A 57,671-nucleotide genomic window follows, 5' to 3' on the forward strand; every position below is an offset into this window, starting at 1 on the left:
ATATAATTTCATCAGCGAAGTAAAAAGTGCCAGTCCTTTGTATTTTATATATTTCATGTCGGGAAATATTCTTATATTACTGGCAGCTATTATTGGATACTTGCTACTTTGCTTTAAATTTCGTCCATTCTTACTTACGTTGCCAATGCTTGGACTTGGACTCCTCTCTTTCTTTAGCGGAGTTAGATTTGTTATGTACGTAACACCACTTGTTGCGCTTGGTTTTGGTTATTTTTTGCATTTTTTTTTAAATTTATTTGATCTTAGAAATTTCATTAAAAATTTATCATTTTTAGTTTTTGCCGTAGCCGCTCTTGCTATAAATTTAGATTTTGCTTATTCATATAGGCCAAACACTGTGATTAACCGTGATGAGGCAATTGCGCTTGATGAACTTAAAAAGCTCACTAAGCGCGATGATTATGTATTTTCGTGGTGGGATTATGGATATGCTATAAAGTATTTTGCTGATGTCATGACTTTAAACGATCCTGGTAGACAAGGTGGCAAAAATAATTATTTTGTTAGCCTTGCTTTGAGAAAAGATGAGGCATTTTCGGCTAGACTTGCAAGAGTGGCAGTTACGTATAATGACACCTCGCTTGAGCAAAATATAAGGCCAATAGATAAAATTTTAAAAGACTACAACACAAGTGATATAAATACTTTTTTAAGTCAGCTTGAAAGCGAAAATTTCACTCTGCCAGCTGCAAAAAAAGATGTTTTTTACTATCTTGTGCCAAATATGATTGACATCGCACCAAATATCTTTAGATATAGCTATATCGACATTACAACTGGCAAAAGGCAAAAAGAGGATTTTTATCATGTTAGTGCATTAAATGGCGTTAGCGAAGCTGGTATTGACCTTGGAGACGGCTATACTTTGCCTACAAATGAGCAAAAATTTATCATACATAACGGCGAGAAAAAAGCTATAAAATCATTTTATAAGGTAAAAGGTGCTGGAAAAGATTTGCGAATAGATGAAAAAATCATAGATAAAAATGCCAAAATTTATGTGGTTTTTTTGGAAGATTATGCGCGGATATTGTTGCTTGATGAAAATGCTTTTAACTCATCTTTTGTGCAGCTTTTTATATTTGAAAAGGCCGATGAGAGATACTTTGAGCCATTTGTCATCTCAAGTGGCGTAAAAATTTATAGGTTAAAAATCTAATGCTAATCAATCTAATAAGCTCAATCGTCGTTTTTGTCGTATCAATGGGCATAAATTTCTTTCTTACGCCATTTATCTTAAAAAGCCTTGGCAATGAGGCGTTTGGCTTTGTGGGTCTTAGTAACGCCATCGTTAGCTACGCAGCGGTCGTGAGTGTAGCAATAAACTCTGTTAGTGGGCGCTTTGTCGCTCATGCTTGGCACAAAAAAGATCTAAACCTTGCAAACACCTACTACTCATCAGTGCTTGTCGTAAATATCTTCTTTTGCGCCGTTGTGGTGGTGCTTAGCTCTGTTTTCATACTAAATTTGCAAAGCTTTTTAAATGTCCCTGAAAAATTACTCTTTGACGTGAGAATGACCCTTGTTTTTTACTTTATAAATTTCTGTGTCGGCCTATTTAACGGCGTTTTAACGGTCTGTGCATTTGTGACAAACAAGCTCTATCTACTCTCCATCAGAAATGCCATCTCAAGTGCGATCCTAGCGATCCTCATCGTGGCGCTCTTTTTCTTTTTTAAGCCATTTATCTCATATATCGCTATTTCGGCGCTTGTGGCTAGCCTTTTTGTCTTTTTTAGCACCATTTTTATGTCAGCTCGCATCACGCCGGAGCTAAAATTTAGCCTTAGTAAATTTGACTTTTCTAAGATAAAAGAACTTTTAAACTCTGGCATTTGGAATAGCTTTAATGCGCTAAACCGCATACTTTTGACGGGCATGGACCTTTTTATCTGCAACATTTTTGTAAATGCAAACGCCACAGGACTTCTTTCAGTTGCCAAGGCCGCTCCTATCATACTTGAGAGCTTTGTAGCGCAGCTTAGCGGTATCTTTGCGCCAAAATTTGTCGAGCTTTACTCAAAAAATTTGATCACGGACCTCATAAAAGAGGCTAAATTTTCTATGAAGGTGATAGCCTTTGTGATGAGCGCTCCGGCTGCATTTTTCGTAGTTTTTGGACTTGATTTTTACACGCTTTGGCTATCTTTTAAAAGTGCAGATGAGGTCAAATTTATCTACAACGTCTCGATGATCACGCTTGTGCCCATTATATTTATAAGCTTTGTTTTTTCGCTTTTTAACCTTGATAGCGCGACAAACAAGCTTCGCCGACCAGCCGTTGCCAACACCATCCTTGGCTTTAACACGATCATAGCACAGATCGCCCTGCTTAAATTTAGTGACTGCGGCGTTTATGGCATCGTCATCGTCGCAGCCATTTTTTATAGCATAAGAATTCTTGGCTTTGATCTCATAAACGCTGCTTTAAATTTAGAGGTAAAGCTCACCACATTTTACGGGGTTTATTTTAAAAATTTAGCCGTTTTTGCGCTCTGCGTGCTTGCGATGTTTGCCTGCAAGGACTTTGTGAGCCTAGATAACTGGCTAAAATTTGCTATCTTTGCTGCGATATACGCCGGCGCAGCTTATGTTTTGGGATATTTTTTGTTTTTTAATGCTTTTGAGCGAGGCATAGTCTGGCGTAAAATTTTAAAAAAATTTAAAAGGTCTTAAATGGATGAAATTTACCTGATCTCTTTGGCAAAAGATACCAAAAGGCGCGAGCTTTTACAGCAGAAATTTAGCTCTTATGATAGCTTTAAGCTAATAGACGCAGTCGATGGCAGGGAGCTAAACGCGAGGGAGTATTATAAGATCATTTCGCCGTCATTTAAAGCTTATGGCAAGGTTTTAAGCCCAGCAGAGGTTGGCTGCTCGCTCTCGCATGTGAAAGCCTATGAGGCGTTTTTGGCAAGCGAGGCTAAATTTGCTCTCATCTTTGAAGATGATGTGATAGGAGATGATCAAGACATAAAAGAGGCCTTTTTGGCAGCTAGCAAGATGCCTGAAAACAGCGTGCTGATATGTGGCATGCAAGATGGGCTAGAGGGCAGGTTTAGCGCCTTTGGCAAAAAGGTGGATACTAGCCTAAGTAAGCCGCTTTGGCAGGTTTCTAAGCACTCATTTTCGAGCATTTATAGGGCAGGGGCTTATGTGCTAACTAAAAAAGGCGCTAAAAATTTGCTTGAAATTCATAAGCGCGCGCTTTGCACGACAGATGTTTGGGACTATTTGCTTGGTGTTAATGATATGCAGATGTATTTTTGCGATCTTTTTGCGCACCCAACCGATCTTAGTGGCTCAAACATCGAGGGCGAGCGCCTTGAGAGAGGATATAGCGCAAATTTAAAGGCCTACATAAAGACAATTAAATTTATACTTTTCTCACGACTTGAGAAGCTTCAAGGCTATGAGAGAATTTTTAAAAGGGGCTAAATGAGCGAGCCATTAGTTAGCATCGTAACCGCGACTTATAAGCGTCCAGAGCTTTTACAAAAGGCCATAAAAAGCGCTCTAGCTCAAAGCTATAAAAATTTAGAAATAGTTGTAACTGACGACGGCGATGATGAGAGCGCGAGAGAAATTTGCAAGAGTTTTAACGACGCAAGGATCAAATTTGTAAAAAATACCGCTCACAAAAAGAGTCCAAATGGCAACAAAAATAACGGCTTTGATAACGCAACAGGCGAGTTTGTCTGCTTACTTGACGATGACGATGAGCTAATGAGCGAGGCGATTGCTGAGTGCTATGAAATTTTAAAAGGTGGCGAGTATTCGTGCATTTTTGCAGACGCGATCTGTGAAAAAGATGGCGTGATGACTGAGGTGATGGCTGGCAGAAGCCCTTATAATAAGAGCGGAGTGATGAGCAAGGTTGATTATCACTGCGGGCGGATAAATGGCGAGTATTTTAAGCTTTTTTCACGTGAATTTATAGACGGCTTTAGGTTTGATGAGAGTAGTTTTGGCGGCGAAAATGAGCTTTATATCCGCTTTTTTGAAAAAAAAGTCTTCTACCTTAAAAAGCCACTTTACATCTACCGCATCGCAAGAAGCGACAGTGCTACGCTAAATGCCAGCAAGCACGCGTTAAGCGTGGCAAATGCTTACATCAAAACAGCAAATTTACACTACGACATCGCTATCAAAAATGAGCCAAAATTTCTAGCTATGCAGTATAAAAACGCCGCTTACTACGCCAAGATCGCTGGCGAATATGGCCTGATGCTAAGGTGTATCTTTAAAAGTCTTAGTATTAAATTTAGTAAAGAAGCGTTTATTTTTTTACTGCTTAGCCCGCTTCCAAGTGGCATTTTACCAGCACTTTCAAAGCTTAGAGTGAAGATAAAACAAAGGTTTGGCGTATGAGGATATTGTTTGTCACATCAACGCTTAGAAGTGGCGGTGCGGAGCGAGTTTGCGCGGTGATCGCATCAAGATTTAGCATGGATCACGAGGTAAGCCTTGTTAAATTTGACAAAGATGAGCCATTTTACGAGCTAGCAAGCGGTGTAAAGCTCATAAATTTGGGCGTTGGGGCTGATGAGCTTGGCTTGGTTGGAAATTTAAAAAAGAGAGTTTTAAAGGTGCTTGCCTTAAGAGCGCTCATACGAGAGGGCAAATTTGATGCTGTGATATCATTTTTAGACGCCGTAAATACCTTGGTGCTCTTTAGCTCGGCTGGGCTAAAAACGCCTATAGTTATAAGCGAGCACACAAACTATCTTGCGCCAAAAAGAGCTATTTTTAAGGTGCTAAGACGTATAAGCTATCCATTTGCAAACGCACTTAGCGTCCTAAGCGACGAGGATCTAGGCTACTACTCTAAATTTTGCAAAAATGTGATGAAAATTTACAACCCGCTCTTTGAAAAGGTGCGTAGTGAGGGCTTTGCTAAAGAAAATTTAGTCATCTTTGTTGGTAGGCTAAATAAGATAAAAAACTGCGAAATGTTTGTAAGAGTGGCTGCAAACTTAAAGCAAAGCGGCTATAAATTTGCTGTCGCTGGGGATGGCGGAGAGAGAGCAAATTTAGAAAATTTAGCTAAAAGCTTGGGTGCTGATGTAGAGTTTTTAGGCAATGTAAGCGACATCGCTTCGCTTTATAAAAGGGCAAAGGCACTACTCTCTTGCTCAAATTTCGAGGGTCTTGGAAACACCTTGATAGAGGCGATAAACTATGACTGCGTAAGGGTTGCGACAAAAACTAGCGGGGCAAAAGAGCTTATAAAAGATGGCTTTGATGGCTTGCTTTGCGAGATAAATGACGCTGATCAGATGAGCAAAAAGCTTGCAAATTTGATCCAAGATGAGGCAAAAATGGGCGAATTTGCCAAAAATGCAAGGACTAGACTTGATGAGTTTAGCGTGGAGCAAATTTATAAAAAATGGCTGGAGCTTTTAAGGCTTGGAGGTGTGAAGTGAAAATTCTTTTTGTCATCGCCGCACTTAGAAACGGCGGAGCTGAGCGAGTGCTAAATGTGCTTGCAAATGAGCTTTGTAAAGACAATGAGATCACTATCGCCCTGCTTGAAGAGGATCTTGGACTTTATAAATTTAGTGAAAAGATAAATATCATAAATCTTAACGTCACTGGTTCAGGTGTTGCTTTAAAATTTAAAAAAATTCTCGCTCTTAGAGCACTTTTTAAAGAGCAAAAAGCTGATCTGATAATTAGCTTTATCGACTGGACAAGCGTCGCTTGCGTGCTGGCAAATGCTGGGCTAAAGAGCAAACTAATAGCAACCGAGCATCACGAGCACAGCTACCTAAAAAGCAAAATCGCAAGCGCTATGCGTGATATTAGCTACCGCTTTGTAGATGGCTTAAGCGTGCTAAGTAAAAGCGACTACGACTACTATAAATTTGCCAAAAATCGCGAGGTCATCCACAACCCACTTTTTATCGGTGTGCCTGAAATTTGCGAGAAGCAAAACGTCATCTTAAGCGTGGCAAGACTGGAGGCGGTAAAGGGCTATGATATCTATTTTGAGGCGCTTAGCAAGGTGGATAAGAGCTTGCTTGATGGCTGGGAGATAAAGATCGCAGGCAGTGGCAGGCAAGAAGTGCAGCTAAAGCAAATGGCGTCAAATTTAGGGCTTAATGTCAAATTTTTAGGTCACACGAGTGATGTCATAAAACTTTATAGTGAGGCTAAAATTTTTGTTCTAAGCTCAAGAAGTGAGGGACTTTCAAACGTGCTAATCGAATCGGGCGCCTTTGGTTGCGCTAGGCTAGGTAGCGACACTGTGGGTGCAAGAGAGCTTATAAATGACGGCACGGACGGCCTTATCTTTAAAAATGGCGACGCAAATGATCTAAAAGATAAGCTTGAAATGCTTTTAAAAGATAAAAATTTAAGGCAAAAACTAGCAAAAAACGCTAGAGAAAGTGCAAATTTATTTAGCAAAGAAAATATCATCAAGCAGTGGCGAGAATTTATCAAAAAGGTTGTTAGCAAGTGAAAAAATTAGCCGTTTTTTTATACTCGATGGGACCTGGTGGGGCTGAGCGAAATGTGGCAAATTTACTGCCATTTTTGGTTAAAAGTTATGAAGTTCATCTTATATTAATGAGCAAGGTCATCGCTTACGAGATTCCAAGCGAGGTGCAGATCCACTTTATAGAAAACAGCGATCCTTACGAGAGCGGGCTAAAGAAGCTTGCAAGGCTCTTTTTGGCAATGCCAATACTTGCCTTTAAGTATAAAAAGCTTTGTCAAAATTTAAACATCGACATGCAGTTTGTGCTGATGAACCGCCCATGCTATATCGCTGCAATAGCTAGAATTTTGGGCTTTAAAAAGAGGCTAGTTATCAGTGAGCGAAGCTGTCCGTCTATCTTATATAAAAACGATCTAAGCGGACGAGTTAATAAATTCTTACTCACTCATCTTTATAAAAAAGCTGATCTCATCCTAGCAAATGCAGCTGGCAATAAAGAGGATCTGGTGAGAAATTTTGGTATGAGCGAGGACAAAACAAAGGTGCTTTATAACGCCCTTGATCTAAAAACTATAAATTTGCTAAAAGATGAGCCGATCGAGGGTAATTTTAGGCCATTTTTTATAAACATCGGCCGCCTTGATAGCGGTAAAAATCAAGCTATGCTAATAAAAATAATAGCTTTGATTAACGATCCTCGTGCTACGCTTGGCATCCTTGGTAAAGGTCCTTTAAAGGATGAGCTGCAAAATTTGATAGATAAATTTGGCGTGGGTGATCGAGTAAAGCTTCTTGGCACTGATAAAAATCCATTTAGGCATATAAAAAACGCCTCTTGTTTGCTTTGTGCTTCGCGTTTTGAGGGCTTTTCAAATGTCTTGCTTGAAGCACTAGCGTGCGAAAAAACTATCATCTCAACCGAGCATAAAAGTGGCGCAAGGGAGCTTTTGGGCGAGAGTGAGTTTGGCATTTTGGTACCAGTTGATGACGAAAATGCGATGAAAGAGGCGATGATAAAGGTGCTTAATGCGCCTGAAATAAGGCAAAATTTTGAAAAGGTTGCGTATAATCGGGCTAAATTTTTTGATAGTGAAAACATAGCGAGCGAGCTTATAAATTTTTTGGAAAATCCTAATGAATAGAAATTTATTTTTTAAAAATTACTCTTTATACTTGATGATATTTGTCGCAGTCCTTTTTAGCGTGGTTTGTAGGCTTTACTGGATCTTTTGGGCGAGTGAATATCCGGTATTTTTCTGGAACAACGAGCTGATGATTAGCACAAACGACGGCTACGCATTTGCCGAGGGTGCAAGGGACATGCTGGCTGGCTTTCACCAAGAAAACGACCTTAGCTACTATGGCTATCCGCTCTCGACGCTTACTTACTGGATCGTGAAATTTCTAGGTGTCAAGCTTGAGACGGCGATGATTTATATGAGCGTATTTTTCTCATCGCTTGTGGCTGTGCCAGTTATCCTGATCGCAAATGAATACAAACTAAAAATGGCTGGCTTTATCGCCGCACTTCTTGCAGTGGTCGCAAATAGCTACTACAACCGCACTATGGCAGCCTACTACGATACTGATATGCTCATCATCCCACTTAGCGTCTTTGTCGTTTGGGGGCTTGTTAGAGTGCTTGAGAAAAAGGACGCAAATAGCCTAATAATCGCACCCTTAAGCGTGCTTATTTATATGTGGTGGTATGCGAGCGCGTTTTCGCTTATTAGCATTTTAACTGGGCTATTTTTACTTTACACGCTCATTTTTGATAGGAAAAATTCTCTTTTTTATCTTGAAATTTCGCTGCTTCTGCTTTCCATTTCAAACCTTGATCTATCGCTTAAATTTGCCCTAGTATTTGCAGTTTATGCACTTTGCCTCTTTAAAAAAGAGGCGATAAATTTAAAATTTGCTCTTGCTGCTTTGGTTATTGTTTTTGTTGTTTTTGCCATTCGCGGCGGACTAAATCCGATCATCTTTCAGCTTAAATTCTACGTCTTTAGAGGCACGCCTGAAGTTGGAGGCATGAGTTTTCATTTTTTTAATGTTAATCAAACTATCCAAGAGTCAAGTATCGTTGATTTTACGCTATTTTGCGAGAGGATCAGCGCAAATGTCATAACATTTTTGATCTCGCTTGCAGGCGTTGCTCTTTTTTGCATTAAAAACCGCTCATTTGCCGTCTCACTTGGCATGCTAGCACTTGGCTTTTTAGCCTTTAAAAGTGGTCTTAGATTTACTATTTACGCTGTGCCTATCATGGCTCTTGGTTTTGGCTATTTAGTGGAGTTTGTACTTTCAAATTTAAAGCTAAAAGGCTTAGTTTTAGGCCTATCAAGAGCTGTCATAACCGTGCTTGCCCTCACTCCAGCACTTATTCATATCTATGGTTACAAGGCTGAACCAGTTTTTGTGCACAAAGAGGTTGAAATTTTAAATAAGTTAAAAAGTATCGCAGATCGCGAGGACTACGTGCTTGCGTGGTGGGACTATGGATATCCGATTAGATATTACAGTGATGTTAAGACACTCATTGATGGTGGAAAGCACCTTGGGCGTGAAAATTTTGCCGTGAGTTTTGCACTTGGAAGCGATGAGATGAGCTCAGCAAATATGGCAAGGCTTGATGTTGAGTATACGGAGCGAAATTTCAAGGAGAGATTTAACGGCAACTTGGCTCAAATTTTAAAAGAGAGAAACACAAGCATCGATCAGCTTTTTAGCGAGATAAAAGAGGCAAATTTTAGCCTGCCAGCAAAGACAAGGGAGATTTATTATTATCTTCCAGATAGGATGCTTAGTATTTTCCCGACCATTTTGCAGTTTAGCAAGATCGATCTAAAAAGCGGTAAAAATTTAAACAACGGACTTTTTATCGTCACAAGAGCGATCTCGCAAAATGAAAATGGCATTAGGTTAAGCGGTGGATTTACACTATCAAGTGATGTCACAAATTTAATCTATGATGGCAATATCTTGCCTCTTAAATCTTTCATAGAGACTGATTACAACGAGGCTGGCAAGCTAAATGTCAAAGAGTATAAAAATAACGAAAGTTCAAATATTTCTGTCATTTTTATGAGAGATTATGGTAGGTTTATCATCCTTGATGAAAGCATCTTAAATAGCGCATATATCCAGCTTTTTGTACTTGAAAGGTACGATCCAAAAATTTTTGAGCCAGTTATACTTGACGGGGCGGCAAAAATTTATAAACTAAAGAGGTAAAAATGGCAAGGATAGGGTTTTTAAGCCACGCTGATATGAGCATACACTTTTTTAGACGCCCTATTATGCAGACTTTAAAAGATATGGGGCATGAGGTTTTTGCTATCGCCCCAAAAGGCGACTTCACTGGCGAGCTTGCTAAAAGCTTTCACGCTGTTACATACGAGCTTGATAAGGCGAGCCTAAATCCGCTAACCGTGATAAATAACTCAAAAAAATTATCTCAAATTTTGGGCGAGCTAAATTTGGACCTGCTGCAAACTGGCGCTCATAAGTCAAATGTATTTGGCACATTTGCCGCTAAAAACGCTGGTATAAAGCATGTGATAAATTTAGTTGAAGGCCTTGGTAGCTTTTATATCGATGATGATATTAAGACAAAGGCTGTGCGTTTTGTCATGGAGAGTCTTTATAAATTTTCCTTTGCAAAGGCCGATGCTTGCGTGTTTGTAAACGACTCGGATGCTGATTATATGATTTCAAAAAAATTAATAGATAAAAGCAAGGCGTACCGCATAAAAAGTGTCGGCGTGGATACTGCTAAATTTGACCCAGCTATCACGCAGGCGGCTGATCTTAGCGATAAAAAGGTGATTTTGATGATCGCAAGAGCTATGTGGCACAAGGGCGTTCGCGAATTTTATGAGGCAGCAGAAATTTTAAATGGCTACAAAAACTGCGAATTTGTCTTTGTGGGCGAGGGCTTTGCTGGTAATAAATCAACCGCAGACGAGAGCTTTTTAAAAGGTGGCAAAGTGCGATATCTTGGTGCTAGAAACGACATACCACAGCTTTTAAAAGCTTCTTACTTACTTGCTTTGCCAAGCTATAAAGAGGGCTTTCCAAGAACGGTTTTAGAGGCGATGAGTATGGCTAAAGCAGTTGTTGCAAGTGACGTGACAGGCTGCAATGAAGCTGTAAGAGAGGGCTACAACGGGCTTTTATGCAAGGTAAAAGACGCAAGTGATCTTGCTGGAAAGATAAAAATTTTGCTTGATGACGAAGCACTTTGTGCTAGACTTGGGCAAAACGGCAGAAACTGGGCGGTTAGCGAGTTTGACGAGAAGCAAATCGCAAAAAGATATATAGAAATTTATAGGAAATTTATAGATGTATAGAAATTTTTTAAAGAGGGTGATTGATATTTTGGGGGCTTTGTTTTTGCTTATTTTAACATCGCCTATCATCATAGTAACGGCGATTTTTATCTATTTAAAGGTAAGTCGTGATGTCATTTTTACGCAGGCAAGACCAGGTCTTAATGAGAAAATTTTTAAAATTTATAAATTTAAGACGATGAGTGACGAGCGTGACGCAAATGGCGAGCTCTTGCCAGATGAGCAGCGTCTTGGTAAATTTGGCAAGCTGATCCGCTCACTTAGCCTCGATGAGCTGCCACAGCTCTTTAACGTGCTAAAAGGCGATATGAGTTTTATTGGACCAAGGCCGCTTTTAGTCGAGTATCTACCCATCTATAACGAAACGCAAAAGCACCGCCACGACGTGCGCCCTGGTATCACGGGTCTAGCGCAGGTAAATGGCAGAAACGCCATAAGCTGGGAGAAAAAATTTGAGTACGACGTCTATTACGCTAAAAATTTAAGCTTTATACTTGATGTAAAGATCGCTTTTCAAACCATCGAAAAGGTGCTAAAACGAAGTGGCGTCAGTAAAGAGGGGCAGGCGACGACGGAGAAATTTAATGGCAAAAACTAAGAAAATTTACATCTACGGAGCAAGCGGGCATGGCCTTGTAGTAGCTGACATCGCTAGAAATAATGGCTATGATGAGATAGCTTTTTTAGACGATGCTAGTGAGTTTAAATTTAGCCCAGAGCTTGAAAAGGCTGACATCATAATAGCTATTGGTGACAATAAAACTAGGCAAAAAATCAGCCAAAAAGTAGAGGCTGCTGGCTTTGATATAGTAAATTTGATCCATAAAAGTGCGGTTGTGAGCGAAAGTGCTGTGATAGAAAAAGGCGTAGTTGTCATGCCAAATGCCGTTATAAACGCAAAAGCTCGTATAAAAGAGGGTGCTATCATAAACTCTGGCGCGGTGATAGAGCATGAGTGCGTGATAGATAAATTTGCTCACATCAGCCCAAATGCAGCCCTTGCTGGAAATGTTAGCGTGGGCGAATTTACGCACATAGGTATCGGCTCAAGCATAATTCAAGGTATAAGTATTGGCAAAAACTGCATCATCGGCGCTGGAAGTGTGGTCGTTAGAGATATAAAAGATGGCACAAAGGCTTACGGTGTACCTGCAAGTGAGCGTGCTAAGATATAAATTTAAAAATAAGTGCTAAAATCGCCAAAAAATCACGAAAGGGATGAAATGGATAGGGTTTTTTTATCTCCACCAAATATGAGCGGAAAAGAGCAAGAATATATAAAAAAAGTTTTTGAAAGCAACTATATAGCGCCACTTGGCGAGTATGTTAATAAATTTGAAGAAAGTATAAAAAACTACACCGGAGCAAAAGATGCACTAGCGCTAAGTGCTGGAACGGCGGCGCTTCACCTAGCACTTCGCGCCCTTGGCGTAAAAGAGGGTGATTTTGTGCTGGCTTCTAGTTTTACTTTCATGGCTTCAGTCTCGCCTATACTTTATGAAAAAGCAACTCCAGTATTCATAGACTGCGATGAGAGCTGGAATTTAAGCCCTGAACTACTTAAAAAAGCGATCTCAAATTTACCTAAAAAGCCAAAGGTATTAGTCGTTACTCATCTTTACGGACAAGCTTCAAAGATGAAAGAAATTTGTGAAATTTGCCAAAATGAGGGCATCGCTTTGGTTGAAGATGCAGCTGAGGCACTAGGCGGATTTTACGGCGGTAAGGCGCTTGGCACATTTGGCGTGATGGGCGCATATAGCTTTAACGGCAACAAGATCATCACCACTTCAGGCGGCGGTATGCTAGTTGGTGATAAGGAATTTGTAGAAAAAGCTAGGTTTTACAGCACTCAAGCAAGAGAGCCTTTGCTTCACTACGAGCACAAAGACTATGGCTACAACTACCGCTTAAGTAACGTGCTAGGTGCTATTGGCGTGGCTCAGATGGAAGTTTTGGAAAAAAGAGTCGAGCAAAAGAGAAGAGTCTTTGAAATTTATGAAAAAGAGCTTGGCGACGTTTTAGAATTTATGCCAGAGCTGCCAAATTCTCGTGGTAACAGATGGCTCACAACTGGCGTTTTTGCTAAAAAAGATACACATTTAAAAGTGATCAAGGCGCTAGCTGATGCAAACATCGAGAGCCGCCCACTTTGGAAGCCTATGCACTTGCAGCCTGTCTTTAAAGGCGCGTTAAGTTTTATCGATGGATATAGCGAAGATCTATTTTCAAGAGGAATTTGCTTGCCAAGTGGTAGCGATATGAGCGAGGAGACGCAAGCAAGAGTGATCAAAATAGTTAAGGAAAATGCTTAAATGTTTCATGCAACGAAGTTAAAAAGGCTCGTATTTTTCCTTCTTGGCGATGTTTTTATATTTATCTTTTCGATATATGCGGCTTATCTTTTAAGATTTAACGCCGACATCCCAGATATCTATGTGCAAGGGCTTTTTGTAACGGCTGGATTTTTGATCGTATTTAAACTATTTTTTATGTGGATGTTTAAAATTTACAAGGTACCGTGGAGATTTTTTGGATTAAACGAAGCAAGAAAAATTTTCCTAGCTCACGTTTGCTCAGCGGTTTTATTTACGATCATATTTTTTATCATTCAAGATTTTTTAAATCCATACCCAAGAAGCGTCATTTTCATTGATCTTCTTATTTCATGCTTGCTTGTTGGGCTTTTAAGAATTTCAAAACGCATGGTGCTTGACTTTTCAAACAAACCTCACAAAGGAGAGCCATGCGTGGTAATCGGCGCTACCTCAAAGGCACTTCACGTTTTGCGTGGCTTAAAGCAGGGCTATCTTGACTACTACGCGGTTGGAGTGGTAGATGGCAGGAGTGATCTTGTTGGCACTTATTGTGATGGATTTTTAGTGCAAGATAAAAAAGAGATACCAAGCCTTATAAAAGATTATGACGCAAAGACCGCTATCATTGCGCTTGCGCTAGATCAAGACGAGCTTCAAGCTCTAGTTGATGAGCTAAGTGGATATGGTATAAGAGATATGAAGCTCTTTTCTCTTATCGAAAATGAGCCGATCAAGGATATCTCGATCGAAGATTTGCTCGCTAGAAAGCCAAAAGACCTTAATCCAGAGGCTATTTCAAATTTCTTAAAAGATAAAAGAGTGCTTGTCACTGGAGCTGGTGGCAGTATAGGAAGCGAAATTTGCAAGCAGTGTTTGAAATATGGCGTAAGTGAGCTTGTAATGGTTGAACACAGCGAGTTTAACCTTTATAAAATAGGCGAAGATACAAAAGATAAAAGAACTATTAGCAAGCTTGTAAATATCACAAATTTAAAGGATTTTGAAGAAGTTTTTGCTGACTTTAAACCTGAGATCGTCATCCATGCAGCAGCCTACAAGCATGTGCCACTTTGCGAGCTAAATCCTCGCTCGGCAGTTGAAAACAACATCCTTGGTACAAAAAATGCTGTCGATCTTTCAAAAAAATATGGCGTTAAGAAATTTGTCATGATCTCTTCAGACAAGGCAGTGCGCCCAACAAACATAATGGGTACAACCAAGCGTGTTTGCGAGCTTTACGCACTAAATTCAAACGAAGCAGGTGTATGCGAGATAGTTTGCGTTCGCTTTGGTAACGTCCTTGGCTCAAGCGGCTCTGTCATACCTAAATTTAAAGCGCAGATCGTTGCAAATAGGCCACTAAGCGTCACCCACCCAGAGATCACAAGATATTTTATGCTTACATCAGAAGCTTGTCAGCTAGTCCTTCAAGCAGCCTCTATTGCAAAAGGTGGAGAGCTTTTCGTACTTGATATGGGCGAGCCTGTTAAGATTGTTGATCTTGCTAAAAAGATGCTTCTACTTTCAAACAAAGAGCATCTGGGCATAGAATTTGTAGGTCTTAGACCAGGTGAGAAGCTTTATGAAGAGCTGCTTATCAACAAAGATGACGTTCAAACTAAGTATGAATCGATCTTTGTGACACATTCAGAGCCTTACGATTTGGCACTTTTAAACTCGCAGATAAATGAGCTTTTGCAGCTTGAGGATAACGAGATCGCACCTGCGCTTAAAAAGATCGTTCCTGAGTTCAATCACGCATTAAATTTAAAAGGCTAGTTTTGGTTATAAAAGATATTAAGAGATTTAGTGACACGAGGTACAAGGTAAGGGCGTATATCTGCTATTTATTTAGTAGAAATTTGCCAAATAGACTGCCCGGAGTTTGTTTAGAGAACATAAAAGCTGGCTTTGATAAGATCAGCCACGAGATAGAAAATTTTGACGCATTGTATATCTTAGACGAAAATGGCGTGCAGATCGAAGACTCTATCAGCCTAAATGAAAAGTATAAAATTCTAAAAGGCGAAAACCGCGCAAACAAGGCATACTATTACACTGCAGTGCGTGAGAAAAGGTGCGTTTTAAGCGATCCATATCCATCAAGTCTAAATGGAGGTTTATGCGTCACAGCAAGTGTGCCTATCTATAACGAAAAAAATGAGCTTAAATTTATCGCTTGCATCGACATAAGCCTAGAAAATATCCTAAATATGGTCGATAGCGGCTTTGTCGAGGAGTATTTTGGTAGATTTTTAAAGACAGTCTATGCGCTCTTTTGTGCATCACTTTTTATGATTTGTGCATTTTTATTTTGGCACGGGGTAAAGAGCTTTATCTCAAAAAGTATCGAGCATATAAATGTCGAAGAAATTTTTGAATCAACCATCATTTTAACGCTGGCCCTTGCCATTTTTGATCTTGTTAAGACGATATTTGAAGAAGAGGTTTTAGGTAAAAATCACGAAGCAAATAGCGTTATTTATAAGACGATGGTGAGATTTATCGGCTCAATTATCATCGCACTTGCGATCGAAGCTCTTATGCTAGTCTTTAAATTTGCTATTACTGCACCTGAAAATATCATAAACGCTATCTATCTAATAGGCGGCGTGGCGATGCTAATGGCGGCACTTAGCTTTTATCTTTTTAGCGTAAAAAGGCAAGAGAACAGATGATTGCTATTATTGATTATGGTGCGGGCAATATCAAAAGTGTGATAAATGCTTTTGATTTTCTTGACAAAAAATGTGCCTTAGTAAGTAAGCCTGAAAATTTAAAGGAGTATTCGCACATTGTTTTACCAGGCGTTGGAGCTTTTGGTGAAGCGATGACAAAGCTAAAAAATAACGGCATGGACGAAGCTGTAAGAGAAGCCGTAAAAAGCGGCAAAGCATTTATTGGTATTTGTCTTGGCATGCAGCTTTTATTTGAGCGAAGCTTCGAGTTTGGTGAGCATGAGGGACTCTCTCTTTTGCCCGGTGATGTCGTAAAATTTAATGAAGCTAATTTCGATAAACCATTAAAGATACCCCACATTGGTTGGAACGCTTTGGAATTTAAGCAAAATAGTCCATTAAATTTAGGACTAAAAAAGCTTGAGTATTTATATTTTGTACACAGCTATCATGTGGTTTGTGATGATAAATTTGCACTGGCAAAGACGACTTATGGATGTGAATTTACAAGTGCAGTTTGGCATGAAAATATCTTTGGCTTTCAGCCTCATCCAGAAAAAAGTCATGAAGCTGGACTTAAAATTTTAGAGAATTTTGCGAGGTTATGATGGAAATTTTTCCAGCTATTGATTTGAAAGAGGGACAAGCAGTTAGACTTAGCAAAGGTCTTATGCAAAGTGCAAAAATTTATAGCAACGAGCCAAGTGAACTTGCTAAAAAATTTGAAGATTATGGCGCAAAATGGCTTCATGTGGTTGATTTGGATGGTGCATTTGCTGGAGAGACGATAAATTTTAAAACAATTGAAAAGATTACAAAGGCTACAAATTTAAGCGTCCAAGTGGGTGGTGGTATAAGAGATGAAGAGCGAATAAAACGCTATTTAGACCTTGGAGTTAGCAGAGTGATCCTTGGCTCAGTTGCTCTTAGAGATCCAGAATTTACAGCAAAAATGGCTGAAATTTATAGAGTTGTAGTTGGCATTGACGCAAAAGATGGCTACGTGGCCGTACAAGGTTGGGGTGAGATTTCAAATATAAAAGCAGTCGATCTTGCAAGAAAATTTGCAGATGTTGGTGTGGAAGCTGTGATTTGTACCGATATTAACAAGGATGGAATGCTCGGCGGAGTAAATGTTGAGTTTAGCTTGCAAATAGCTAGAAATAGCAAGCTTGAGACGATAGCAAGTGGTGGCGTGAGTGATATAAATGATATTTTAATGCTAAAAGCCACAAATGAGATTGGTGGCGTAATAGTTGGAAAAGCCTACTATGAAGGGTTGCTTGACCTAAAAGAGGCCTTTAAACTACTTAGGTAGCGTTAAAGCTTTTATAAATTTAAATTAGCTAGAATAGGGCAATTTTTACTAAAAGGATATTATGTGAAGATTTTGGTTGTAGATGACAGTTCAACAATGAGAAGAATCATAAAAAATACTTTACAAAGGTTAGGACATCAAGAAATTCTTGAGGCTGAGCATGGTCTTGAGGCCTGGAATATCTTAACTCAAAACGAAGGTATCGAAGTTCTTATCACTGACTGGAATATGCCTGAGATGAATGGTCTTGAGCTTGTTAAAAAGGTAAGAGCAGAGCAGAAGTATGTTGATATGCCTATCATAATGGTAACAACAGAGGGCGGAAAAGCCGAAGTTATAACAGCTTTAAAAGCAGGTGTTAATAACTACATCGTTAAACCTTTTACGCCACAAGTTTTAAAAGAGAAGCTTGAAGACGTTCTTGGTTAATGAAAGATAAATTCTACGAATTAAGCATAAAAACATCAAATTTTTATGATGAAATTTTAGAGCTAGTTTTCTCTTTTGGAGTTACCTGTGTTGAAGAGCTAGATCACGAGATCATCATCAGGGAAGAGTATGATCTAAAAGATATAGCTTGGGGTATTGAAGAGTATGCAAAAGGGCTCTCTAGTGCTCGTAAAATTTCAAATGATTTAAAAATTTCTCTTAATTTAAAAGAAAATAAAGACTGGCTAGGTGAATATAAAAAGGCAGTTAAGCCCATTTTGGTTGATAAAATTTATGTTAGACCTAGCTGGGAAGAGCCACTTAATGGCGTAACAAATATCATAATCGACCCAGCTCTAGCCTTTGGCTCAGGGCACCATGAAAGCACAAATTCTTGCTTGCAGCTTTTACAAAAATATGCAAAAAGTGGCAATACTACTTTAGACGTGGGCTGTGGAAGTGGAATTTTAAGTATTGCCTTGGCAAAGCTTGGCTGCAAGATTGATGCTTGTGATACAGACGATCAAGCCACACAAAGCTCACTTAGCAACGCCGAGTTGAATGAGGTTAAATTTAATAAAATTTGGACAGGCTCTATAGCAAATTTAGAGCAAAAATATGACATTGTTGTAGCAAATATTATCGCTGATGTCATTTTTATGCTCTCAAATGACTTAAAAAAATCGCTTAAAAAAGGCGGCTACTTGGTATTGTCAGGAATTTTAAACAAATACGAAGATAGGATTAAAGATACATTTAAGGATTTGGAGCTAATTGAGATAAAACAAAGTAACGATTGGAGTAGCTTTGTTTATAAGGAAATAGATGAATAACCAAAATAATAACCAAAATAGTGGCAATAATAATGGTTTTTTTAATAAAAATCCTATTTTCATTTTTGCCATTTTTGCAATAGTTATAGTTTTAGCTTTTAGAAGCTTTAGTGGAGACGGACTAGGTGGCTCTTTTGGGCTAAATAGCAATGCTCAGAGTAAAATGGTAGCTTATTCTGAGTTTAAAGATATGTTAAAAAATAAGCAGCTAAATGAGGTTGCTATCTCAGAAACTACCATAAAAGGCATAGGTAGTGACAAAACTATCTATCTTGCAAAACGTATAAATGATCCAACGCTCATTGGTATACTTGAGCAAAATGGCATAACTTATAGCGTTTATAGCGAAAATAACTGGTTTGGAGATCTTATATTTTCATGGATAATCCCAGTATTTATATTTTTTGCCATTTGGATGTTTATTGCTAGTCGTATGCAAAAGAACATTGGCGGTGGCATACTTGGTATAGGAAGTGCAAAAAAGCTTATAAATTCTGAAAAGCCAAAAGTAAAATTTGATGATGTTGCAGGTGTCGAAGAGGCAAAAGAAGAGGTTCAAGAGATAGTTGATTATCTAAAAAGTCCTGATAAATATCTAAGACTTGGGGCAAAAATTCCAAAAGGAATTTTACTAGTTGGCCCTCCGGGCACAGGCAAAACGCTTCTTGCAAGAGCAGTTGCAGGCGAGGCTAGTGTGCCATTTTTCTCTATGTCAGCATCAAGCTTTATTGAGATGTTTGTCGGCGTTGGTGCAAGTAGAGTTAGAGATCTTTTTGAGAATGCTAAAAAAGAGGCTCCTGCGATCGTTTTTATAGATGAGATCGATGCGATCGGTAAAAGTAGAAATTCTGGTCCGATGGGTGGCAACGACGAGAGAGAGCAGACGCTAAATCAGCTTCTTTCTGAGATGGATGGTTTTGATGCGGATAAGTCGCCAGTCATCGTTATAGCAGCTACGAATAGACCTGAAGTTTTGGACGCTGCGCTTTTAAGGCCAGGTAGATTTGATAGGCAAGTGCTTGTTGATAAGCCTGATTTTAAGGGACGCTGCGACATTTTAAAAGTTCACATGAAAGATGTAAAGATCGGTAAGGATGTAAATATCGAAGATATTGCAAGGCTTACAACTGGTTTAGCTGGTGCTGATCTTGAAAATATCATAAATGAGGCAGCACTTCTTGCAGGACGTAAGTCAAAGACTTTTGTCGAGCAGGCCGATCTTGTGGAGGCCGTTGAGAGATCGATTGCTGGTCTTGAGAAAAAGTCTCGCCGCGTAAATCCAAAAGAAAAAAGGATCGTCACTTATCATGAGTGTGGTCATGCCTTGATAGCTGAGCTAACAAAAGGTGCAAAAAGGGTAACAAAAGTCTCAGTCGTACCACGTGGTCTTGCGGCACTTGGCTATACTCTAAACACACCTGAAGAGAATAAATTTATGATGCAAAAGCATGAACTGATGGCAGAAGTAGATGTGCTTTTGGCTGGTAGAGCTGCTGAAGAGGTATTTATTAAAGAAATTTCAACTGGAGCTAGCAACGACCTAGAGCGCGCGACCGATATCATAAAAGCTATGGTTAGTATGTATGGTATGAGCGATGTTGCTGGTCTTATGGTGCTTGAAAAGCAACGTGCTACGTTTTTAAATGGCGGTCAAAGCATCAAAGATTACAGTGATAAGATGGCTGAAAAGGTTGATGAGTTTGTAAAAACACTTCTTCATGAAAGATACACGGCTGTGCTTGGTTTGCTTGAAATTTATAAAGGCGCTATTGAAAATATGGTATCAGCACTTTATGAAGAAGAAACAATCGAAGGAAAAAGAGTTAGAGAGATCATTAAAAACTATGAGATCGAAAATGATCTAGAGAGTAGGCTTGTAGAGACCGAAGAAGACGAAAAGAGTAAAAAAGAGGAATAAAAATGAGTGGCTATATCGCGAAAGCAGGATATAAATTTATATTATTTTTTCTAATTTTATTTGTTTTATCTTTGCTATTTGGGATCTTGCCACTACTTTTTGCTATTTTACTTTTTTTGGGACTTTATTTTTTTAGAGATCCTGAGAGAGAGCCATTTTCTGATGATAAATTGGCTTTACTATCACCAATTGATGGCAAGATAAAAGAGATTAGTGCTTCAAATTTTGATAATAATGAAGTAGCTAAGATCGTCATAGAAAAATCTTTTTTTGATGTTGGTACATTAAGGGCTGTAAGTGATGTAAAAGTAGCTGAAATACGAAAAAGACATGGCTTATTCTTATGCCAGGCTATGAAAATTTCAGAATTTTTAAATGAAAGAGCTATTATTCGCTTTGAAAAAGAAAATATAAAATTTGTTATGAAAATTATAGCTGGAGCCTTCAGTAGAAGCTTAGAAATTTCAAATGTTACTAGCCTAAAAGCATCTAGGAAATTTGGCTTTTTAGGAAGTGGTGAGGTGATTTTATACCTACCAAGAGATACTAAGATATGTGTAAGTGTCGGAGAAAGCGTAAAGGCTGCTTCACTTTTGGGATATTTTGAAGAGGGAAAAAGAGATGAATAACATACAAAAGATGCAACTAATGTATATCTTGCCAAATTTATTTACAGCAGCTAGTGCTTTTTTGGGTGTTATTAGCATTATTTCATCTATTCAAGGTAACTATTTTAAAGCCATTATTTATATAATCTTATCGCTTATTTTAGATGGACTTGATGGACGTGTGGCTAGACTTACAAAGACAACTAGTAAATTTGGGGTAGAGTTTGATAGTCTTGCAGATCTTGTTGCTTTTGGTGTAGCGCCAGCGGTTTTATTTTATTTGACTATTGGTAAAAATTTTGGCAGATTTGGAGCACTTATAGCTGCTATGTTTGTGGTTTTTGGAGCTATCAGGCTTGCTCGTTTTAATGTCACTACTGGTACATATGAGCCAAATGTTTTTATCGGACTTCCTATACCATCAGCAGCTATTGTGAGCGTACTTTGGGTTGGAATTTATATCGACTATACTTTTTTGGAAGGATTTGAGTGGTGCTTGATGCTACTTGAAGCTACTTTGGCAGCTTTAATGGTTAGCAACATCCGCTATCCAAGTTTTAAAAAAATAAATTTAAAACAAACCCATGTGATAAGAATTTTAGTAGCTCTTGTAGTTGCATTTTCAATGCTTTATCTATATCCATTTGAAAGTGCGACTTTGGTTATGAGCGTCTATATGCTTTATGGTATAGTAAGAGCCACTATAATGTTTAGTAAAAATTCCAAAAAAAAGGAGAGCGAATGAGCGAAAATGGCGTCATAAAATCACGTAAATTTTTACCAAAAATCGAAATCAAAAACTCTCTACTGCTGCTACTTAGGTAGCAAATTTCTCTTTACTTAACTCATCAAATTTAAAATTTAAATATAAAAAACAAAAAAGGACAAAAATGGATAAGAATAAAATTATAATCTTTGATACGACTTTAAGAGATGGTGAGCAAAGCCCTGGTGCATCAATGAATACAGCCGAAAAACTACAGATTGCACTTCAGCTTGAAAGGCTTGGCGTGGATGTTATGGAGGCTGGATTTGCAGCGGCAAGCCCAGGGGATTTTGATGCGGTAAATCAAATAGCAAAGCAAGCCTCAAATATCACGGTTTGCTCTCTTGCACGCGCAGTTGAGCGTGATATTAAGGCAGCTGGCGAGGCATTAGCTCCAGCTAAAAATAAGAGAATTCATACATTTATAGCGACAAGCCCAATTCATATGGAGTACAAGCTAAAAATGAGCCCAGATGAAGTAATAAAACGTGCAATCGAGTCTATAAAATACGCAAAAACCTTTTGCGATGATGTGGAGTTTAGCTGCGAGGACGCTTGTAGAAGTGAAATGAGCTTTTTAAAAGAAATTTGTGATGCTGCCATAAATGCGGGTGCAAAAACTTTAAATATCCCTGATACAGTTGGTTATTTATATCCTGAAGAGATAACTGCTCGCATTAGTGAAATAGTAAAATTTGTAGGCGATAGAGCGATAATATCTGTGCATAATCACAATGACTTAGGTATGGCTACAGCAAACTCGTTAGCGGCTATAAAAGCTGGTGCAAGGCAGGTTGAAGGTACGATAAATGGTATAGGTGAGCGTGCTGGAAATGCTGCGCTTGAAGAGATAGTGATGGCTATCAAAACCCGCCAAGACGTCTTTGCTCCATTTTATACAGACATTATTTCAAAAGAAATTTATCCAACTTCAAGACTGATTGCTAGTATTATAGGCATTGAGCCTCAACCAAACAAAGCTATCGTTGGTAAAAACGCATTTGCTCATGAGAGTGGCATACATCAAGACGGCGTGCTAAAACATAAAGAGACCTATGAGATAATTAGCGCTGAGAGTATAGGCCTTGAGAAAAATTCTCTTGTTTTAGGTAAGCATAGTGGTCGCCACGCGTTTAAAGATAAGCTTGCTAGCCTTGGATTTGACCTTGATAGCGATGCTCTTAATAAGGCATTTGAAAAATTTAAAGAGCTAGCTGATAAGAAAAAAGAGATATTTGATGACGATATCAGAGCTCTTGTGGCTGAAGAGATTACAAAAATTCCACAAGCTTATGAGATCACGGCTCTTCTTCAAAGTAGCGGTGGAAGCCTTGCAAGCGCTTCAATTAGCATAAAACACAATGATGAGATCATCAGTGACTCAGCTCTAGGAAATGGTACTGCTGATGCGATATTTAAGGTGGTTGATCGCATTAGCGGCATTAGTGGCACGCTAAAAGACTATAAAGTAGCATCCGTTTCTCAAGGTAAAGACGCACTTGCAAAGGTTGATGTAAAAGTTGAGTTTGAGGGTAAAACGGCTGTAATAGGCCATGGACTTGACATAGATACTATGATGGCAAGTGCAAAAGCCTATGTTGGAGCACTAAATAGCTACCTTCGCATACATAAAAACTAAAATTTTAGCCAGCTGCTAAATTTGCAGCTGGCTATTTTAAATTTAATCCAAAAAACTATATAAATTTTTAAAATTTAAAGTCCTTATTTAAAAAATAGAATTTTACTATCTTTGCAAATTTTAAAATCTTACTCACTCGCCTTAGCAACTTACTAATTTTAGGGCTCATAAATATTCGCCACTAAATTTAGAAGCGTGATATGCCCGCTCGTAAATTTTTAAAATTTGATAAGGTTTAGACCGCATGCAGTGTAAAGCACTAGTGTATGCCTCTTGAATGTGCGAAGGGTTTGGGATTAAAAGGGCGATAAGGGGATGTGGACTTAGTGTATGCCACGCAGTTGCTAGCCTGAGAAGTAAAAATTAAGTCCACTTGCCTCCCTTTTGAATAAAAAATTTACAAATTTAATCAAGCCATTTTGTAAATTTTAAACTTTCATTCACTCGTAAGAATTGATTACTAAAATTTGGCTTCGCTTACCGCTTATCTCAAATTTTAGAGCCGAAATTATTCGCTCATAAATTTTAAAATTTACTAGATTCTCATCTTGAATTGTTAAATTCGTGTTTTGTAGAGCTGGCTACTAAATTTATAGCCACAAAATGCCAGTTCTAATTTGAAATTTTACTTGGAGAGTAAATTTTTGACTTACTGCCCAACTATCTTTTTAACAGCTAGTGAAGCTAAATTTAGTCCAAAGCAAGCAGTAACACCCATGAAGCTTCCAAGTGGCTTGCAAAGTGGCTCTTCTGTTGAAAAGACCACGTCAAATTTGCCGCTAAAACCTGATTTTTTGAGCTCATATCTATATTTTCTAGCTAGTGGGTCGACCGAAGTTTTCCAAACGCAGGCCACCTTTATCTTGGTTGGATCAACTCTTTTTGCCCCACCCATCGAGGCTATAAATTTGCTAGGATCTACCGCATTTGCAAGGGCGATCTTGGCGGTGATATCATCGATCGCATCGATCACCACGTCAAATTTACTAAAGTCAAATCCAGCGACAAACTCAGGCGTGATCAACGTCTGCATAGGCGTGATGCAAGGATAAATTTTGGCAAACTCCTCCACCTTTACGCCGCCTACATTTTCGCTGTAAATTTGGCGATTTTGATTTGTCACGTCAAAGATGTCTTTATCGATAAGCGTGATGCTTCCGACCCCGCTTCTAGCAAGCGCATCCACGCACATCCCACCAACACCTCCGGCTCCGCAAACTAGCACTTTTGCGCTTTGAAGCTTGCTAAAACCATCCTCGCCAAAGAGCCATCTTATCCTTGTAAATCTATCATTTTGCATCAAATTTCCCTTTTAAGCCCTCCAAGCTCTCGTATGAAGTCATGTTTAGTTTTATGGGCGTTATCGTGGCAAAGCCCTCATTTACCTTGCTGATGTCGCTTGGCTCGCCTTTTTCGTATTCAAGTGCGGCGTTTCCAAGCCAGTAGTACTCGATGCCTCTTGGGTTGCGATTAAGCGTGGCATGCGTGGCGTAGGTACGTCTGCCAGCTGGCACGACGGCATAACCTTTGAAATTTTTGCTAGTTGTGGCTGGGATATTTATATTTAGAAATTCTCTTGGATTTAGCGAAATTTCATCATTTAGCACCTTCGGTACGATAAATTTAACGATCTCTTTTGCTAGTTCAAAGCCAAGTTCGTTTAGTGAGTTGTTTTCATAAAACTGCGAAAAAGCAATGCTTCTAATGCCCTGTAAAACGCCCTCCATCGCCGCTCCACACGTGCCAGAGTAGGTGATGTCCTCGCCTAAATTTGCCCCGTGATTTATGCCGCTTATCACTAGATCTGGCTTTTTATTATAAAGTGCGTGAAGTGCGAGATAGACGCAGTCGCTGGGCGTTGCGTCGTCAAGTTTAAAAAAGCCATCATCAAGTTTTATAAACCTAAGAGGCCTTGTGAGCGTCAAAGAGTGAGCGCAGGCTGATTTTTCAGAGCTTGGAGCTACGATCGTGACATTTACGCCATCTAGCTCGCTTAAAGCTTCTTTTAAGGCAAGCAGGCCAGTTGCTTCAAATCCATCGTCATTTGTTATCAAAATTTCTTTCAAATTTTATCCTTTAAAGGGTTGGATTTTATCACAGCTTTCTTAAAATTTTAAAGAATTTTTGCGTATAATGCCCCCAAAAAAAGACCTGATGAAAGTGTGTAAATGAAAATTTTAGTCTCCGCTCTTGAGCCATCGGCAAATTTGCATTTAAAAGAAATTTTGAAAAATTTCGAGGGCGAATTTGAGCTAATGGGAATTTTTAGCGAAGAGCTTGGTGCGCCATATATGAAAAGCAGCGAATTTTCAGCGATGGGCTTTGTCGAGGTTTTGCCGCTCATCTTTAAAGCAAAAAAGGCGATGAAAGTGATGAGCCAGATGGCAAAAGAGGCTGATGCAGTGCTGCTAATAGATAGTCCAGCCTTTAATCTGCCGCTTGCAAAGGCGATAAAAGAGGCCGGCGCAAAAGCAGCCGTGACATACTACATCTTGCCTCAAGTTTGGGCGTGGAAGCCAAAAAGAGTGAGTGCGGTGGAGAGGTATTGTGACAACCTTGCTTCGATCTTGCCATTTGATGCGAAATTTTATAGCCGTTCGACCTACGTGGGACATCCTTTGATGGATGAGATAAAGCTTAAAAAAACTAGTCTAAGTAGCAGCGGCAAAGTGGCGTTTTTGCCAGGCTCAAGAAGGTCAGAGATTTCAAGGCTGATGCCAGTTTATAGAGAGCTTGCTAAAAAAATAGATGCCAAGAGGTTGCTTGTCGTGCCGCCATTTTTGCTTGATAAAGTGGGTGAAATTTATGGCGATGTGAGCGATTTTGATATCGTCTCAAACACGCCTGAAGCGTTGTATGAGAGCGACTTTGCCTTTGTATGCTCTGGTACTGCTACGCTTGAAGCAGCGCTCATTGGCACACCATTTGTGCTAGCCTATAAAGCAAAAGCGATAGACATTTTCATCGCTAGAAAATTTGTAAAGATCAAGCACGCTGGACTTGCAAATATAATGTTTGATTTCATGGGCAAAGAGTCGCTTCATGAGGAGTTTATCCAAGAATTTGCAACGGCTGAAAATTTATTTAGAGCTTATGAGGATTGCGACAGGCAGAAATTCTTAAAAGGCTGTGATGAACTAAGGGCTTATTTAGGGCATGGCAGTAGTAAAAATGTAGTAAAAATTTTAAAGAATATGGAGTAAAAAATGAGTGAACCAATGACAATGCACGGATATGAAAAGATAGAAGCTGAGCTAAAAGATTTAAGGCTGGTGCAACGCCCTCAAATCGTAACTGAGATCGACATCGCAAGAAGCCACGGCGATCTAAAAGAAAACGCTGAGTATCACGCTGCAAAAGAAAAGCAAGCTTTCATAGATGCCAGGATAGCAGAGCTAAGCGCGCTTCTTGCAAATGCTGAAGTGATCGATCCAAGTAGCTATGAGCACGATAGAGTTAGGTTTGGCTCAAGCGTTACGATAATGGACGAGGAAACCGAAATAGAGCATACATATACGATAGTTGGCATTAGCGAAAGCGACATCGATAAAGGCTATATCTCGATAAACTCACCTCTTGCAAAGCAACTTTTGGGCAAGGCTGAGGGCGATGAAGTTGTGCTAAATTTACCAAAAGGCAGAAGCGACGTTGAGATCGTAAAAATTTGCTATAAGCCTATAAAATTTGACTAAAAAGATGGGACAAAGAGCTAGAAACTGCTTTTTGGCTCTACTAATTTTTAATTAAGGCAAAATTTGAGCGAATATCTATATGCCCCCGTTATAAAAGAAGGTGCGATCTTTTTAGCAGATGCCCATGAAAACGTAAACCGAAATGGCTTTTTAAAATTTTTAAGAGCTGTTGATAGCGGGGAGATCAAAGAGCCACCACAAATTTTTTTGTTAGGCGATATGTTTGACTTTCTAACGGGCGAGGGCGAATACACAATAGAATTTTACTCTGAGCACTTAAACCTTATAAATAAAATTTCACAAAAGGTAGAAATTTTTTACTTCGAGGGCAACCACGATTTTAGACTTTCAAATTTATTTAATAAAACAAGAGAAATTTGGGATGGGCGTGAGATGCTGCGCTATAAAAGCGTTAGGGTTTATGATATTTACGATCAGCCAGCAAATTTTAAAACGATCAATGAAGAGCGCGTCCAGATCGCGCATGGCGATATATTTTTACCTTTTGTAGATAAATATGCACTTAGATTTTTGCGTTTAAAATGGTTTTTAAAATTTATGAATGCTTTGGATAAATTTTTACGTTTTAAAATATCAAAAGCGATATTAGCAAAACTTACTAAGAAAAATTTAGACTATAAAATTCCTAATTTTAAGGAGTTAATGAGCAAGCATTTGCAAGGATATGAGGCCGGCATTGTGATAGAAGGACACTATCATCAAGGTAGGCAATTTAATATTTATGATAGATTTTATATAAATTTACCTTGTTTTGCATGTGAGCAAAGTTATTTTGTTGTAGAATACGCCCAGCAAAAATTAAATTTGCTCAAAATGAGTTTGAAAGGACATTGATGTTTGGAGATAACGTACTAAAAACGGACTCAAACGAGATGGAACTTGTTGATTTTCGTATCTTTAAAAAGACCGAAAACAAAGTATATGAAGGAATATACGGAGTCAATGTCGCAAAGGTGCGGGAGATCATTAAGATGCCAAATCTTACAGAGCTTCCTGGCGTTCCTGAGTATATCGAGGGAATTTTTGATTTAAGAGGCGTGGTGATCCCTGTCATAAATTTGGCAAGATGGATGAATATTATCGAGCCAACCGAAGGCGTAGTTATAAAGCCACGTGTTATTATCGCTGAGTTTAGTGGTATTTTGATCGGTTTTATCGTCCATGAGGCAAAAAGGATCAGGCGTATAAGCTGGAAAGATATCGAGCCTGCAAATTTTGCTTCAGGTTCTGGCGCTTTAGATAAAGGCAAAATAACAGGCGTAACAAGAATAGAAAATGATGAAGTTTTACTTATTCTTGATCTTGAAAGCATAGTAGAAGAGCTTGGAATTTACTCACCAAAGATCGAATTTGATGTAACAGACGATCAAAAATTAAAAGGTGTTTCTTTAGTTTTAGATGATAGCTCGACTGCTAGAAAACTGGTAAAAGACGCACTTGAGAAGATGGGACTTAGCGTAGTCGAGGCTAAAAACGGCGTTGAGGGCTTGGAAAGAATGGAAGAGCTTTATCAAAGATATGGAGATAACTTATCAAGAGAGCTTAGAGTTATCTTAAGCGATATCGAAATGCCACAGATGGATGGATACCGTTTTGCTTCAACTCTTAAAAACGATGAAAGATTTAAAGAGGTTCCAATAGTATTTAACTCCTCATTGAGTAATGATTTTAGCGAAATCAAGAGCAAAGAAGCTGGTGGTGCGGCGTATCTTACAAAATTTGATGCAAGCATATTTTATCAAGAAGTGCTAAAAGTCATTGAAGCACATTCTAAATCTGCAAAATGAGGTGAAACATGGATGATATGAAAGAAATAATGGAAGACTTTTTAATAGAAGCTTTCGAACTTATTGAGCAGATAGATCATGACCTTGTTGAGCTTGAGTCAAACCCTGAAGATTTGGAATTATTAAATAGAATTTTCCGCGTTGCTCACACAGTAAAAGGTAGTTCAAGCTTTTTAAATTTTGATGTTTTAACAGAGCTTACTCACCATATGGAGGATGTTTTAAATAAAGCTAGAAAAGGCGAGCTAAAGATCACTCCAGACATTATGGACGTAGTTCTTGAGTCAGTTGATATGATGAAAGGCTTGTTAAGCAGCATTAGAGATCATGGAAATGATACAGCTGCTGGCATTGATATTAAAAATATTTGTGCAAGACTTACTCAAATTTCTGAAGGTGAGGTTCCAGTAGCAGCTCCTGAAGCTCCTGTCACGCCAGTAGCTGAGCCAACACCAGAGCCGGCAAAAGAGTCAGAGCCAGCCGCGCCTGCCGAAGAAGCACCAGAGATAAGTGATGCTGAGCTTTCAAAGCTAAGTGATTCAGAAGTTGAAGCTGAGATAGAAAGACTCTTAAAGGTTAGAAAGGCTGAGGATCAAGCAAGGCGTGCTTCAAAAGGTATAGCTCCAAAATCTCCTAGCGAGATAGCCCCAGCTGCAAGTAGCACTTCAGCTCCAGCTGCAAAAGCAGAGAGCAAAGAAAAAGACGGAGATAAGAAGGTCCCAGCGGCAAGTAGCGGTGCAGTAGCTCAGGAACAAACTATACGTGTTGAGGTAAAAAGACTTGACCACTTAATGAACCTAATTGGTGAGCTTGTTCTTGGTAAAAACCGCTTATTAAAAATTTATGATGACGTGGAAGAGAGATATGAGGGTGAGAAATTCCTTGAAGAGCTAAACCAGGTAGTTTCAAGTCTAAGCTTGGTAACGACTGATATTCAGCTTGCCGTTATGAAGACAAGAATGCTACCAATAGCAAAAGTCTTTAATAAATTCCCACGTATGATACGCGATCTTAGCCGCGACCTTGGTAAGCAAATCGATCTTGAAATTTCAGGTGAAGAGACTGAGCTTGATAAGTCAATCGTAGAAGAGATCGGCGATCCACTAGTTCACATAATCAGAAATTCATGCGATCACGGTATCGAGGATCCTGAGACAAGAAAGGCAGCAGGTAAGCCAGAAAAAGGACTTGTTCAGTTAAAAGCTTACAATGAAGGTAATCACATCGTTGTTGAGATAGTTGATGATGGTAAGGGTCTAGATGCTGACATGCTTAAATCTAAATCTATAGAAAAAGGCATCATCACTGAGCGCGAAGCTGATGCGATGAGCGAAAAAGAGGCATTTAGCCTTATCTTTAGACCAGGATTTTCAACTGCGGCAAAGGTCACAAACGTATCTGGTCGTGGTGTTGGTATGGACGTTGTTAAAACTAATATCGAAAAACTAAACGGTATCATTGATATTGAAAGTGAAGTTGGAAAAGGCACAGTTATGAAGCTTAAAATTCCACTCACACTTGCGATTATTCAGTCGCTACTTGTTGGAACGCAAGAAGAATTTTACGCTATTCCACTTGCTAGTGTTCTTGAAACTGTTCGTGTACCGATTGATGATATTTACACGATCGATGGCAAAAATGTACTAAGGCTAAGAGATGAAGTCTTGTCTCTTGTTAGACTTTCTGACGTATTTGGTGTTGAAAAGGCATTTGATGGTGGAGATCAAACTTATGTCGTAATAATCGGTGTTGCTGAAGCAAAACTAGGCATTATCGTCGATACTTTGGTTGGACAAGAAGAGATTGTTATTAAATCAATGGGTGATTATTTACAAAATATCCCAGGTATTGCTGGAGCGACTATTAGAGGTGATGGTCGTGTGACATTGATTATCGATGTTGGTGCTATGATGGAGATGGCAAAAGATATCAAGGTAGATATTAGAGCCGAAATAGAAGATAGCACAAAAGCAAAGGAAAAACCAAGCGATTATAAAGTCTTGATAGTTGATGATTCAAAAATGGATAGAACTATCATGCAAAAAGCGCTTGAACCAACTGGGGTAACAATAATAGAAGCCACAAACGGTGTTGAGGCATTAAACATCGTAAAATCCGGAGAGCACTCCTTTGATGCGATCTTGATAGATATTGAGATGCCAAGAATGGATGGATATACACTAGCTGGCGAAATTAGAAAATACTCTAAGTATAGAAATTTACCACTTATTGCTGTTACATCAAGGACGTCAAAAACAGATAGGTTGCGTGGCGTAGAAGTTGGAATGACTGAGTATATTACAAAACCATATTCAGCCGAGTACTTAGAAAATGTCGTTAGAAAGAATATAAAATTAGCTTAGGGGTAAGGGATGAACAATAAACTAAATCAAGTTTTAAGCAAGCAAAAACAGCAAATGAATGGTCCTGAGTTAAAAAATAATGAGGATATAGTTCAGCTAGTAGGATTTGTTGTCGGTGAGGAAGAGTACGCAATACCTATTTTAAATATCCAAGAGATAATCAAACCTATTGAATATACACGTGTTCCTAGTGTGCCTGATTACGTTCTTGGTGTGTTTAACCTACGTGGAAATGTTATTCCGCTTATTGATTTGCGTAAGCGTTTTTCACTAAATGTCACAAAACAAAGCCCAAGCACAAGATATATCGTTATGAAAGATGCGGATAATATCGCTGGCTTTGTGATAGACCGCTTGACGGAGGCTATAAGAATAGACCGCAACAGGATCGATCCGCCACCAGAGACTTTAGTAAAAGACAAAGGCATGATTTATGGTATCGGTAAGCGCGACCAAAATATCCTTACGATCTTAAAGGTCGAAAGCCTTTTAAAACGTGATTTTTAGGGTATAGCTTGATAAAACTTTGTGTTTTTGATTTTGACTCTACAATAATGGACGGCGAGACAATAGATATTCTCGCCGCCGCTAATAATGCTAGTGAAGAAGTAGCTAATATAACTAAGCGCTCGATGAACGGTGAGCTTGATTTTTTTGAAAGTCTTACGAAAAGAGTAAAATTTTTAAAAGGATTGCCACTTTTAAAAGTAAATGAAATTTGTAAAAATTTACCCATTATGCCAGGAGCTGGCGAGCTAATAGAAGCTTTAAAACAAAAGGGTATCAAAGTTGTGGTTTTTAGCGGTGGATTTCACAATGCAACCGATGTAATGCAAAAAAAACTTAATTTTGATGCAAATTTTGCAAATATATTGCAGCACCACAAAGATGGAATTTTAACAGGCGAAGTTGGCGGAGAAATGATGTTTAGTAGTTCAAAGGGAGATATGATTGACCGCTTGTGTGGACTATTAAATTTAGGCAAGGACGAGATAATGTGTGTTGGGGACGGAGCCAATGACATATCGATGTTTAGAAAGTGCGACCTTAGCATTGCATTTTGTGCAAAAGATATCTTAAAAAAAGAGGCGACACATTGTGTTGATGTTAAAGACTTGCGTGAAATTTTAAAATTTATAAGGTAGAAATTAATGTATGACAACGAAGCTAAATTCTCTCTTTGGTGTGATTTTATAGAGAGAAATTTTTTACAAAGCGAATTTAACTCTTTATTGGAAAATAATGTTATAAACGGCGCTACAAGCAACCCAGCTATTTTTAAAACAGCATTTGCTTCACCTGCTTATAAAAAGATAATAGAAACTAGCAATAAACGCCACCCAAAAGATCTTTATGAAATTTTGGCTACTCAAGATATAAAAATTGCAGCATGTAAAATGTTAAGGAATTATGCAAACGGCGATGATGGCTTTGTAAGCATTGAGGTTGATCCAAATTTAAGTGACGATACAGCCGCAACGATAGAGGAAGGTATCAGGCTTTATAATCTAATATCAATGCCAAATGTTATGATAAAAATTCCAGCTACAAAAGATGGTTATGAGGCGATGAGTGCGCTTATGGCAAGGGGAATTAGTGTAAATGCTACGCTTATATTCTCACCAGATCAGGCTAAAAACTGTCTTGAAGCTTTTAAAGAAGGCAGTAAAGCTTATGCAAGTCGCTTTATAGATACTACTATGCCAAAAGGTGTGATAAGTGTTTTTGTAAGTAGATTTGATAGAAAGCTTGATGAGGTTATGGCTGCAAAGAGCTTGCCAACGGGACAAATCGGCATAATGAATGCTGCAAATATATACCACCTAATCGAAGATTTTGGACTAGAAAATGTAAGAACGCTTTTTGCAAGCACAGGCGTAAAAGGCGGTAGTTTAAGAGGGGATTATTACGTTAGAGAGCTAATGTATAAAAATTCTATAAATACAGCACCAATAGAGACGATAAAAGAATTTATAAAAGAAAAAGCAGAGGCAAAAAATGTACCTAGTAAAGAAAATATCTCAAGCTTTTTTCAGATTATAAAAAATAATGAGATAGATATAAATGTCGTTTATAAAGATTTATTAAGCGATGGCTTAAAGCAGTTTGTATCAGCATTTGATGATATTATGAAATCACTTTAGACAAAGAAGCCCAAGCTAATACATAAACAGCAAAAGTGATTATTTTTAAACAAGCTTTATGTGAAATTTATAAAGCATTAGATAAAATCAGCACCTATTTTTTATGAAAGGAAAACGATGTTAGAAGGAATCGTTAGAGAGAGTATCGGTAAGAAGTCTGCGAAGGCTTTGAGAAGAGATGGTTATCTAATCGCCAACATTTATGGCAAGGGATTAGAGAATGTTGCAGCTGCTTTTAAAGTAAATGACTTTATTAAAGAAGCACGCAAAAAAGAGAGCCTTGCTTTTGATGTAAAAGTAGGCGGAAAAGTTTATAATGTCGTTATTGTTGATTACCAAAGAGATGTTGTTACAAGTGATCTTAAACACGTAGATCTAAAAGTAGCACTTCCAGGCGTTTTATCAAAATATATGATCCCAGTTAAGCCAGTTGGAACACCTATTGGTCTTAAAAATAAGGGCGTTTTGATCCAGTCAAAAAGACGTCTTTGCGTAAAATGTACAGCTGAAAATTTACCAAATTCATTTGACGTTGATGTAAGCAAACTTGACATTGATGATACGATTTTGGTTCGTGATATCACAGCTCCTAAGGGCGTTACCATTGTAGACGCTGACCGTGTTGCGGTACTTGGAGTTATTAAAGCTAAATAAAAAGGGCTTTTGTGACACTAATAGCGGGGCTGGGAAATCCTGGCTCCAAATATGAAAACACTAGACATAATATAGGCTTTATGCTTATAGACCTCCTAAAAGACTCAAATTACAAAGATGTCAGCTCAGCCAAATTCCAAGGCGAAGTTTTTAAATTTAATGACACTATCTTGCTAAAACCAACAACCTTTATGAACCTCTCTGGACAAAGTGTAAAAGTGGTCAAAGATTTTTATAAACCAGATAGAATAATTGTAATACACGATGACCTTGATCTTAGTTTTGGTTCAGTTAAATTTAAAAAAGGAGGTAGTAGCGGCGGGCATAACGGCATAAAATCAATCGATGGATTAATCGGCAACGACTACGAAAGGGTGCGTGTTGGCATTGGGCATGAGGGTGATGCTAAAAATTTCGTCCTTGGAGAGTTTAGTGATGAGGAGAAAAAGGCTTTAGATGAAATTTTAGCCTACACAAAAAATGCAGTTTGCGAGCTACTAAAGAGCGACATCAATGAAATTTCGCAAAAATTTACGATAAAAAAAGGTCTTATCAAATGAAACTATACGCCAGATACGTTGGCTGGGTCTATATAAAATCTTTTTTTATCGTATTTTTAGCGCTTGAACTATTTTATGTAGGCATTGATCTACTTACAAATTTAAAAGATTTGCCACCATCTGCAAACCTTCAGCTCCTTTATGTTGGGCTTACATCGCTTAGCGCTATTGGCTACGTTTTGCCACTTTCGCTTATTTTTGCACTCATTATTTTGCATGTAAATATGGTCAGGTCAAACGAGCTAATCAGCTTTTATGCGCTTGGTATTAGTAAAAATAGTCTAATTTTTCCACCATTTTTTATTGCACTTTTTGTAACTATTTTTTATGTTGGCTTAAATTTTACTCCATTTGCCTATGCGCACGACTATCAAAAAAGTATCGCTAAAAATACGGCTTTTTCGAAAAACACAAATGATTCGTTTTTAAAATTTGAAGGCAAATTTATCTACATAAAGGAGCTAAATTCTGTTAATCAAATAGCAAATGATGTTAGAATTTTTGAGATAAATGGCACAAATTTACTCTCAACTACATTTGCAAATCATGCTAATTTTAAAGACAATGAGTGGATTTTAAAAGATGTTAATCAAACTCTTTTGCCTCAAATTTTAGAGCTTGGTGGGGCTGGTTTTAATAAAATACAAAGCGAGAACTTAGATGCACTAAAAGGCTTTAAGCCAAAGAGTATTGAAAGCGCTGTTAGCGTTGAAAACTCAAAATTTAATATCCCAGATGCGATAAATTTTATAAAGACATTTAAAAATGAAGGCATCGGCCTTGATAGCGCAAAAACAGCTTTTTACAACCTTGCTATCGCTCCATTTTTTGCACCATTTTTATTGCTCATTTTTTACTATCATTTGCCTGTAACTGGTAGATTTTTTAATCTTGCACTTTCGACTTTTATTTTTGTTGTGATAACTCTTGTCGTTTGGGGACTGCTCTTTATTCTTGCAAAATTTGCACAAACTTCTGTGATCTTGCCAGAAATCGGCATAGTTTTGCCAGTCATTTTACTTTTTGTATACGCCATTTATCTCATAAAATCACATCGTTAAGCCAAATTTTGGCAAGCTTTTTGTAAAATCAAGCCATTTTAATAAAGGCTATTTTATGGATTTTAAAGAGCTTGCACGTAGATACAAAACCCCACTTTACATTTATGATTTTAACCACATAAAAAACCGCTATGAAGCACTAAAGAATGCATTTTTTGCTAGAAAATCTCTCATTTGTTATGCGGTGAAAGCAAACTCAAATCTAAGTGTTTTGAAATTTCTAGCCGACTTTGGAGCTGGATTTGATTGTGTTAGCATTGGCGAAGTAAAAAGAGCACTTTTAGCAGGCGCAAAGAGATATCAGATCATTTTTAGCGGTGTTGGCAAGAGCGATGAAGAGTTAAAAGAGGCTTTAAAAAATGAAATTTTGCTCATAAATGTCGAGAGTTTTGCTGAACTTTTAAGGCTTGAAAAGATCGCAAAAGGGCTAAACTTAAAAGCAAGAATTAGCATTAGGGTAAATCCAGGTGTCGATGCAAAAACTCACCCATATATCTCGACAGGACTAAATGAAAATAAATTTGGCGTTGATGCCGAAACAGCCAAAAAAATGTACATTCACGCTAAAGTTTCAGGCTCTCTTGAGCCAACTGGTATACATTTTCATATCGGCTCTCAGCTAACTTCACTTAGCCCGATAATCGATGCTGTAAATATCGTTAGCGAGCTTTTAAGAGAGCTAAGAGCGCTTGAAATTGATATCAAATTTTTTGACGTTGGCGGCGGACTTGGCATCATTTATAACGATGAAAAAGAGATAAATTTATATGACTATGCTCAAGGAATTTTAGCCGCACTAAAAGGTCAAGATGTGACCATCGTTTGCGAGCCAGGACGCTTTATCGTGGGCAATGCTGGCTACTTTGTTGCAAGCGTTTTATATGAAAAATTTAACGGCAAAAAGAGATTTGTCATCACTGATGGCGCGATGAATGATCTCATAAGGCCAAGCCTTTATGGCGCGCATCACAAAATTTTTGTCGATGGTAAAGACGAAAATTTAGGCACTTGTGACGTGGTCGGTCCAGTTTGTGAAAGTGGCGACTTTTTAGCAAAAGATATAGAGTTGCCGGAGTGCGATAGTGGCGATATTATCGTGGTAAAAGGTGCTGGAGCTTACGGTTTTAGCATGAGTTCAAACTACAACACAAGGAACAGAGCCGCTGAAGTTTGCGTGCTTGATGGCAAAGATAGACTCATAAGAAGACGTGAGAGCTTTGAAGATGTCGTGGCACTTGAGAGAGAATTTTTGGAGAGCGCTGATGCAAGAGCTAAATGAGCTTAGAAAAGAGATCGATGCGATCGATGATCTCATCTTAAATAAACTAAATGAAAGGATGATTTTAGTTGAACAAATCGGCAAGCTAAAACAAACTAGCGGAACGCCTATATATCGTCCTGAGCGTGAGCGAGCTATCATAAACCGCTTAACTAGTCTTAGCAAAGACAAAGCTTTAAATAAAGCTGCGATCGAGGCCATTTATCTTGAAATTTTTGCTGTTAGTAGAAATTTAGAAATGCCTCAAAAGATCGTCTATCTAGGGCCTGAAGGCACTTACACACATCAGGCAGCTCAGAGTAGATTTGGTGCGATGAGTTCATATTTGCCACTTGCGACCATCGAGGCGGTTTTTACAAAGCTAGCTCAAAAAGAGGCAAAATACGGCGTTGTGCCTATTGAAAACAACACTGAAGGCGCTGTTGGTGCTACGCTTGATTGTTTGAGTAAATTTAGTGATATAAAAATAGTTGCTGAGCTTTATGTGGATATCCACCACAGCTTTGTTAGCATAAATGAAAATTTAAAAGAGATAAAGCGAATTTATTCACATCCGCAAGGGTATAATCAATGCCGTAAATTTTTAGAAGATCATATGCTAAATGAAATTGAATTTGTCCCAGCAAAATCAACCGCAGCAGCTGCATACATGGCATCGATGGATAGAAACTCGGCCGCCATTTGCTCAAAGATCGCAGCAAAAATTTATAACGTGCCGATAGTTTATGAGACGATTGAAGATAATATGGCAAATAGAACGAGGTTTTTGATTTTAAGCGATTTTAAAAACGCCAAGGTTGAAAACTCGAAAACTTCGATCCTAGCAAAGACTGATCATAGTCCAGGACGCCTTGCTGATCTGCTTTCTATATTTAAAAATGAAAATATCAATATCACAAAACTTGAGTCACGCCCTATCAAGCAACGTGAATTTAAGTCAATGTTTTATCTTGATTTTGAAGGGCATATCGACGATGAGAAGGTACAAAATGCCTTTGAACTCGCAAAAGAGAGCGGTGCTGAGATAAGCTGGTTAGGGAGTTATTTAAACGGAGAAGAGTAATGAAGTTTAATGATTTTTTAGATGATTTAGTTAATTACGAGGCTGGAAAGCCGATTGAGCTTGTGGTTAGAGAGTTTGGCATCGAGGCAAAAGATGTGATAAAGCTAGCGAGCAACGAAAACCCTTTTGGTACGAGCAAACGCGTAGAGGAGGCGCTAAAAGAGGTCTCTAAAAAAGCACATCTCTATCCAGACGATAGCTACTTTGAGCTAAAAGAAGGACTGGCTAAAAAATTTGGCGTAACTAGTAAAAATTTAATTATCGGCTCTGGAAGTGACCAGATCATAGAATACGCACTCCACGCAAAGGCAAATAAGCAAAGTGGCGTTTTGATGGCTGGCGTGACATTTGCGATGTATGAAATTTATGCAAAACAAACTGGAGCAAAAATTTACCGCACAAAGAGTGTGGAGCATAATTTGAGCGAGTTTTTAGAAATTTATAATGCACATAAAGATGAAATCTCAGTCATCTTTCTTTGCTTGCCAAACAATCCTTTGGGCGAGTGTTTGGACGCAGATGAGGTCTTTAAATTTATAAAAAGCGTTGATGAAAACACGCTTGTTGTGCTTGATTGCGCCTACAATGAATTTGCAAAATTTAAAGATAGCAAAAAAGAGATAAAGCCAAGCGAGGTGGTAAAATTTAAAAATGCTATCTATCTTGGCACTTTTTCAAAAGCCTACGCACTTGGCGGCATGCGCGTTGGATACGGCGTGGCAAATGAAGAGATCATAGGCGCTCTCTCAAAACTAAGAGCTCCGTTTAACATCACAACTCCAAGCCTAAGAGCTGCGATAGTGGCGCTTGGAGATGATGAGTTTGTGCAGCAAACCATGCAAAATAACTTCGAGCAAATGAAGAGATATGAGGAATTTGCAAAGCAAAATGGCATTGAGTTTATCCCAAGCTATACGAATTTCATAACTTTTAAATTTAACGAGCCAAAATCAAGCCAGATATGCGAAAAGATGTTAAAAAAAGGTATAATTTTGCGAGATCTAAAAGGCTATGGTCTAAATGCAATAAGAATTACTATTGGACTTGGGTGGCAAAATGATAGAGTTTTTGAAGAATTAAAGCAGATTTTAAAGTAGAAATATGGATTTTAAGGCATTACTTCATCAAATAAGTCAAATTTACCAGAAGCTTTCATTAAAGCAAAAAATCGTTGCAGCTAGCTCTATCGTCTTGGTCGTGGCATTTTTGGTATTTTTAACACTTTATAAAAGCAAAAATGAAAATTTTGCAGGTTATAGCGTTCTTTTTGAAAACATTAGCCCAAACGATTCTGCCTTAATACTTGATCAGCTAAACAAAGATGGAATTAAATATAAATTGGCAAACGAAGGCACTATTCTTGTGCCAACGAGTGATGTTTATAAAGAGCGCATCGCTGTTGCAACGCTTGGAATACCAAAAGAGAGCAAAATCGGCTTTGAAATTTTTGATAAGCAAGAATTTGGTGCGACTGATGCCGAGCAGAGAGTAAAATTTCAAAGAGCGCTTGAGGGCGAACTAGCTAGAACGATTGAGAGTCTTTCTTCTATCCAAAAAGCGACTGTAAGAATAGCCATACCAAAAGAGAGCGTCTTTACTGAAAGACAAGCACTGCCAACCGCTTCTATCGTCGTTGAGCTAAAGCCAGGCGTTAGTTTAAATGCGAAGCAAATTTTTGGTATTAAAAACCTTGTCGCTGCCTCTGTTACAAACTTGAGCACAGAAAATGTAAAGATCGTCAATCAAGATGGCGTCGCACTTGGCGATGAAGACGGTGAGTTTGATAGTGATGCTATAGCTCAGCAGATCCGCTATAAGCGCGAGTTTGAAAATAATTACGAGCAAAAGATCGTAAATGTGCTAGCTCCTATCGTGGGCGGTGCGGACAAGGTCGTAGCAAAGGTAAATATCGACTTTGACTTTGATAAAAAAGATACAAAAAGCGAGGTTTATGACCCAAATAACGTCGTAAGAAGCGAGAGCAATATCGAAGAAAAGCGCCAAGGCTCAGCTCCAAATGAAGTGGGCGGCGTACCAGGTGCGGTTAGCAACATCGGCCCTGTTCAAGGCCTTGATGACAGCACTTTAAAAGAGCAGTACAACAAAAGCTCGCAGCAGACAAACTACGAAATTTCAAAGAAAGTAACAAGCATCAAAGGGCAGTTTGCTAGCATAAATAGAGTGAGTGCAGCTGTCGTTATAGACGGACTTTATCAGAGTAAAAAAGATAGTGATGGCAAGCCAACTGGTGAGGTAGAATTTACCCCACTTTCTAAAGAGCAAAGAGAATCAATCACAAATTTAATCAAACAATCAATCGGCTATAACCAAAATAGGGGCGATGAAGTAAGCTTAGATAACTTTGAGTTTAAAACCGGCAAAGATATAAGCACTAGCGAGAAGATGGATGGCTTTGTGAATAACTATGTAGTGCCATTTATGCCGCTACTAAAATATATTTTTGCAGCATTGTTGCTCTACATCTTCTACAAAAAAGTCATTGTGCCATTTATGCAAAAGATGCTTGAAGAGACAAAAGAAGAAGAGGAGCAAGTTCAAGATGGCCTTGAAGATATTGAGGTAGATGCCGAAGATACGCTTGAGAAATTTAAAGCTGCTCGCAAAAAGGTCGAAGAGCAACTAGGACTTAGTGGCGAGTTTAATGAAGATGAATTAAAATACGATGTTTTACTTGAGAAAATGAGAGCGGTCATCACAGAAAGAAATGAAGAGATAGCAATGCTACTTCAAGATATGGTAAAAAATGACAGCGACTTTAATATGCGTAAGGAAATTTGATGTCAATAAAGCTAAATGACAAGCAAAAAATGATTTATGATGATCTATCGATGCCTGAAAAGATTGCTATTTTGCTGATTCAGCTTGGCGAAGAGGCAACTGCTCTTATATTTTCTCACATGGATGTTGATGTTATCACTGAAATTTCAGGCTATATCGCAACTGCGAAAAATATTGATAAGCAAGTCGCAAGTGCTGTTCTAGAAGAATTTTACGCATTAATGCAGTCAAATCAATATATGAGAAGTGGTGGTTTAGAGTACGCAAAAGAAATTCTTTACCGCACATTTGGTCCAGAGGCAGCTCATAAAATTTTAGACAAGCTTGCAAAAAGTATGGAGAACTCAAAAAGCTTTGGCTATCTTGATAAGATAAAACCACAACAGCTGGCAGACTTTATCATAAAAGAGCACCCTCAAACCATAGCGCTAATACTAGCTCACATGGACTCAACAAGTGCTGCTGAAACGCTTAGCTTTTTCTCAGATGAGTTAAGAAGCGAAGTTGTCATTAGAATGGCAAATCTTGGTGATATTAGCCCATCTGTAATTAAGCGTGTTTCAACCGTGCTTGAGGGCAAGCTTGAAAGTCTTACATCTTATAAAGTCGAAGTTGGCGGTCCAAGAGCTGTGGCAGAAGTGCTTAATAGACTTGGGCAAAAAGCTAGCAAAAGTACGATCGAACGCATCGAACAAAGTGATGATAAGCTCGCAACAACGATTAAAGAGCTTATGTTTACCTTTGAAGATATTATCAACCTTAACGCAACTGCGATTAGAGAAATTCTTAAAAATGTCGATAAAAAAGACCTTATGGTCGCATTTAAAGGCTCAAGCGATGGCATAAAGGATAAATTTTTATCAAATATGTCTCAGCGTGCAGCAGAAGCCTTCAAAGAGGAGATGCAATATCTTGGCGCGGTGCGTGTAAAAGATGTTGAAGAGGCTCAAAGACGCATAGTAGAGACAGTGCAAACTCTAGCTGATCAAGGTGTATTCCAAGTCGGCGAAGCAGATGAGATGATAGAATGAAAAGCAGCGTAATAACCAGTGAGACTTCTCCAGCTCACTTTATAGAAAATTACAGATTTAAGGTGCTTGGAGTTGGAGAGCGAGCTGTAGATAGTGCTCCTGTATTGATAGAAGAAAATAATCTTAGTGAAGAGCTAAGTGAGCAAAATTTTGGGCAAAAGGGTGAAAATTTTGTTCCTCAAGCTAGCCACCAAACGCAAGCAAGCCCGCAAAACCACTTTGCTTCTCAGGCTCAAAGTCCACAAATACAGCAAGCAGGCGAGTCGAGCTTTGTTGAAGAACTGCTTAAAAAAACAGATGAGCTAAGTAGTAATATCATCAAACTTCAAATGCAAATAGAAAATCAAGAGAGCGAATTTGCTAAGCGCCTTGAGGCTGAAATTTCTCGTGCAAAAGAAGATGGTAAAAACGAAGGCATCGCCCAGGCAAATGCAGCAAATGAAGCAAGGATAAATGAGTTAGAGGCTAGATTTAGCGCTTCAGCTGCAAAGCTAGATGAGCAGTACGTTAAATTTGATGAGTTTTTAAAGAAGATCGAAGAAGAGCTTGGGCAAACTGCTATAAAAATTGCAAAAGAAGTAATTGATAAAGAAATTTCAACCTCTTCAAATCAGATCGCTCATCATTTAGCAAGCTCGCTTATAAAAGAGCTAAGTAATGTCAAAAATATAGAAATTCGTGTAAATCCTGAAGATAGTGAGTATCTAAAAGAGCAATTTAGCAAGAATGAACACGTCAAGATAAGCGCTGATGATGCTATAAGCAAAGGCGGTGTGGTTATTATAAGTGATGGTGGCAATATCGATGCGACTATGCAAACAAGGCTAGAAAAACTAAAAATGCTGGTAAATAATGAATAAAGACGTTAAAAGTTTAGATGTTGATGAACTAAACGCACTTTGTCATGACATCAGGGATAAAATTTTAGCTACCGTTAGCAAAAATGGCGGTCATCTTAGCTCAAATATCGGTGCAGTTGAGATCATTGTAGCGATACATAAAATTTTTGATGTGACAAAAGATCCATTTATTTACGATGTAAGCCACCAAAGCTATGCGCACAAGCTGCTAACTGGACGCTGGAAGAGCTTTGATACGCTTAGAAAATTTAACGGCATCAGTGGCTATACAAAGCCAAGCGAAAGTAAATTTGACTACTTTGTAGCAGGGCATAGCTCGACATCCATATCTTTAGCAGTTGGTGCTGCAAAGGCGATAAAACTTAAAAACGAAGATCGTATCCCAGTAGCTGTCATAGGCGATGGCTCACTAAGTGGCGGCATGGCGTACGAGGCGCTAAATGAGCTAGGCGATAGAAAATATCCTTGCGTCATCATCCTAAACGACAACGAGATGAGTATAAGCAAGCCAATAGGCGCACTTAGCAAGTATCTAAGCCAAATGATGGCAGGGCAGTTTTATCAAAAATTTAAGGGCAGGGTTGAGAAATTTCTAAGTTATATGCCAGATTCAGCCGCATATATGGCTAGACGTATCGAAGAGGGCATTAGACTCATCACTCCTGGCATGTTTTTTGAAGAGCTTGGGCTTGAGTACATAGGCCCTGTCGATGGACACGACTTAGGCGCGCTTCTTAGTACATTTGAAACTGCTAAAAATATGAAAAAGCCAGTCATTGTGCACGTGCAGACACTAAAGGGTAAAGGATATGAATTTGCCGAGGGTTGCTATGAAAATTGGCACGGAGTCGGGCCATTTGATCTAAAAAGTGGCGAATTTATTAAAAGACAGTCAAATAAGTCAGCCACGGCGATCTTTAGCGAGCAGCTTTTAAAGATGGCAAGAGAGCACAGCGATATCGTTGGTGTGACGGCTGCGATGCCAACAGGCACTGGCATGGATGCCTTGATACAAGAATTTCCAGATCGTTTTTGGGACGTAGCGATAGCTGAGCAGCATGCAGTTACCTCTATGTCAGCCATGGCGAAAGAGGGCTTTAAGCCATTTGTTGCGATATACTCGACTTTTATGCAAAGAGCCTATGATCAAGTCATTCATGACGCTTCTATTTTAAATTTAAATATCACTTTTGCGATGGATAGGGCTGGCATTGTGGGCGAAGATGGCGAAACGCATCAGGGCGCCTTTGATATTAGCTTTTTAAATGCTGTACCAAATATGGTTCTTTTTGCTCCAAGGTGCGAAGAGAGCATGAAAAATGTTATGGAATTTGCCTACTCTTACAAGGGTGTAAGTGCATTTAGATATCCGCGTGGAGCGTTTATCTTAAGAGATGAGTTTGAAGCTAAGTCACTTGAGTTTGGCAAGGGTGAAATTTTAGCTGATGCAAATAGTGATATTGTATTTTTAGGCTATGGCAACGGCGTTGGCAGAGCAAATTTGGTCAGAAATTTACTAGCTGACAAGCTTGATGTGATATTGGTTGATCTTGTCTTTGCAAAGCCGCTTGATAGTGAGCTTTTACTGGATCTTGCAAAACGTACTAAAAAGTGGTACATCTTTAGCGATAGTGCCAAAAAAGGCGGTATTGGTGAGATAGTAAGTGCATTTTTACAAGAAAATAAAATTTCAAATATAAGCGTCATTAGCTTCGAGTATGAAGATAAATTTATCCCCCATGGTTCAACAGCTGAGGTTGAAAAGTACCTTGGTATAAGTGCCGAGCAGATTACCAAAAATTTACTAGAAAATAATTAATATCATTTAATAAAGTAACGTTTAATATTATTTTTGCTAGCATAAGCCAAAATAAAAACAAGGAAAAGCATTATGCAATACGTATCATTATTAAAGCAATCTGGGCTAAAAGTTACGCCACAACGCCTTAGCGTTTTAAGAATTCTTGATCTCCACACGCATCCAACGATTGATGAGCTTTATGATGAGATTTTAAAAGAGAGTCCATCGGTTTCTCTAGCAACGGTTTATAAAAATTTAAATACTTTAAAAGACGAAGGTCTCGTAGTTGAAGTAAATATCGTCAATCAAAAAGCTAGATACGACATCTACGAATATCCACATATCCATGTTGTATGTGAAAGCTGTGGAAGCGTCGAGGACGTGAGCTACGATGATGCTGAGCTTGGCAAATATCAAGAGGCACTAGAAAAGAAGATCGGAAATATAATAGAACGTCTAAACATCGTAGCTAGTGTAAAAAGCTGTAAACACTGTAAATAAAATTTATGTTGCTATTTAGCAACATAAATTCCATCTTTTTTCTTATAAAAATACTTTTAAAATAAGCCTAAATTTAGCATTTTTCTCATTGTTTTAAGCACTAACTTGCTAAAATGAACAAAAAATTTTGGAGAAAAATGTGAGTTTGGAGATAGAGCGTAAATTTTTACTCAAAAATTCTCAAATTCTAGATTTTTTAAAAGAAGCTGGAGTAGTTTTTAAGCACCTTGAAATTTCTCAATTTTATACCAAGATAACGCAAAATGAAGAGATCCGCTTTCGAAGTGAAGAGGATAAATTTATAAAAACTGTAAAGATTGGTAAAGATCTAATCAGGGAAGAAAATGAAGAATTTTGCGAAAAAGCGGAGTTTAAAAAGGCTCTTAAAAACCGCATCGGTAGCGTCATCTTAAAAGATAGATACATTTTTAAATTAAATAACAATCCTTGCAATATCGATATTTTTAAAAATGAACTAAACGGGCTTTGTACATTTGAAATCGAATTTAGCGATGAAAATGAGGCCGTCTTTTTCAAACTACCACCATTTTTAGAAAATTTTTGCCTAAGTGACGTAACTTGTGATAAAAGATATAAAAACAAATTTCTTGCCATTCATGCTAATGAAAATGAACAAATTGACTACAAAAGAGCCTATAAGATCATAAAAGAAAAAGAAATTTTGCCAAATTTTGCTACAAATCTAAAAAGCGGCGAGGCGCTAAGAGTCCTTTTCGTTAGTATTTTTAAAGTAATAAAAAGGCTAAAAAGCCAGTATTTGATAGATAAAGATGAAGAAGTTTTGCATGATCTTCGCGTAAATTTAAGAAAGGTTAGGTCGATCCTTAAAATTTTTAGTGGCGTTTTTGATGAGAAAGTGACACTTTTTTTTGGTGAGAATTTTAAAATGCTTGCAAACTCGACAAACAAAAAGCGAGATTTGGATGTATTTTTGAGCTTTTTAAACGAGCAAAAACATGCAAACGAGCCTATATATTTTGTAAAAAAGGCTCTAGATTTAGAGTATGAAAATGTAAAAAGCTACCTTGGTGACGAAGAAAACTACGCATTTTTAAAAGAGTGGGAGATATTTTTAAACGAGGGTGAATTTTATAAGTCAAAACTCTTTGATGTAAGCCTTTCGCGCCTTGGTTCGTTTAAGCTTAGAACGCTTTTGGTTTTAGCTCAAAAAAGGATAAAAAGCCTTAATCAAGACTGCCCAAATGAGAGCTTTCATGATCTTAGGATAGAGCTTAAAAAGATGAGATACACATACGAGTTTTTATGTGAAATTTTTTATTTTGAAGGGCTTAAAAAGTATGAAGAGAAGCTAAAGCAGATGCAAGAAATTTTTGGCAATCTTCAAGACTATGACGTTTGGCTCGGCATCCTTAAAAGACTTCCAGAAATGCCAGATAAAGAGAGGCTAGAGAGTAAAATTTACAAGCAAATTTATAAAAGTAGAGAAGAGATACTAAAAAAGCGTCTTAAATTTATAAAAGTAACTCGCAAAATTTCAAGAAATTTAAAAATTTACTACATATAAAAGGGCAAATTTATGCAAAAACAAGAAAAAATCGTTGATATGTTTAACCAGATCGCTCCGACTTATGACGTCGCAAACAGGGTGCTAAGTCTTGGTGTGGATGTGAGCTGGAGGAAATTTGCCTGCAGATATATGCTAGAAATTTTTAAAAATAAAAGCATAAATATTGTAGATGTAGCTTGCGGTACTGGCGATATGATGGGGCTTTGGAGTGAAATTTCAAAAGAATTTGGCGTTGAGATAAAAAGCCTTACTGGTATCGATCCCTCAAGTGGTATGCTAAAAGAGGCTAGGGCAAAATTTCCAAATTTTAAATTTATAGAGGCCTACGCTGACAACACTACGCTTACAAGTGGCGAGGCTCAAATTTTAAGCATAAGCTATGGTATCAGAAATGTGGTTGAGCGAAAGGCTGCGCTTAGAGAGTTTAACAGAGTACTTGCTCTAAATGGCTACGTAGCCGTGCTTGAATTTACAAAACGCCAGAAAAAGGGGCTTATAACCTCGCTAAGAGATTTTTACCTAAGTAAAATTTTGCCAAAAATTGGTGGCTTTATCTCAAAAAATAAAGAGGCATACGAGTATCTGCCAAGCTCGATAGAAAATTTCTTGGATGCAAAGAGCTTTTGCGATGAGCTAGCCACTGCTGGCTTTGAGATAGAGCTTTGTAAGGGCTTTAGTATGGACATCTCGACGCTATTTATCGCTAAAAAGGTAAGAGAAATCAATGCTTAGTGTTTCTGAGCTAAACGAAAAAGCAAAGGCACTGCTTGAAGCGACACTTGACTACGTCGAGGTAAGTGGAGAAATTTCGCGCCTTACTAAGCACGCCTCTGGGCACTGGTACTTCACGCTAAAGGACGAAAAGTCAAGCATTTCAGCCGTGATGTATCGCATGAACAACCAAAAGGTGAAATTCTTGCCAAAAGATGGCTTGAAGGTCAAAATTTATGGCAAAGTGACCATTTATTCGCCAAGTGGATCGTATCAGCTAGTGGCTAGTGCGATGCTACCAGATGGCGAGGGAGAGCTTGAGCTTGCGTTTAGGCAGCTTAAAGAAAAGCTCGAAAATGAGGGGCTTTTTGATATCGGCACAAAAAAAGAGATACCAAATTTACCTAAAAAAATAGCCCTTGTCACAAGCGCTACTTCGGCGGCACTTCAGGATATGTTAAAGGTCGTGACGAGCCGTTGGAAATTAAGCGAAATTTATATCTTTGATGCTTTAACTCAAGGTGAAAATGCCCCAAGCTCGCTTATAAAAGCCTTACGCAGAGCCGATAAATACGGCGTTGATGTGATCGTTTTGGCTCGCGGAGGTGGTAGCAAAGAGGATCTTTGGTGCTTTAATGACGAGGGCTTGGCGCGTGAAATTTACGCCACCAAAACGCCAGTTATAAGTGCTATCGGACACGAGATCGACTACGTTATAAGCGACTTTGTAGCAGACCGCAGATCGCTTACGCCAAGTGCAGCTATGCTAGATCTTTTGCCTGATGAAGAGGCGTTTTTTCAGTATCTTGATAGGCTCAGCGACGATCTTGATAGCGCTTTAAATTTAAAGATCACAAAGAAGCAAAATTTATTAAATTTACTACTTTCTAAATTTTCATCAAATGCCCTAAAAGCTAGGATCGAGCTAAAATTTAGCGAGGTAGCAAATAAGCAAAACGCCATAGCAAACGTCGTGCAAAGAAAGATCTTGCTTCTTGGCTCGGCCCTTGGCTCGCTAGAGAAGGCTTATGAGATGAGGGAGCTCTTTTTTGAGAGCACAAAAGGGCTTATTGAGGTTAGAAAAGATGGCAAGATGGTTGATCTTAGGGATCTAAAAATAGACGATGAGATCGAGCTTATCTCACAAAATACACATAAAAAAGCAATTATCAAGGAGTAAAAATGAGTAGAAAAATCAACTTTAGCGCAGGCCCAAGTGCGATACCATTAGACGTTTTAGAGCACGCAAAGGCCGAATTTACCGACTACAGAGGCGAGGGCTACTCGATCATGGAGATCAGCCACAGAAGCAAGACCTTTGAGGAGATCCACTTTGGCGCGATGGATAAGATAAGAAAGCTTTACGGCATCGGTGATGAGTATGAAATTTTATTTTTACAAGGCGGCGCACACTTGCAATTTAGCATGATACCGATGAATTTATATCAAGGTGGCAGGGCTGAATATGCAAACACCGGCGTTTGGACAAACAAAGCGATCAAAGAGGCAAAAGTGCTTGGCGTAAATGTAGATGTTGTCGCAAGCAGCGAGGATGAGAATTTTTCTTACATCCCTGAGTTTAAATTTAGTGATGATGCTGACTACGCCTATATCTGCTCAAACAACACGATTTACGGCACGCAGTATAGAGCCATGCCAAAGACCAAATCGCCCCTAGTTGTCGATGCTTCGAGCGATTTTTTCGCTAGACCGCTTGATTTTAGCAGCATTAGCTTGCTTTACGGCGGCGCTCAGAAAAATGCAGGTCCAAGCGGCGTGACTATCGTCATTTTAAGAAAAGACTTAGTTGATCGCGTGAGCAGCCAAAATGTCCCTATGTTTTTGCGCTACAAAACGCACGTAGAGGCAAACTCACTTTACAACACACCACCAACTTTTGGAATTTATCTTTTAAATTTAACCATGCAGCACCTACTAGATCTTGGCGGACTTGCCGAGGTTGAGAAGATAAATGCCAAAAAAGCAAGCACGCTTTATAGCATCATAGATAGCTCAAATGGCTTTTACGTAGGGCACGCTAAAAAATCAAGTAGGTCAGATATGAACGTGAGCTTTACGATACCAAAAGATCACGCACTTGAGCCAGTTTTCGTCGAGGAGGCGCTGAAAGAGGGCATGATAGGGTTAAAGGGCCACAGACATCTTGGTGGCATAAGAGCCTCTATCTATAACGCCGTTAGCCAAAGCGACGTTGAGAAACTTGGCGAGTTCATGAGAGAATTTGCTAGAAAGCACGGCTGATGAACAAGGCAAAAAAAGCTTACGACGGAATTCCTTATTTCTCGGCCGCATTTAGCGACTGCTCGCCAGTTAGGATAGAAGCGGTTGCTAAATTTCTGGGGCTTAAAGCAGCTAGCCTAAAAGAGGCTAGAGTGCTTGAGCTTGGCTCATCATATGGCGGAAATATCTTACCATTTGCTATTTCGCATAAAAACGCAAAAGTTGTTGGTATCGATATCTCAAGTCATCAAGTGGCTGAAGGTAACAAGGTAGCAAAGCAGATAGGTTTAGAAAATTTTACTCTACTTGAGCGAAATTTTTTGCACATGAACGAAAGCGATATAAAAGAGCTTGGGAAATTTGACTATATTATCGCTCATGGCGTTTATAGCTGGGTGAGTCCAAATGTAAGAGATGCGCTGCTTGCCACGATTAAGGCACTACTGAGCAAGGATGGCATAGCTTATGTTTCGTATAATACCTATCCTGGCTGGAAGAGCCTTGATATTTTAAGAGATTTTATGCTTTTTGTTAGCTCAGGCAACGACAGCAAAGAGGCACTTGCTCACGTAAAAAGTGAGTTAAATTTTTTACAGGATTATTTGAAATTTAGCCTGCAAAGTCAAAGCGATGTCGTATACAAAGATAGTATGAAGCTTCTTTTAACGCAGCTGAATTTCTTACAAGGCATCATCGCAAAGGGTAATGATTATTATATATTGCATGATTTTTTAGAGGCTAGCAACGAGCCAATCTACTTTCATAAATTTGCTAAGCATATCGACAAACACGGACTTTGCTACGTTATAGATGCTTCGCTAAATGACATCTTCGCAAGCTCTACTGGAATTTACCGCTTCGACGCACATATCGAGCAAAATTACAACTCTCGCATCAAAAAAGAGCAGCTAAATGACTTTTTGTTTAATAGATCATTTAGAAAAAGTCTCATCGCTCACAAGGAGAGACTTGGTGGTGCTGAGGACTTTGACGCGGTGCTTGGAGAGAGCGAGCTTGATAAGATTTATTTTGCATATTTTAGCGAGCAGCCAAGGACAAAAACGCAAGAAATTTTAAGCAAAGCCTATCCGCAAAGCCTAAATTTAAGCGAAGTAAAAACGGCACTTGGCGAGAATGCAAATGAAGCTTTTGTGGGACTGCTTGAAATTTTAAATGATCAAAACACTAAAATTTCTTCTTCAAAACTTGTAGCACTTACCTATGAACCTTGCAAAACTAGACTAAAGCCTAGAACTGCTGCATATCTTAAGTATTTTTTAAATGCTAGCTCACCAGTTATCTCTTTGGCAAATGAGCTAAATGGCAAGCTAAACTTAAGCCATGAAGAGATCAAGGCCGCTTTAAAATTTGATGGCAAAGCTAATTTAAAAGATATCGCAAAGAGCGTAAATTTAAGTAAAGATGAGCTAGATAAGCTTGCTTTTAAATTAAGCGAAGCCTATTTTTTTGAAGAAATTTAAGACTAGCTAGCCTAGCCTTAAATTTTTGATTTAGCCAAATATCATATCTTTTAAGATTAGAATAATCATTGCTATATAAAAGAGTAAAAACCATTTTTTAAGTGCTTTTTTATCCATAGCTTGTGTCTTTTTGGTGCCAAAGTATGCGCCTATTAGCGAGCCAAGCCCTAGGAATGTACCCTCCAAATAAGAGATGTGGCCGTTTAAAGATAGTGAGATAAAGCCTGAAATGGCTGCGAACATCACAAAAAACACTCCCATTGAAACGGCTTTTTTCATATCATAGCGCAAAAAGCCAACTAAAATAGGAGCTATAAAAACCCCACCGCCTATGCCTATACTAATGGCAAGTGCACCTATACAAAAACCAACTAGAAATAGTAAAAATACGGAGTTGTTCGCATTTGTACCGTCGCTATTTGGTGTGAAGTATAGTTTTATGAGTGAAAAGATAAAAGTTGCAAGCAAGAGTAGTTCGAGTAAGAGCTCGGGCGTGTGAGATACGATTATGCCACTAAAGCTAGCTCCGACCAATCCTCCAAGACCTAAAAATACGCCACGATTTAGCTTTAAAAGTCCAGCTTTGTAGTTTAGATACGAGCCAAACGTCGCGCTAAAGATCATCTGCATGACGCTTATGCCAATAGCTGTTTTCACGTCATATCCAAAGGCGACCATTATAGGAACAACGACTGTGCCGCCACCAATGCCAAAAAAGCCAGCGATGTATCCAACGCCGATACCGATTATAAAAAGTTCAACAAAAAGCATAAATTTCCTTTTATGAGTGCCAAATTTTAGCCAAGCGGTGTTAAAAAAATAGTAAAAAGGTGAAATTTGGGCATAAATTTAGAAATTTGATAAAAATTTTAAAAACTAAAAGCGAACTTTTTTTATAATCATCAAAAATTTAAAGGAAAAAAATGCTCTTAGAACAACCACTGTTTTATTATGAAGTGATTAGAGAAAAATTTAAAAATAGCTATCTAGCCGAGGATAAGACGCAAACGATTATAGGCATTGATTGTGAATACATCGATGAAAAGGATATGGATTTTTATGGGCTTAGAAGTTATTTTGATACAAATCGTAATAAATCTTTAGCTCCATTTGCGGGTCTATTTGGTGTTTTTGCATATGACGGCGTGAGATACTTTGAGTATATCGGAGAAGAGAAAGCTAAAAGGTATGAATTTCCAAAATTTATCTATGCCGATGCAAAGGCCTATCTACACTTTGACAAGATGAGTAAAATTTATACATTTTATGGAGATAAGAATAAATATTATTACTTTTTGCTTGATGTGAAAGTTGAAAACAAAAGCAAAGAGCAGAGTAAATTTAGTATAAAAACTGATCTTGGTAAAGAAAAGAAACACTTTGAGGATATGGTTGAATTAGCAAAAGAGTATATAAGAAGCGGCGATGTCTTTCAGGTGGTGCTTGGTGAATTGCTTGAAATTTCAACTAATATGAGCAGTTTGGACTTTTATAAAAAGCTCTCACTTACAAATCCAAGTCCATATATGTTTCATTTTCCTACACCTTATGGCGATGTGGTTGGCTCTTCGCCAGAGCTTGTTTTTGAGATGAAAAGTGAGCAAATTTTTGTAGCTCCGATCGCAGGCACAAGACCTAGAGGAAGCGATGCAAATGCAGATGCGGCACTTGAAAATGAGCTATTAAGTGACGAAAAGGAGCTGGCTGAACATAAAATGCTAATCGATCTTGCCAGAAATGACATTGGCAGGGTTTCAGAACCAAAAAGTGTATTTGTAAAAAATGCGATGCATATCCAAAAGTATGAAAAAGTAATTCATATCGTAAGCGATGTCTATGGTAAGTGCGCCAAAGGGCTTGATCTTTTTGATGTCTTAGCTAGTATTTTCCCAGCTGGCACGCTTAGCGGTGCGCCAAAGATCAGAGCGATGCAGATCATAAACGAGCTTGAAATTTCTGCGCGAAATATCTATGGCGGTGGCATTGGATTTTTACATTTTAATGGCGATGCTCAGGTTGCTATTCTTATTCGATCAGCCATATTTGTGCCAGGTGAAAATGGATTTAATGATGTATTTGTGGGGGCTGGAGCTGGTATAGTTTATGACTCAAAGAGTGAAAGAGAATACGCTGAAATTTGTCATAAGCGAGCAAGCGTGCTAAATGTATTTAAAAATAACGCAAAAGAGTTTTAGGCGTTAAACTTAATAAATTCATAAGAGCTTTTAGCGTAGCTAGTACCCATAGAATCGATTTGCTCTCTTACGGTAGCTGAAAGCTCTGCTTTTGTGATATTTTTAGCTAGCACTTTTACAAAAGGAAATTCACTTCTTTCTTGTGCGCCAAATATCAGCACTCTTGTATCAACCTTTTGGCTTTGTCTTATCTTATCAACAACTCTTGTTAGCTCTTCGTAGTTGAAGCCTTTTACGCTTTCATCTATAAGAACGATACCGTAAGTTTTGGTTTTTATCTTTGTTAATAGCTCATCAAAGCTATTTGTGGTTTCAAGTGTGTTGTAAAATTCTCCTAAAGCTGAGCTAAATATTTTATTTTCCATTGGCGATTTCTTAAATAAAATAATATTTTCGCTTTTTACTAGATAGCTTTCGTTTATTGCAATCTCGCCAAAATTTGGCAAAAATTTTCTAAAAATTTGAGCCAGTTCGTCGCTATTTATTGGCGTTTTTATATAAGCATTGAAGTATTCTTTGACACTCTCTCCATCTATATTTGAAGTATTTGAAAGCATTAGTATAATTGGAATTTTCGCATTTTGTATGGCTGCTTTTATAAGATCAATATTTTTTTGAAGGCTATTTTTTTCAGCTTCGAAAAATTTCGAGCCAACAAATATAAGGTCAAAATCGCCTTGCTTTATGGCTTGTTTTAAATCTTTTTTATTACAAACTCCCACAACTTCGCAGTTAAATTTACTAAAACCACTTGCTGTTATATCTATGTAAATTTCATTAGTATCGCAGATTAAAATTTTTGGTTTATCGTTTAAATTTTTATTCATAATATCAGCTTCGCCTAAGCAAAGTAGCCTTGTGATGCTTAATGGAGTTAGCGGATCTTTTAAAATGAGCGGATTTTTAATATCTTGACCTTGCTTATTGGTGTTTCTTAAAAATATAGCATCATAATTTTTTGTAATAGATGGACTAGTGCTTGTTAGCATATCCACTTTGAGCCCAAGGTCTTTTGTGGTTTGCTCAAAAGCTTCGTTGTAAGCGATATTTACATCTTGCAAGAATGCTAATTTATGATTGCATTTTATATCAAAGTCTTTATAGTTTGATGTTGTTTTAAAAATGACTACAAATTTAAACTCATTGCCAATACTTGAAAACGAGTTAATCTCTAGCTTGCTTTCTAAATTTTTTAAATAAATTTGAGCAATTTTTAGATAAAACTCGCTCTCATCATTATTTAAGCTATTCTCATCATCTGAAAATATATCTGAAATTTGCTTTTCACTCATGGCAGCTGAGCTATTTTTTATGCTAAAGCTTACAGAACAAAGCCCGCTTCTATCAAACTCTTTTTGAACTTTTTTGATAGCGATGATAATGTTTTGATATCTTAAAGACATTGATAAAGACGCCAAAAAGATAGAGTTAAATGCGGTTTTTAATGAATTTAGATTTCCTTCTAGTTCATTTGTAAGGCTTGGATCAAGGTAGCTTATAAAATTTATCTTTTTGCTTTGCGAATAGACAATATTTGCTTGCAAAATTTCTTCAAAGCTTTTTTGAGGATCAAATATCTCGGTTTTATTGCATTCGCTATATTTTTTAACATTTGAGATATTTTTAGCATTGTTATAAAGCGAAGTCATAATATTTGCATTTTTTTCTATCGTGTCTATAAATACTTGCTTTTTGCTATTATTTGTTTCTATTTTTAAAGCCGCGGTCGATGTAAAAATTTCTTTATTGATAGACTCTAGCTTCTTGCTAACTGATAAAATATATCTATCTTTTATCTGAAAAAAGCTGCTATCTTTTATATAAGTTTCTTTTAGATCTTCATAAGTTTTTATGAGTTTTGATATCGCATTATCCGCACTTGTCTCTTTTGATGATAGGATATAGTTTGATATGTATTTTGACTTATCGATAAGCACCTTTAAAAATTTCAACCTAGCAGAAATACCAAGCAAAGATAAAATGAGCAAGCCACAAAGCAAAAACTCAAAAAAGGTCTTTATACCATAGCTTATTTTCTCGCTCTCGGTAAGTTCTAGTAGCTCATTTTTTATGTTTATGGCACTATTTAATAAAAGTATAAATTTATCATCTTCATACTGTTTGATTAAGATAATATCTTCGATATTTAGCTTTTCAGAAAATGCGATCTTGGCTTTAGCTTCTCTTATCTTTTTAGCTTGATAGTTGGCTTCAAACTGGCTAAAGTCTTTGTAAATATTCTCTTTTAACTTACTTTTTGGAAGCATATCAAGATTTGGCGTGTTGTCTTTTACGGAATATATATTTTCCCTCACATTACTGTTTATTGAAAATAAAGGGCCATTTATAAAGATGTTTTTTACGTAGTATTTAGTGTTGTTTGCTAAAGAGAGTTGGTTGTAAATTTTACTTAAAGTTGCGGCATAAGCTTTTATTATAAGCGGAAAGTCTCGGTCTAAATCTTGTTTAAAATCGCTATCTATTTCTCCATTTATATTTTGGAAAAATTCGTAAAAAAGTTCATCAAATTTATCATTTTGGTTTATATTTGCTAGCAATTCTTTTAATTTATTTATATTTCGTATCTCGATACGATCGTCTTTTCTTATAGAATTTATAAATTTTTGTGTATTTTTTAAGGTGCTATCTTGCAACTTTTTTATATCTTCTTGGCTTTTGCCTATTAGCGTATCGTGCTCTTGTATTACAGATCTTATAGTTTGAAATACTAAGGATTGTTTATATAGTTTTTCATTTAGATCTTTTAGATCTGTGAATTTTTTATAGCTTTCATTTCCGCTATATGCACAAAAGATCGCTGAAATTATTATTGGCGCTAACAATATATAAAATTTATTATTTTTCATTGATACTCTTTTTGCTATATTTTTTGACGATATTTTCTATCTCGATTAGTCTTTTGGTAAAAAGAGACATCTCTTTCATTTTTCCATTTTGATTGTTATCTAAAAAAGCATTAAGCTCATTTGCAAGGCTATTAAGCTTTAAATTTAATGCAGCTTCCCTTATCTCATCTACGTATTTTTTGAGCATTATCTCGTCTTTTGCGATTATGGCTGATTGGATCTGGATAAGAATTTCTCTTGCGTTACGCAAAAATATATTTAAATAGGATGCAAAATCTTTTTTATTTAAATTTAGTATTTTAAGCGATGTTTCAAACCAAGAATCATCGATAAGTGATTGTGTCTGTGTATCAAAAAGATACCATGCGTTTAGTTTAAAAACAGGCAGTCTTAATGTAGGTTTTACTTTTACTGCTGCTATTAGATTTTGGTTGTTTATTATGTCTTGCTTCTCTAAAAGCACGATAAAAAATTTTTCGCCATTTTTTAAAATAGCATTTTGCAATCTCGCTTCTAGTAAGATCGCACCACCATCTTTCCTTTTTAAATTTACTCTAGCACTATTATCTTTCGTATTTTGTAAAAATTCTAAGAAGCTGTAGTTTGTACTTTCCTGGCTTGTTATGACTAGCTCACTTATATCTTTGTATTGCAACAAAAAGTCATCCAAACTATCAAAACCCAATAGCTCAAGTGAATCTTGCGTTATCGCAGATATTTTTAAATTTTCATCATATATTATCACTTCAAATTTCCTTCTTTGAGCACTGCAAGCTTTTCTGCTACGCTTTTGTTTGTTATTTTTGCCACTTCGTCTAAATTCGCTTCGCTGATTTTATCAAAACTTCCGTAAAAGCTGATTAATTTCGCGATACTTCCCTCAGATACGCCAGCTTGCTTTAGAATTGATCTTTGCATATCGTTTTTCTGTCTTGTTTTTCTGTGAAAGCTGATGACAAATCTATGGCTCTCATCACGCATTTTTTGGAAAAACTGAAGCTTTTTATCGCTCGTGCTTAGGCTAAAGCTGCCATTTTTTGTGTAAATTTTATCTTTCGCCTCGCCTTTTGCACGGTGAGCTTTGGCATCGATCTTCTCTTTTGAAATGGCTATCACATCTACGTTTGCGCCACTGCTTGCTAAAATTTCACAGGCTAAGTTTAAAAGCACTTCGCCCCCGTCAATCACCCAAAGATCAGGCGGGCTAAGCTTGTCAAACCTAAGCGCTCTAGCAGTGAGGCTCTCTTTCATCTGATCGTAGTCGTTTTTGGAGCTTAGGTGCATGTGGCGGTAGTTTTGCTTCGCCCACTCGCCGTGTTCATAGCGCACCATCGCTCCGACACTTGCCTCACCAAAAAGGTGTGAGTTATCGTAAGCCTCGACCACGTAAGGCGTGTGAGCTAGATCAAAGTACTCTTTTATCTCGTTTAGTAGCTCGTTATCATGCGTTTTTAGGTATTTTTCGATGCTAACTTCAGCGTTTTTTGTAGCGATTTCACAAATTTTACGCTTATCGCCTATTTTTGGGCAGGTGATACTAAATTTGCGTCCAAATCTCTCGTTTAAAATTTCCTCTACCAGCTCACTATCTTCAAAGCTCTCATGCACATAAATTTTGGTGCTAATTATCGGCTGTCCAGCTATGAAGCTTTTTAAAATAGCCTGCTTATAAGCTTCGTTTATCTC

52 protein-coding genes and 1 pseudogene (1 of these 53 only partly in view) are annotated in these 57,671 nt (G+C 38.0%); 47 read left to right on the forward strand and 6 right to left on the reverse strand.

All coding sequences use genetic code 11. The features are described 5' to 3' along the window. The 22 genes and pseudogenes from F3G69_RS03570 to F3G69_RS03675 all read left to right on the forward strand — a co-directional run. A pseudogene (locus F3G69_RS03570) lies at window positions 1-1,180 on the forward strand (STT3 domain-containing protein); the annotation flags it as partial. Then, window positions 1,180-2,697 carry an MATE family efflux transporter gene (locus F3G69_RS03575; RefSeq protein ID WP_149714442.1) on the forward strand — a complete coding sequence of 506 codons (1,518 nt, stop codon included), beginning with the start codon at window positions 1,180-1,182 and terminating at the stop codon, window positions 2,695-2,697. The pseudogene F3G69_RS03570 and the gene F3G69_RS03575, both read left to right, overlap by 1 nt. Continuing rightward, window positions 2,698-3,459, forward strand: a complete 762-nt coding sequence (locus F3G69_RS03580) for a glycosyltransferase family 25 protein (protein WP_149714443.1) — start codon at window positions 2,698-2,700, stop codon at window positions 3,457-3,459. Continuing rightward, window positions 3,460-4,392, forward strand: a complete 933-nt coding sequence (locus tag F3G69_RS03585) for a glycosyltransferase family 2 protein (protein ID WP_149714444.1) — start codon at window positions 3,460-3,462, stop codon at window positions 4,390-4,392. It abuts the gene before it with no gap. Further along, the gene (locus F3G69_RS03590; RefSeq protein WP_149714445.1) at window positions 4,389-5,447 is read left to right on the forward strand and encodes a glycosyltransferase; all 1,059 of its coding nucleotides are present in this window, start codon (window positions 4,389-4,391) and stop codon (window positions 5,445-5,447) included. Before F3G69_RS03585 ends, F3G69_RS03590 begins: the two co-directional genes overlap by 4 nt. Then, on the forward strand, window positions 5,444-6,487 hold the full coding sequence (locus tag F3G69_RS03595; RefSeq protein WP_103599838.1) for a glycosyltransferase: 1,044 nt from the start codon (window positions 5,444-5,446) through the stop codon (window positions 6,485-6,487). The genes F3G69_RS03590 and F3G69_RS03595 overlap by 4 nt, the downstream gene beginning before the upstream one ends. Beyond that, entirely contained in the window at window positions 6,484-7,608 is a 1,125-nt protein-coding gene (pglJ, locus tag F3G69_RS03600) for an N-acetylgalactosamine-N,N'-diacetylbacillosaminyl-diphospho-undecaprenol 4-alpha-N-acetylgalactosaminyltransferase (RefSeq protein WP_149714446.1), read from the forward strand. The genes F3G69_RS03595 and pglJ overlap by 4 nt, the downstream gene beginning before the upstream one ends. Then, a complete protein-coding gene (locus tag F3G69_RS03605; RefSeq protein WP_149714447.1) occupies window positions 7,601-9,700 on the forward strand; it encodes an STT3 domain-containing protein in 2,100 nt (699 codons plus the stop codon). Before pglJ ends, F3G69_RS03605 begins: the two co-directional genes overlap by 8 nt. Window positions 9,701-9,702: 2 nt before the next feature. After that, a complete protein-coding gene (gene pglA / locus F3G69_RS03610) occupies window positions 9,703-10,818 on the forward strand; it encodes a N,N'-diacetylbacillosaminyl-diphospho-undecaprenol alpha-1,3-N-acetylgalactosaminyltransferase (RefSeq protein WP_149714448.1) in 1,116 nt (371 codons plus the stop codon). Next, entirely contained in the window at window positions 10,811-11,416 is a 606-nt protein-coding gene (gene pglC, locus F3G69_RS03615) for an undecaprenyl phosphate N,N'-diacetylbacillosamine 1-phosphate transferase (protein WP_149714449.1), read from the forward strand. The genes pglA and pglC overlap by 8 nt, the downstream gene beginning before the upstream one ends. Continuing rightward, a complete protein-coding gene (pglD, locus tag F3G69_RS03620; RefSeq protein ID WP_103599833.1) occupies window positions 11,403-11,993 on the forward strand; it encodes a UDP-N-acetylbacillosamine N-acetyltransferase in 591 nt (196 codons plus the stop codon). Before pglC ends, pglD begins: the two co-directional genes overlap by 14 nt. Window positions 11,994-12,041: 48 nt before the next feature. After that, complete coding sequence (gene pglE / locus F3G69_RS03625) at window positions 12,042-13,133, forward strand: UDP-N-acetylbacillosamine transaminase (protein WP_103599832.1); 1,092 nt, start codon at window positions 12,042-12,044, stop codon at window positions 13,131-13,133. Further along, window positions 13,134-14,915 (forward strand): UDP-N-acetylglucosamine 4,6-dehydratase (configuration-retaining), encoded by a 1,782-nt coding sequence (gene pglF / locus F3G69_RS03630; protein WP_149714450.1) that lies wholly within the window; start codon window positions 13,134-13,136, stop codon window positions 14,913-14,915. Between the two features lie 2 nt (window positions 14,916-14,917). Then, window positions 14,918-15,814, forward strand: coding sequence for a PDC sensor domain-containing protein (locus F3G69_RS03635; protein WP_149714451.1), 897 nt, complete (start codon window positions 14,918-14,920; stop codon window positions 15,812-15,814). Continuing rightward, a complete protein-coding gene (hisH, locus tag F3G69_RS03640; protein ID WP_149714452.1) occupies window positions 15,811-16,422 on the forward strand; it encodes an imidazole glycerol phosphate synthase subunit HisH in 612 nt (203 codons plus the stop codon). The genes F3G69_RS03635 and hisH overlap by 4 nt, the downstream gene beginning before the upstream one ends. Next, window positions 16,422-17,132, forward strand: a complete 711-nt coding sequence (gene hisA / locus F3G69_RS03645) for a 1-(5-phosphoribosyl)-5-[(5-phosphoribosylamino)methylideneamino]imidazole-4-carboxamide isomerase (protein ID WP_149714453.1) — start codon at window positions 16,422-16,424, stop codon at window positions 17,130-17,132. Before hisH ends, hisA begins: the two co-directional genes overlap by 1 nt. A 63-nt stretch (window positions 17,133-17,195) precedes the next feature. Then, the gene (locus tag F3G69_RS03650) at window positions 17,196-17,561 is read left to right on the forward strand and encodes a chemotaxis response regulator CheY (protein ID WP_002939933.1); all 366 of its coding nucleotides are present in this window, start codon (window positions 17,196-17,198) and stop codon (window positions 17,559-17,561) included. Further along, a complete protein-coding gene (locus tag F3G69_RS03655) occupies window positions 17,561-18,394 on the forward strand; it encodes a 50S ribosomal protein L11 methyltransferase (protein ID WP_149714454.1) in 834 nt (277 codons plus the stop codon). The genes F3G69_RS03650 and F3G69_RS03655 overlap by 1 nt, the downstream gene beginning before the upstream one ends. Further along, window positions 18,387-20,312, forward strand: a complete 1,926-nt coding sequence (gene ftsH, locus F3G69_RS03660) for an ATP-dependent zinc metalloprotease FtsH (protein WP_149714455.1) — start codon at window positions 18,387-18,389, stop codon at window positions 20,310-20,312. Before F3G69_RS03655 ends, ftsH begins: the two co-directional genes overlap by 8 nt. A gap of 2 nt (window positions 20,313-20,314) precedes the next feature. Continuing rightward, window positions 20,315-20,941 carry a phosphatidylserine decarboxylase gene (locus F3G69_RS03665; protein ID WP_103599825.1) on the forward strand — a complete coding sequence of 209 codons (627 nt, stop codon included), beginning with the start codon at window positions 20,315-20,317 and terminating at the stop codon, window positions 20,939-20,941. After that, window positions 20,934-21,665, forward strand: coding sequence for a CDP-diacylglycerol--serine O-phosphatidyltransferase (gene pssA, locus F3G69_RS03670; protein WP_149714456.1), 732 nt, complete (start codon window positions 20,934-20,936; stop codon window positions 21,663-21,665). Before F3G69_RS03665 ends, pssA begins: the two co-directional genes overlap by 8 nt. 145 nt (window positions 21,666-21,810) lie before the next feature. Continuing rightward, complete coding sequence (locus tag F3G69_RS03675) at window positions 21,811-23,325, forward strand: 2-isopropylmalate synthase (protein WP_107824507.1); 1,515 nt, start codon at window positions 21,811-21,813, stop codon at window positions 23,323-23,325. Between the two features lie 649 nt (window positions 23,326-23,974). Here the strand turns inward: F3G69_RS03675 and F3G69_RS03680 are convergent. Both F3G69_RS03680 and surE read right to left on the reverse strand, forming a co-directional pair. Next, window positions 23,975-24,625 (reverse strand): tRNA threonylcarbamoyladenosine dehydratase, encoded by a 651-nt coding sequence (locus tag F3G69_RS03680; RefSeq protein ID WP_149714457.1) that lies wholly within the window; start codon window positions 24,623-24,625, stop codon window positions 23,975-23,977. Continuing rightward, window positions 24,615-25,391: a 5'/3'-nucleotidase SurE gene (surE, locus tag F3G69_RS03685; protein ID WP_149714458.1), complete on the reverse strand. Its 777-nt coding sequence runs from the start codon at window positions 25,389-25,391 to the stop codon at window positions 24,615-24,617. The genes F3G69_RS03680 and surE overlap by 11 nt, the downstream gene beginning before the upstream one ends. 102 nt (window positions 25,392-25,493) lie before the next feature. Between surE and lpxB the strand changes: the two genes are divergently transcribed. The 24 genes from lpxB (at window position 25,494) to F3G69_RS03805 (ending at window position 50,923) form a co-directional block, all read left to right on the forward strand. Beyond that, the gene (gene lpxB, locus F3G69_RS03690) at window positions 25,494-26,528 is read left to right on the forward strand and encodes a lipid-A-disaccharide synthase (RefSeq protein WP_149714459.1); all 1,035 of its coding nucleotides are present in this window, start codon (window positions 25,494-25,496) and stop codon (window positions 26,526-26,528) included. Window positions 26,529-26,531: 3 nt separating this feature from the next. Next, the gene (greA, locus tag F3G69_RS03695; protein ID WP_072594430.1) at window positions 26,532-27,017 is read left to right on the forward strand and encodes a transcription elongation factor GreA; all 486 of its coding nucleotides are present in this window, start codon (window positions 26,532-26,534) and stop codon (window positions 27,015-27,017) included. A 63-nt stretch (window positions 27,018-27,080) separates the two neighbouring features. Continuing rightward, window positions 27,081-27,872, forward strand: a complete 792-nt coding sequence (locus tag F3G69_RS03700; RefSeq protein ID WP_149714460.1) for a UDP-2,3-diacylglucosamine diphosphatase — start codon at window positions 27,081-27,083, stop codon at window positions 27,870-27,872. Continuing rightward, complete coding sequence (locus tag F3G69_RS03705) at window positions 27,872-28,825, forward strand: chemotaxis protein (RefSeq protein WP_087577569.1); 954 nt, start codon at window positions 27,872-27,874, stop codon at window positions 28,823-28,825. Before F3G69_RS03700 ends, F3G69_RS03705 begins: the two co-directional genes overlap by 1 nt. Before the next feature lie 8 nt (window positions 28,826-28,833). Beyond that, on the forward strand, window positions 28,834-31,188 hold the full coding sequence (locus F3G69_RS03710; protein ID WP_149714461.1) for a hybrid sensor histidine kinase/response regulator: 2,355 nt from the start codon (window positions 28,834-28,836) through the stop codon (window positions 31,186-31,188). A 9-nt stretch (window positions 31,189-31,197) separates the two neighbouring features. Further along, on the forward strand, window positions 31,198-31,695 hold the full coding sequence (locus tag F3G69_RS03715) for a chemotaxis protein CheW (RefSeq protein WP_072594427.1): 498 nt from the start codon (window positions 31,198-31,200) through the stop codon (window positions 31,693-31,695). A gap of 8 nt (window positions 31,696-31,703) precedes the next feature. Next, window positions 31,704-32,333, forward strand: coding sequence for a phosphoserine phosphatase SerB (gene serB / locus F3G69_RS03720; protein WP_149714462.1), 630 nt, complete (start codon window positions 31,704-31,706; stop codon window positions 32,331-32,333). Window positions 32,334-32,339: 6 nt separating this feature from the next. After that, window positions 32,340-33,332, forward strand: coding sequence for a transaldolase (locus tag F3G69_RS03725; RefSeq protein ID WP_103599817.1), 993 nt, complete (start codon window positions 32,340-32,342; stop codon window positions 33,330-33,332). A gap of 117 nt (window positions 33,333-33,449) precedes the next feature. Next, the gene (locus tag F3G69_RS03730; protein WP_021091684.1) at window positions 33,450-33,986 is read left to right on the forward strand and encodes a 50S ribosomal protein L25/general stress protein Ctc; all 537 of its coding nucleotides are present in this window, start codon (window positions 33,450-33,452) and stop codon (window positions 33,984-33,986) included. Between the two features lie 11 nt (window positions 33,987-33,997). Further along, on the forward strand, window positions 33,998-34,546 hold the full coding sequence (gene pth, locus F3G69_RS03735; RefSeq protein ID WP_103599816.1) for an aminoacyl-tRNA hydrolase: 549 nt from the start codon (window positions 33,998-34,000) through the stop codon (window positions 34,544-34,546). Next, the gene (locus tag F3G69_RS03740) at window positions 34,543-35,607 is read left to right on the forward strand and encodes an LptF/LptG family permease (protein ID WP_149714463.1); all 1,065 of its coding nucleotides are present in this window, start codon (window positions 34,543-34,545) and stop codon (window positions 35,605-35,607) included. The genes pth and F3G69_RS03740 overlap by 4 nt, the downstream gene beginning before the upstream one ends. Window positions 35,608-35,662: 55 nt before the next feature. Then, complete coding sequence (gene lysA, locus F3G69_RS03745; protein WP_149714464.1) at window positions 35,663-36,886, forward strand: diaminopimelate decarboxylase; 1,224 nt, start codon at window positions 35,663-35,665, stop codon at window positions 36,884-36,886. After that, window positions 36,870-37,949 (forward strand): prephenate dehydratase, encoded by a 1,080-nt coding sequence (pheA, locus tag F3G69_RS03750; protein WP_103599813.1) that lies wholly within the window; start codon window positions 36,870-36,872, stop codon window positions 37,947-37,949. Before lysA ends, pheA begins: the two co-directional genes overlap by 17 nt. Next, window positions 37,949-39,046: a histidinol-phosphate transaminase gene (gene hisC / locus F3G69_RS03755; protein WP_103599812.1), complete on the forward strand. Its 1,098-nt coding sequence runs from the start codon at window positions 37,949-37,951 to the stop codon at window positions 39,044-39,046. The genes pheA and hisC overlap by 1 nt, the downstream gene beginning before the upstream one ends. A 4-nt stretch (window positions 39,047-39,050) precedes the next feature. Further along, window positions 39,051-40,748: a flagellar basal-body MS-ring/collar protein FliF gene (gene fliF / locus F3G69_RS03760; protein ID WP_084042226.1), complete on the forward strand. Its 1,698-nt coding sequence runs from the start codon at window positions 39,051-39,053 to the stop codon at window positions 40,746-40,748. Next, complete coding sequence (gene fliG / locus F3G69_RS03765; protein WP_149714465.1) at window positions 40,748-41,779, forward strand: flagellar motor switch protein FliG; 1,032 nt, start codon at window positions 40,748-40,750, stop codon at window positions 41,777-41,779. The genes fliF and fliG overlap by 1 nt, the downstream gene beginning before the upstream one ends. Next, a complete protein-coding gene (gene fliH, locus F3G69_RS03770; protein WP_149714466.1) occupies window positions 41,776-42,639 on the forward strand; it encodes a flagellar assembly protein FliH in 864 nt (287 codons plus the stop codon). Before fliG ends, fliH begins: the two co-directional genes overlap by 4 nt. Continuing rightward, window positions 42,632-44,458, forward strand: a complete 1,827-nt coding sequence (gene dxs, locus F3G69_RS03775) for a 1-deoxy-D-xylulose-5-phosphate synthase (RefSeq protein ID WP_149714467.1) — start codon at window positions 42,632-42,634, stop codon at window positions 44,456-44,458. The genes fliH and dxs overlap by 8 nt, the downstream gene beginning before the upstream one ends. 72 nt (window positions 44,459-44,530) lie before the next feature. Beyond that, window positions 44,531-44,941, forward strand: coding sequence for a Fur family transcriptional regulator (locus F3G69_RS03780; protein WP_149714468.1), 411 nt, complete (start codon window positions 44,531-44,533; stop codon window positions 44,939-44,941). 139 nt (window positions 44,942-45,080) lie between these two features. Further along, entirely contained in the window at window positions 45,081-46,487 is a 1,407-nt protein-coding gene (locus tag F3G69_RS03785) for a CYTH and CHAD domain-containing protein (RefSeq protein WP_223155869.1), read from the forward strand. Between the two features lie 12 nt (window positions 46,488-46,499). Further along, window positions 46,500-47,222 carry a bifunctional demethylmenaquinone methyltransferase/2-methoxy-6-polyprenyl-1,4-benzoquinol methylase UbiE gene (gene ubiE, locus F3G69_RS03790; RefSeq protein WP_103599808.1) on the forward strand — a complete coding sequence of 241 codons (723 nt, stop codon included), beginning with the start codon at window positions 46,500-46,502 and terminating at the stop codon, window positions 47,220-47,222. Continuing rightward, window positions 47,215-48,381 (forward strand): exodeoxyribonuclease VII large subunit, encoded by a 1,167-nt coding sequence (xseA, locus tag F3G69_RS03795; protein WP_149714469.1) that lies wholly within the window; start codon window positions 47,215-47,217, stop codon window positions 48,379-48,381. Before ubiE ends, xseA begins: the two co-directional genes overlap by 8 nt. Window positions 48,382-48,383: 2 nt before the next feature. Then, entirely contained in the window at window positions 48,384-49,463 is a 1,080-nt protein-coding gene (serC, locus tag F3G69_RS03800; protein WP_149714470.1) for a phosphoserine transaminase, read from the forward strand. Then, window positions 49,463-50,923: a methyltransferase regulatory domain-containing protein gene (locus tag F3G69_RS03805; RefSeq protein ID WP_149714471.1), complete on the forward strand. Its 1,461-nt coding sequence runs from the start codon at window positions 49,463-49,465 to the stop codon at window positions 50,921-50,923. Before serC ends, F3G69_RS03805 begins: the two co-directional genes overlap by 1 nt. Window positions 50,924-50,953: 30 nt before the next feature. On the opposite strand, the gene F3G69_RS03810 is transcribed toward F3G69_RS03805, so the two are convergent. Then, entirely contained in the window at window positions 50,954-51,694 is a 741-nt protein-coding gene (locus tag F3G69_RS03810; protein WP_084042233.1) for a sulfite exporter TauE/SafE family protein, read from the reverse strand. 152 nt (window positions 51,695-51,846) lie between these two features. Between F3G69_RS03810 and F3G69_RS03815 the strand changes: the two genes are divergently transcribed. Further along, the gene (locus tag F3G69_RS03815) at window positions 51,847-53,118 is read left to right on the forward strand and encodes an anthranilate synthase component I family protein (protein ID WP_149714472.1); all 1,272 of its coding nucleotides are present in this window, start codon (window positions 51,847-51,849) and stop codon (window positions 53,116-53,118) included. Here F3G69_RS03815 and F3G69_RS03820 read toward each other — a convergent pair. The 3 genes in view from F3G69_RS03820 to uvrC are tightly spaced (each overlapping or abutting the next) and all read right to left on the reverse strand, a layout consistent with a single transcriptional unit that may run on beyond the window. Continuing rightward, window positions 53,115-55,985 (reverse strand): response regulator, encoded by a 2,871-nt coding sequence (locus F3G69_RS03820; protein WP_149714473.1) that lies wholly within the window; start codon window positions 55,983-55,985, stop codon window positions 53,115-53,117. The genes F3G69_RS03815 and F3G69_RS03820 overlap by 4 nt on opposite strands. After that, complete coding sequence (locus F3G69_RS03825) at window positions 55,975-56,730, reverse strand: hypothetical protein (protein ID WP_103599801.1); 756 nt, start codon at window positions 56,728-56,730, stop codon at window positions 55,975-55,977. The genes F3G69_RS03820 and F3G69_RS03825 overlap by 11 nt, the downstream gene beginning before the upstream one ends. Further along, window positions 56,727-57,671, reverse strand: partial view of an excinuclease ABC subunit UvrC gene (uvrC, locus tag F3G69_RS03830; protein ID WP_149714474.1) — the 3' portion only. 873 nt of this gene lie beyond the right edge of the window; the window shows 945 of its 1,818 coding nt (coding positions 874-1,818); the start codon falls outside the window, past its right edge; it ends in the stop codon at window positions 56,727-56,729. Before uvrC ends, F3G69_RS03825 begins: the two co-directional genes overlap by 4 nt.

Origin of the sequence: Campylobacter concisus (genome assembly GCF_902460625.1) — a bacterium.
Taxonomy (GTDB): Bacteria; Campylobacterota; Campylobacteria; order Campylobacterales; family Campylobacteraceae; genus Campylobacter_A; species Campylobacter_A concisus_AD.

Coding starts and splice junctions, on each gene's coding strand:
- serC (WP_149714470.1), top strand. CDS start 48,384: ATGAGTAGAAAAATCAACTTTAGCGCAGGCCCAAGTGCGATACCATTA.
- F3G69_RS03730 (WP_021091684.1), top strand. CDS start 33,450: ATGTTAGAAGGAATCGTTAGAGAGAGTATCGGTAAGAAGTCTGCGAAG.
- ubiE (WP_103599808.1), top strand. CDS start 46,500: ATGCAAAAACAAGAAAAAATCGTTGATATGTTTAACCAGATCGCTCCG.
- pglC (WP_149714449.1), top strand. CDS start 10,811: ATGTATAGAAATTTTTTAAAGAGGGTGATTGATATTTTGGGGGCTTTG.
- fliH (WP_149714466.1), top strand. CDS start 41,776: ATGAAAAGCAGCGTAATAACCAGTGAGACTTCTCCAGCTCACTTTATA.
- F3G69_RS03590 (WP_149714445.1), top strand. CDS start 4,389: ATGAGGATATTGTTTGTCACATCAACGCTTAGAAGTGGCGGTGCGGAG.
- F3G69_RS03675 (WP_107824507.1), top strand. CDS start 21,811: ATGGATAAGAATAAAATTATAATCTTTGATACGACTTTAAGAGATGGT.
- pglA (WP_149714448.1), top strand. CDS start 9,703: ATGGCAAGGATAGGGTTTTTAAGCCACGCTGATATGAGCATACACTTT.
- dxs (WP_149714467.1), top strand. CDS start 42,632: ATGAATAAAGACGTTAAAAGTTTAGATGTTGATGAACTAAACGCACTT.
- pglF (WP_149714450.1), top strand. CDS start 13,134: ATGTTTCATGCAACGAAGTTAAAAAGGCTCGTATTTTTCCTTCTTGGC.
- ftsH (WP_149714455.1), top strand. CDS start 18,387: ATGAATAACCAAAATAATAACCAAAATAGTGGCAATAATAATGGTTTT.
- F3G69_RS03680 (WP_149714457.1), bottom strand. CDS start 24,625: ATGCAAAATGATAGATTTACAAGGATAAGATGGCTCTTTGGCGAGGAT.
- hisA (WP_149714453.1), top strand. CDS start 16,422: ATGGAAATTTTTCCAGCTATTGATTTGAAAGAGGGACAAGCAGTTAGA.
- F3G69_RS03705 (WP_087577569.1), top strand. CDS start 27,872: ATGTTTGGAGATAACGTACTAAAAACGGACTCAAACGAGATGGAACTT.
- lpxB (WP_149714459.1), top strand. CDS start 25,494: ATGAAAATTTTAGTCTCCGCTCTTGAGCCATCGGCAAATTTGCATTTA.
- pheA (WP_103599813.1), top strand. CDS start 36,870: ATGCAAGAGCTAAATGAGCTTAGAAAAGAGATCGATGCGATCGATGAT.
- F3G69_RS03655 (WP_149714454.1), top strand. CDS start 17,561: ATGAAAGATAAATTCTACGAATTAAGCATAAAAACATCAAATTTTTAT.
- pglD (WP_103599833.1), top strand. CDS start 11,403: ATGGCAAAAACTAAGAAAATTTACATCTACGGAGCAAGCGGGCATGGC.
- xseA (WP_149714469.1), top strand. CDS start 47,215: ATGCTTAGTGTTTCTGAGCTAAACGAAAAAGCAAAGGCACTGCTTGAA.
- F3G69_RS03725 (WP_103599817.1), top strand. CDS start 32,340: ATGTATGACAACGAAGCTAAATTCTCTCTTTGGTGTGATTTTATAGAG.
- F3G69_RS03580 (WP_149714443.1), top strand. CDS start 2,698: ATGGATGAAATTTACCTGATCTCTTTGGCAAAAGATACCAAAAGGCGC.
- fliG (WP_149714465.1), top strand. CDS start 40,748: ATGTCAATAAAGCTAAATGACAAGCAAAAAATGATTTATGATGATCTA.
- F3G69_RS03810 (WP_084042233.1), bottom strand. CDS start 51,694: ATGCTTTTTGTTGAACTTTTTATAATCGGTATCGGCGTTGGATACATC.
- hisC (WP_103599812.1), top strand. CDS start 37,949: ATGAAGTTTAATGATTTTTTAGATGATTTAGTTAATTACGAGGCTGGA.
- F3G69_RS03805 (WP_149714471.1), top strand. CDS start 49,463: ATGAACAAGGCAAAAAAAGCTTACGACGGAATTCCTTATTTCTCGGCC.
- F3G69_RS03575 (WP_149714442.1), top strand. CDS start 1,180: ATGCTAATCAATCTAATAAGCTCAATCGTCGTTTTTGTCGTATCAATG.
- F3G69_RS03780 (WP_149714468.1), top strand. CDS start 44,531: ATGCAATACGTATCATTATTAAAGCAATCTGGGCTAAAAGTTACGCCA.
- F3G69_RS03605 (WP_149714447.1), top strand. CDS start 7,601: ATGAATAGAAATTTATTTTTTAAAAATTACTCTTTATACTTGATGATA.
- F3G69_RS03820 (WP_149714473.1), bottom strand. CDS start 55,985: ATGAAAAATAATAAATTTTATATATTGTTAGCGCCAATAATAATTTCA.
- F3G69_RS03740 (WP_149714463.1), top strand. CDS start 34,543: ATGAAACTATACGCCAGATACGTTGGCTGGGTCTATATAAAATCTTTT.
- F3G69_RS03815 (WP_149714472.1), top strand. CDS start 51,847: ATGCTCTTAGAACAACCACTGTTTTATTATGAAGTGATTAGAGAAAAA.
- pssA (WP_149714456.1), top strand. CDS start 20,934: ATGAATAACATACAAAAGATGCAACTAATGTATATCTTGCCAAATTTA.
- F3G69_RS03710 (WP_149714461.1), top strand. CDS start 28,834: ATGGATGATATGAAAGAAATAATGGAAGACTTTTTAATAGAAGCTTTC.
- greA (WP_072594430.1), top strand. CDS start 26,532: ATGAGTGAACCAATGACAATGCACGGATATGAAAAGATAGAAGCTGAG.
- F3G69_RS03715 (WP_072594427.1), top strand. CDS start 31,198: ATGAACAATAAACTAAATCAAGTTTTAAGCAAGCAAAAACAGCAAATG.
- F3G69_RS03665 (WP_103599825.1), top strand. CDS start 20,315: ATGAGTGGCTATATCGCGAAAGCAGGATATAAATTTATATTATTTTTT.
- pglE (WP_103599832.1), top strand. CDS start 12,042: ATGGATAGGGTTTTTTTATCTCCACCAAATATGAGCGGAAAAGAGCAA.
- hisH (WP_149714452.1), top strand. CDS start 15,811: ATGATTGCTATTATTGATTATGGTGCGGGCAATATCAAAAGTGTGATA.
- fliF (WP_084042226.1), top strand. CDS start 39,051: ATGGATTTTAAGGCATTACTTCATCAAATAAGTCAAATTTACCAGAAG.
- lysA (WP_149714464.1), top strand. CDS start 35,663: ATGGATTTTAAAGAGCTTGCACGTAGATACAAAACCCCACTTTACATT.
- F3G69_RS03585 (WP_149714444.1), top strand. CDS start 3,460: ATGAGCGAGCCATTAGTTAGCATCGTAACCGCGACTTATAAGCGTCCA.